Origin of the sequence: Kitasatospora sp. NPDC058478, from assembly GCF_042720345.1 — a bacterium.
Classification (GTDB): domain Bacteria; phylum Actinomycetota; class Actinomycetes; order Streptomycetales; family Streptomycetaceae; genus Kitasatospora.
Genome location: NZ_JBHXML010000009.1, coordinates 1 through 57,671, shown reverse-complemented (window position 1 = coordinate 57,671; position 57,671 = coordinate 1). Strand labels below are relative to the sequence as shown.

The following is a 57,671-nucleotide window of genomic DNA, read 5'->3' as shown; positions in this document are numbered from 1 at the left end:
ACACGCTGGCCCGCCGGGGCGCCGAGCGCCTGTGGCGGCAGTTGCACGAGCAGGACTACGTGCACGCCCTCGGCGCGCTGACGGGCGGCCAGGCCGTGCAGATGGTGAGGGCCGGGCTGCAGGCGATCTACCTGTCCGGGTGGCAGGTCGCGGCCGACGCCAACCAGGCCGGGCAGACCTACCCGGACCAGAGCCTCTACCCGGCCAACTCCGTTCCCCAGGTGGTGCGTCGGATCAACAACGCGCTGCTGCGCGCCGACGAGATCGACGCGGCGGAGGGGACGGACGGCGGGCCGGACTGGCTGGTGCCGATCGTCGCCGACGCGGAGGCCGGGTTCGGCGGTCCGCTGAACGCCTTCGAGCTCACCAAGGGCATGATCGCGGCCGGCGCGGCGGGCATCCACTACGAGGACCAGCTCGCCTCCGAGAAGAAGTGCGGGCACCTGGGCGGCAAGGTGCTCGTCCCCACCGCCCAGCACGTCCGCACCCTCAACTCCGCCCGCCTGGCCGCCGACCTCGCGGATGTGCCGACCCTGATCGTGGCCCGCACGGACGCGCTCGCCGCCAACCTGCTGACCAGCGACGTCGACGAGCGCGACGCCCGGTTCTGCACCGGCGAGCGCACCGCCGAGGGCTTCTACCGGGTCGAGCCGGGCATGGCCCCGGTGATCTCGCGCGGCCTCGCGTTCGCCCCGTACGCGGACCTGATCTGGGTGGAGACCGGCACCCCGGACCTCGCCCAGGCCCGCGAGTTCGCCGAGGCGCTCAAGGCCGAGTACCCGGACAAGATGCTCGCCTACAACTGCTCGCCGTCCTTCAACTGGAAGGCCGCCCTGGACGACGACCAGATCGCCAAGTTCCAGCGGGAGTTGGGCGCGATGGGCTACCGCTTCCAGTTCATCACGCTGGCCGGCTTCCACGCGCTGAACCACTCGATGTTCCAGCTCGCCCGCGGCTACGCCGAGCACGGGATGACGGCCTACGTCGACCTCCAGGAAGCCGAGTTCGCGGCCGTGCCGCAGGGCTACACCGCGGTGAAGCACCAGCGCGAGGTCGGCACCGGGTACTTCGACCTGGTCTCCACCGCGCTCAACCCGAACGCCGAGACGCTCGCCCTGACCGGCTCCACCGAGGCCGAGCAGTTCCACTGAGCCGCCCTGGCGGCCTCCTTGGGGAGAGACCGCCTTTCACCCCGCCGCCCGGGGCCTCGTTGAGGGACGAGGCCCCGGGCGCCCTCCCGCCCGCCACCTGGAGAACCGGATGAGCCAGCCCAGCCGCATCGACGTCCTCGGCGAACACGAGGACCGCTTCGACGAGATCCTCACCCCTGACGCCCTGGACTTCCTGGCACGCCTGCACGGGGCCTTCGCCTGCCGCCGCGCCGAACTCCTCGCCGAGCGCCGCCGCCGCGCGACAGCGCTCGCCGCCGGAGGCACCCTGGACTTCCTTCCCGAGACCCGCGCCGTCCGCGAGGACACCACCTGGCGGGTGGCCGGCGCCGGACCCGGCCTGGCGGACCGCCGGGTGGAGATCACCGGCCCGCCCGAGCGCCGGATGGCCGTCAACGCGCTCAACTCCGGCGCGAAGGTGTGGCTGGCGGACTTCGAGGACGCCACCTCCCCCACCTGGCACAACCTGCTCACCGGCCAGCTGAACCTGCTCGACGCCATCGAACGCCGGATCGACGACACCACCCCGGAGGGCAAGCGGTACCGGATCGGCGACACGCCCGCCACCATCGTCGTGCGCCCGCGCGGCTGGCACCTCGACGAGCAGCACCTGCTGATCGACGGCCGCCCCGCGATCGGCGCCCTCGTCGACTTCGGCCTCCACCTCTTCCACTGCGGCCGGCGGCAGATCGAGCGCGGCAGCGGCCCGTACTTCTACCTGCCCAAGCTGGAGAACCACCTCGAAGCCCGGCTGTGGAACGACGTCTTCACCTTCGCCCAGCACGAATTGGGCATCCCGCACGGAACGATCCGCGCCACCGTGCTGATCGAGACCATCACCGCGGCGTTCGAGATGGACGAGATCCTGTACGAGCTGCGCGAGCACGCGGCCGGCCTCAACGCCGGGCGCTGGGACTACCTGTTCAGCCTGATCAAGAACTTCGCCACGCACGGCCCCCGCTACGTCCTGCCGGACCGCGCCACCCTCACCATGACCCAGCCCTTCCTGCGCGCCTACACCGACCTGCTGGTGCGCACCTGCCACCGCCGCGGCGCCCACGCCATCGGCGGCATGGCCGCCGCCGTCCCGCAGCGCGACCCCGCCGCCAACGAGGCCGCCCTGACCAAGGTCCGCGCCGACAAGGAGCGCGAGGCCGGCGACGGCTTCGACGGCTCCTGGGTCGCCCACCCCGGCCTCGTCTCCACCTGCCGGGCGGCCTTCGACACCGTCCTCGACGGCCGCCCGCACCAGCTCGACCGCACCCGCGAGGACGTCGAGGTCACCGCCGCCGACCTGCTCGGCGTGCACAGGCTGTCCGTCGGCCTGCCGACCGAACAGGGCCTGCGCTCCAACGTCGCCGTCGCCCTGCGCTACCTGACGGCCTGGCTCGGCGGCTCCGGGGCCGTCGCCGTCTTCGGCCTGATGGAGGACGTCGCCACCGCCGAGATCGCCCGCTGCCAGATCTGGCAGTGGCAGCACCACTGCTCCCGGCTGACCGGCGGCTCGCTCGCCACCCCCGACCTCGTACGGCGGCTGATCGACCGCGAGCGCGCCACCCTGCTCGCCGAGGGCGCCGACCCGGCGCTGGTGGACGACGCCGTACGGATCCTGGAGGAGACCGCCCTCGGCGCCGACCTGCCCGCCTTCCTCACCACCGAGGCCTACGCCCGCCACCTCGTGCGGATCCGCACCGCGGCCTGAGCCGCCCGACCACGGAGGCAACACCATGAACGACATCCGCCGCGTCGCGGTCGTCGGCGCCGGGCAGATGGGCTCCGGCATCGCCGAGGTCTTCGCCCGCGCCGGCCTGGACACCGTCGTCTGCGAGGCCGGCCGAGGCGCCCTGCGCGCCGCCCGGGCCCGGATCGACCGCTCGCTGCACCGCGCCGTCGACCGTGGCCGGATCAACGAGCAGCAGCGCACGGACGCCTGGGCCCACCTGCTGTTCGCCGACGACCTGGAAGCGCTCGCCGACCGCCAGCTCGTCGTCGAGGCAGTCGTCGAGGACGAACGGGTCAAGACCGAGGTGCTCGGCACCCTGGACAAGGTGCTCGTCGCCGACGACGCCGTCCTGGCCACCAACACCTCCGCCATCCCGGTCACCCGCCTCGGCATCACCACCGACCGCGCCTCCCACGTCCTCGGCCTGCACTTCTTCAACCCCGCCCCCGTCATGCCGCTCGTCGAACTGGTCGCCTCGCTGCACACCGCCCCGACCGTCCTCGACCGGGTGGAGGCCTTCACCCGGGACACCCTCGGCAAGCACGTCATCCGCTCCCGCGACCGGGCCGGCTTCGTCGTCAACGCCCTGCTGGTGCCCTACCTGCTCTCCGCCGTCCGGATGGCCGAGGCCGGCCACGCCAGCCCCGAGGACATCGACGCCGGCATGGTCCACGGCTGCGCCCACCCCATGGGCCCGCTCCAACTCGCCGACCTCATCGGCCTGGACACCGTGCAGGCCATCGCCGAGTCCATGTACGACGAGTACAAGGAGCCGCTCTACGCGCCGCCGCCCCTGCTCTCCCGCATGGTCGAGGCGGGCCTGCTCGGCCGCAAGAGCGGACGCGGGTTCCACGCACACCCCTCGACCTGACGGCCCCTCGGCGCCCGCTACGCCCAGCGCCCCGGAGAACGCGCCACCCGCGCGCTCTCCGGGGCGCTGCGCTGTTCCGGGCCGCTGCGGGGAACCGGTTCCCCGGCGAGGTTCGCAGGTTTCGCAGCTTCACAGGAATCCGCCGTACGGATTCCACCGATTGGCATGCTGGATCATCGGCCGTCCGACGCGCAGGCTCGATCATGCAAGCCCGAGAGCCGTCGAACGCCCCCGAGGAGTCCCGTGATCGAGCACCACGTCCACGTCCACCCCAGTGCCGACCGGCTGCCGCGTGAGGAGCAGCTCGCCTGGAAGCTCGCCGCCGTCGCCACCGGCACCGAGGAGCTGGACCCGGCCGGCGTGAGCATGGCCGTCAACCGGGTGATCGACAACGCGGCGGTGGCCGTCGCGTCGCTTCTGCGCCGGCCCGTGGCGGTGGCCCGCGCCCAAGCGCTCGCCCACCGCGGCGCGCCGGGCGCCCGGGTGTTCGGCAGCCCGACCCGGGTCTCGCCGGAGTGGGCGGCCTGGGCCAACGGCACGGCGGTGCGCGAACTGGACTTCCACGACACCTACCTCGCCGCCGACTACTCCCACCCCGGCGACAACATCCCGCCGCTGCTGGCCGTCGCCCAGCACACCGGCCGCAGCGGGGCCGACCTGCTGCGCGGCATCGTCGCCGCCTACGAGGTCCACGTCGCGCTGGTGCGGGGCATCTGCCTGCACGCCCACCGGATCGACCACGTCGCGCACCTGAGCGCGGCCACCGCCTGCGGGCTCGGCGCGCTGCTGAGGCTGCCGACCGAGACGGTGTACCAGGCGGTGCAGCAGGCCGTGCACACCACCACGGCCACCCGGCAGTCCCGCAAGGGCGAGATCTCCAGCTGGAAGGCCTTCGCCCCCGCCTTCGCCGGCAAGGCCGCGATCGAGGCGGTGGACCGGGCGATGCGCGGCGAGACCTCCCCGTCCCCCGTCTACGAGGGCGAGGACGGCTTCCTCGCCTGGATGCTCGACGGCCCGCAGTCCGACTACACCGTGCTGCTGCCCGCGCCCGGCGAGCCGAGGCGGGCGATCCTGGACACCTACACCAAGGAGCACTCCGCCGAGTACCAGGCCCAGGCGATCATCGACCTGGCACGGCGGCTGCGCGAGAAGGCCGGACCGCTGGGCGGCGTCCGCTCGGTCGTCCTGCACACCAGCCACCACACCCACCACGTCATCGGCTCCGGCTCGGGCGACCCGCAGAAGTACGACCCGACCGCGAGCCGGGAGACCCTCGACCACTCCATCCCGTACATCCTCGCCGTCGCCCTGGAGGACGGCGCCTGGCACCACGAGCGCTCCTACGCCCCCGAGCGGGCCCGACGCCCCGAGACCGTGACGCTCTGGCGGAAGATCACCACGGTCGAGGACCCGCAGTGGACCGCCCGCTACCACGACCCCGACCCTCAGCGCCGGGCCTTCGGCGGCCGCGTGGTGATCACCCTGGACGACGGCACGGTGATCGAGGACGAGCTCGGCGTCGCCGACGCCCACCCCGCCGGCGCCCGCCCCTTCGACCGCCCCGCGTACCAGCGGAAGTTCCGCACCCTGGCCGAGGGCGTCGTCTCCCCCGCCGACCAGGACCGCTTCCTGGCAGCCGCCGCCGATCTCGCCGAGCTGAAGGCCGCAGACCTGGACGAGCTGTTCCCCGCCGTCGACACCGAGGCCGTGCGCGCGTTCGACGCGCTCCTCCCGAAGGGCCTGTTCTGATGCTGCACACCCGCACCACCCCCGCCCAGCGCCGCCGCGCCCTACGCGAACGCCTCGCCACCGGGCGGCTGTTGACGATGCCCGGCGCGCTCAACCCGCTCTCCGCCCGGCTCATCCAGGACCTCGGCTTCGAGGCCGCCTACCTCTCCGGCGCCGTCCTCGCCGCCGACCTGGGCCTGCCCGACATCGGCCTGACCACCGCCACCGAGGTCGCCGCCCGCGCCCAGCAGACCGCCCGGGCCACCGACCTGCCCGTCCTGATCGATGCCGACACCGGCTTCGGCGAGCCCATGAACGCCGCCCGCACCGTCCAGCTGATGGAGGACGCCGGCCTCGCCGGCCTGCACCTGGAGGACCAGGTCAACCCCAAGCGCTGCGGCCACCTCGACGGCAAGGCGGTCGTCCCCCGCGAGGACATGACCCGCCGCCTGCGCGCCGCCGTCGACGCCCGGCGCGACCCCGACTTCCTGCTGATGGCCCGCACCGACGCCCGCTCCGTCGAAGGCCTGCGCGCCGCGATCGACCGGGCCAAGGCCTACGTCGACGCCGGAGCCGACGCGATCTTCCCCGAAGCCCTCGCCGACGAGGCCGAGTTCGAGGCCTTCCGCAAGGCCGTCGACGTCCCGCTGCTCGCCAACATGACCGAGTTCGGCAAGTCCCCGCTGCTCGACGCCCGCACCCTCCAGGACCTCGGGTACGAGATCGCGCTCTACCCCGTCACCCTGCTGCGCCTGGCCATGGGCGCGGTCGAGGACGGCCTGCGCACCCTCGCCGCCGAGGGCACCCAGGAGTCGCTGCTGCCGCGCATGCAGACCCGCTCCCGGCTGTACGAACTCCTCGGATACGAGCAGTACGCGGCCTTCGACACCGCCGTCTACGACTTCACCCTCCCACCCGGCGCCTGACCCCGCATCGGAGACCAGCCATGCCCACCACCGCACCCGGGATCCACCGCGGACTCGCCGGAGTCGTCGTCGACACTACCGGGATCTCCACCGTCATCCAGGAGACCAACTCCCTCACCTACCGCGGCTACCCCGTCCAGGACCTCGCCGCCCAGCGCTCCTTCGAGGAGGTCGCGTACCTGCTGTGGCACGGCGAACTGCCCGACCCCGGACAGCTGCGGGAGTTCCGGGCCCGCGAGGCCGCCCTGCGCCCGCTCGACGGCACCACCGCCGAACTGCTCGCCAAACTGCCCGAGACCTGCCACCCGATGGACGTGCTGCGCACCGCCGTCAGCTTCTTCGGCGCCGAGGACCCCACCGAGGACGACGGCCGCCCCGCGCCCAACCTCGCCAAGTCCCTCACCCTGCTGGCGAAACTGCCCACCGTCGTCGCCGCCGACCAGCGCCGACGCCGGGGCCTGGCGCCCATCCCGCCGGACCCCGGGCTCGGCTGTGCGGAGAACTTCTTCCACATGTGCTTCGGCGCGGTGCCCGCCCCCGAGGTGGTCCGCTGCTTCGAAATCTCCCTCGTGCTGTACGCCGAGCACAGCTTCAACGCCTCCACCTTCACCGCCCGCATCGTCACCTCCACCCTCTCCGACCTCTACAGCGCCGTCACCGCCGCGATCGGCGCACTCAAGGGCCCCCTGCACGGCGGCGCCAACGAGGCCGTGATGCACATGCTGGAGGAGATCGGCGACCCCGACCGGGCCGCGCAGTGGCTCGACGAGGCACTCGCCGCCAAGCGGAAGATCATGGGCTTCGGCCACCGCGTCTACCGGCACGGCGACTCCCGCGTCCCGATCATGCAGGCCGCCCTGGACGACCTGGTGGCCCGCAGCGCCGACCCCGGGACGGCCCGGCTGGCCGCCCTGCACGCCGCACTGCGCGAGGCGATGCTGGAACACAAGAGCATCCACCCCAACCTCGACTACCCCGCCGGCCTCGCCTACCACCTGATGGGCTTCGACACCCCCGTCTTCACACCCCTCTTCGTGCTGAGCCGCATCACCGGCTGGACCGCCCACATCACCGAACAGCTCGCCCACAACTCGCTGATCCGCCCGCTCGCCCGCTACGACGGCCCCGGCCAGCGCCCGGTGCCGGGGCTGTCACCGAGCACGGCGTAGGGAACGCGGCTGCGGCGGTCCGGCTCGACCGCCAGGCGCCCGCCCGCCGGCGGGCGGGCGCGCTGGGCGCAGTCGCGGCGCTCACAGATCCGGCAGCCCAGCCCGATCGGGGCGGCCGCTCCCGCAGCGTCGAGCGCGACGCCCTCGGCGTAGACGAGGCGGTGCGCGTGGCGCAGCTCGCAACCGAGCGCGACGGCGAACTCGCTGCGCGGCGCGCGGTGGCCGAAACCCCCGTGGGAGACGGTGCGGGCGATCCAGAATTGACATCCTCAACCGGCCTGAAGGCCGGTGATTCCCTCCACGCTGCGCGTGGAACACGCGGCGTCCGGGTAGGTTCCTGCTTCACCGCGCGGTGCCGGGACGAGTCCTGGTCCTATCTGCGCTCCACAGGCTGAGACCGCAAGTCCTGCGGCCTTGGCTATGTTCCGGGCGGCGTTCACGTCCCTGTCGTGGACGGTCCCGCAGTCCCCGCATGTCCACTCGCGGACGTGCAGGAGCTTGGGGCCGTCCTTGATCCCGCAGTGCGAGCAGACCTGAGAGGTCGGCTCGAACCGTCCGATGCGGATGAACTCGCGCCCCGCTCGGCCGGCCTTGTATCCCAGCATGTTCAGGAACGCGGACCATCCGGCGTCGTGCACCGACTTGGCGAGGCGCGTGCGCGCGAGTCCCTTGACCGACAGTGTCTCGACCGCGAGCGCTTGGTTCTCGCGCACGAGGGAAGTCGAGAGCTGGTGGTGGAACTCGCGCCGGGCGTCGGCCACGCGGGCATGTGCCCGTGCGACCTTGACCCGCTGCTTGTCGCGGTTGTTGCTGCCCTCGGCCTTGCGGGACAGGGCCTGCTGCGCGCGCTTGAGTTTCTTCTCGGCACGGCGCAGGAACTTCGGTGATTCGATCTTCCGGCCGTCGGACAGGACCGCGAAGTGCGTCAGCCCGAGGTCGACACCCACCGCCTGGCCTGTCTCCGGCAGCAGGTCGGGGCCGGTCTCCACGACGAAGCTCGCGAAGTACCTTCCGGCGGCGTCCTTGATCACGGTCACGGTGGACGGGGTGGACGGCAGCACACGGGACCAGCGGACCGGCACGGGGCCGATCTTCGGCAGGTTCAGCTTGCCGCCCGGTGTGATCGACCATCGGGCGTTCGCGGTGAACCGCACCGCCTGCCGGTTGTCCTTGCGGGACTTGAACCGGGGCGGTTTGATCTTCGGACCCTTGCGGGTGCCCTTGAGGGAGGCGAAGAAGTTTCCGTACGCGGTCTCCAGATCCCGCAGGGACTGCTGCAGCACCACGGCGGACACCTCGCCCAACCAGGCGCGTTCCGGGGTCTTCTTCGCCTCCGTCAGCCGCTTGGACAGCTCGGCGGCCTTCGGAAACGGCAGCCCGGCAGCTCGCGCGTCCTCACGTTCCCGAAGGGCATCGTTGAAGACGACGCGGGCGCACCCGAACGCCTGGGCCAGAGAGGAACGCCGACCAACCGTCGGGTACAGGCGGAAACTGTACCGAAGCTGCACAATCGACACAGCACTACAGTTGGTTTATGACTGAGCATCAGGAGATCCGTACAGGCAGGCACTGCACATTCGCGCTTCACGCGCACTTGGTTTTCGTGACGAAATTCCGGCACAAGGTGTTCAACGACGCCCATCTTCGACGGGTGGAGGAGATCATGCGGACGGTCGCCGAAGACTTCGAGTGCGAGATCGTGGAGTTCAACGGTGAGAACAACCACGTCCACCTGCTGGTGAACTTCCCCCCGAAGGTCGCCCTGTCCAAGCTGGTCAACAGCCTCAAGGGCGTCAGCTCACGCCGGATGCGCCAGGAGTATCCCGAACTGGTCCGCCACTACTGGCGCGCACAGAAGCTGTGGTCCGGCTCGTACTTCGCGGGGTCGGTCGGCGGAGCACCGATCAGCGTGCTCCGCCAGTACATCGAGCAGCAGAACCGCCCGGCCTAGAACCTGCACGGAGCGCACTGCGGCGCTCCGCGCCTACGGGCCAAGGATTCGCCTCACCACCGGGCTAAAGCCCGATGCACTGCGAATAGTCTCGGTAGCTGGTCGAGATGCCGAGCTCGCGCGCCAGCTCGACCTGGTTCATGCCGTGCTCGCGGCGCAGCCGGCGCAGCTTGGCGTGGGCGTAGACCTTCCGCCCGGTCGGACGTGGCATGGCGCGTACTTCCTCTCTCAGACCCGGTTGGTTCGGATCGCGGCCTCGACCCGGACGGCGTCGGCCGTGTCCCGGACCTCGTGCACCCGCACCGCCCACGCGCCCTGCGCGGCGGCCAGGACGCTGGCCGCCGCGGTGGCCGCGTCGCGTTCACGGGCCGGACGGGCCTCGCCCGTCCGCGGGTCGGCCAGCAGCTCGCCCAGGAAGCGCTTGCGCGAGGCCGCCACCAGGAGCGGGCGCCCCAGCACGCGCCAGGCGTCGAGCGATGCCAGCAGCGCCCAGTCGTCCTGCCGGCGTTTGGCGAAGCCGAGGCCCGGGTCCACGATGACCTGGGAGGGGTCGACCCCGGCCGACACCACCGTGTCCATCTGCCGTGCGACCTCACGGATCACCTCGGCCGCGACGTCCTCGTACGCGGCCAGTTCGTCCATGCGGGCGGACTGCCCGCGCCAGTGCATGACGACGAAGGGCACTCCGGCCCTGGCCGCGGCGCCGATCATGCCCGCGTCGGCCCGGCCCCCGCTGACGTCGTTGATGATCCGGGCGCCGGCTTCCACCGCCGCTTCGACGACCCGGGCCCGCATCGTGTCGATGCTGACCAGGACGCCCTTGTCGGTGAGCGAGCGCACCACCGGCAGGACCCGGCGCAGTTCCTCCTCCTCGGACACCCTGGTCGCTCCCGGCCGGGTCGACTCGCCGCCGACGTCCACGATGTCGGCGCCCTGTTCGGCCAGCAGCAGTCCTCGGTCCACCGCGCGCCCCGGGTCCAGCCAGCGGCCGCCGTCCGAGAACGAGTCGGGGGTCACGTTCACGACTCCCATCACCGCGCACCGGTCCCATTCGGGCAGCCCCGACAATACCTGCGAAGGTCTTTTCATGCCCCCATTGTGCCGCCCGCCCCACCTGTCCCCCAACTCGCACCACCGAGAAAATTCGTATCACAGAGTGGACACCTGAGGACGACCGATAGCCCGGCTGGTTAACCTCCTGCCATGACACTCGGAATTCCCTCCACGCGCACGGATCGGGCGACCTCCATCCGCGAACTCCTCGCGACCGGCAGGCTTTCCTCTTCATTCGAATTCATGCCGCCCCGGAGTGCCGAAGCGGAGGTCGGCCTGTGGAATGCGATCCGGCGCCTGGAAGCGCTGTCCCCCACCTTCGTCTCGGTGACCTACGGCGCCGGCGGGTCGACACGGGAGCGGACGGTGAACGTCACCGGCCGCATCGCGCAGGAGACCACCCTCACACCGACCGCCCACCTGACCGCGGTCGGCCACAGCGTCGCCGAACTGCGGAACATCCTCGGCCACTACGCCGACCAGGGCGTTCGCAACATCCTGGCGCTGCGCGGCGACCCGCCGGGCGATCCGCTGGGCACCTGGCACCGCCACCCCGACGGGGTGGAGTACGCCGCCGACCTGGTACGGCTGATCAAGGAGTCCGGCGACTTCTGCGTCGGCGTGGCCGCGTTCCCCGACCTGCACCCGAGGTCCCCCGACTGGGATTCCGAGATCAGGCACTTCATCGAGAAGTGCCGGGCCGGAGCCGACTACGCCATCACCCAGATGTTCTTCGACGTGGACAGCTACCTCCGTTTCCGGGATCGACTGGAATCGGCCGGCTGCACCGTTCCGGTCATTCCTGAGATCATGCCGGTGACCAGCATCCGGTCACTTCGGAGGATTCCGACGCTGACCACCGCCGCCATTCCCGATGAGCTTTCCGAAAGCATGCTGAAGCAGCAGGACAACCCGAAGGCCGTCCGGGCGATCGGTATCGATCACGCCACCGGAATGTGCCGGCGCCTGCTGTCCGAGGAAGTTCCCGGGCTGCATTTCATGACCATGAACTTCTCGACGGTGACGACGGAGATCTACCAGAACCTCGGGCTTCCCGGGTCCGGGTGAAACCGGCCGGGCCGCCGTACGGCAGCCCGCCCGGAAGCGACCCGACCCGGCCGGGCGCCGCACGGCGTGCGGGGCCCGGCCGGGTCGCGTCACCGGCAGGTCAGCCGGCCAGCTCCGCGCGCAGGCGGCGGGCGGCGCCGACGAGGCTGTCGAGCGAGGCGCGGGTCTCCGTCCAGCCGCGGGTCTTCAGGCCGCAGTCGGGGTTGACCCAGAGCCGCTCTGCGGGGATGGCGGCCAGGCCCGCACGCAGCAGTTCCACGGCCTCCTCGGTGCTCGGGACGCGCGGGGAGTGGATGTCCCAGACGCCCGGGCCGACCTCGCGCGGGTAGCCGGCCCCGGCGAGCTCTCCGGCGACCTCCATGTGCGAGCGGGTGGCCTCCAGCGAGATGACGTCCGCGTCGAGCTCGTCGATCGCCGTCATGATCGCGCCGAACTCGGCGTAGCACATGTGGGTGTGGACCTGGGTGTCGGCGCGGACGCCCGAGGTGGCCAGGCGGAAGGACTCGGTCGCCCACGCCAGGTACGCCGGGCGGTCGGCGGCGCGCAACGGCAGGGTCTCGCGCAGGGCCGGCTCGTCGACCTGGACGACGGCCGCGCCCACGGCCTCCAGGTCGGTGACCTCGTCGCGCAGGGCGAGGGCGACCTGGCGGGCGGTGTCGCCGAGCGGCTGGTCGTCGCGGACGAAGGACCAAGCGAGCATCGTGACGGGGCCGGTGAGCATGCCCTTGACCGGACGGTCGGTGAGGCCCTGCGCGTAGCGGAACCAGTCGACGGTCATCGGGTGCGGGCGGGAGATGTCCCCGGCCAGGACCGGCGGGCGCACGTACCGGGTGCCGTAGGACTGCACCCAGCCGTGCCGGGTGGCGAGGTAGCCGGTGAGCTGTTCGGCGAAGTACTGGACCATGTCGTTGCGCTCGGGCTCGCCGTGCACCAGGACGTCCAGTCCGGCCTTCTCCTGGAAGGCGATGACCTCCCGGACCTCGGTCTCCATCCGCTCCCGGTAGGCCGCCGCGTCGATCCGGCCCGCCGTGAGGTCGGCCCGGGCGACCCGCAGTTCGGAGGTCTGCGGGAACGAGCCGATGGTGGTGGTCGGCAGCAGCGGCAGGCCGAGCCGGGCACGCTGGGCCTCGGCCCGCTGCGGGTAGGCCTGGGCGCGGCGCGCATCCGCGTCGGTGACGGCGGCGGTGCGGGCGCGCACCGCCGGGTCGTGGGTGATCGGCGAGTTGGCGCGCGAGGCGAGGTCGGCGCGGTTGGCGGCCAGGTCGGCGGCGATCGCCCCCGTACCCTCGCGCAGGCCCCGGGCCAGCAGCGCCACCTCCCTGGCCTTCTGCTGGGCGAAGGCGAGCCAGCGCAGGATCTGCGGGTCGACGTCGCGTTCGGCGGCGGCGTCCAGCGGCACGTGCAGGAGGGAGCAGGACGGGGCGACGTCGACCCGCTCGGCGAGGCCCAACAGGGTCGCCAGGGTGGCCAGCGACTTCTCCAGGTCGTTGATCCAGATGTTGCGCCCGTCGACCACCCCGGCGACCAGCCGCTTGCCGGGCAGCCCGCCGACGGCGGCCAGGTCGTCAAGGTTCGCCGCGGCGGGCCCCGTGAAGTCCAGCGCCAGGCCCTCGACCGGGGCCTTGGCCAGCACCGGCAGGGCCTCGCCCAGGCGGTCGAAGTAGCTCGCGACCAGCAGCTTCGGACGGTCCGCCAGACCGCCCAGCTCACGGTAGGCGCGGGCGGCGGCGTTCAGCTCGGCCGGGGTGCGGTCCTGCACCAGGGCGGGCTCGTCCAGTTGCACCCACTCGGCGCCGGCCGCCTTCAGGTCCGCCAGCAGCTGCGCGTAGACGGGCAGCAGCCGGTCCAGCAGGGTGATCGGCTGGAAGTCCTCGGCGACACCGGGGGCGGGCTTGGCGAGCAGCAGGTAGGTGAGGGGGCCGACGAGCACGGGGCGTGCGGTGTGGCCGAGCGCCAGCGCCTCCCGGAACTCCCCGACGGCCTTGGCCGGGTTCGCGGTGAAGACGGTGTCCGGGCCGAGTTCGGGCACCAGGTAGTGGTAGTTGGTGTCGAACCACTTGGTCATCTCCAGTGGCGCGACCTCCTGGGTGCCGCGTGCCATGGCGAAGTAGCCGTCCAGCGCGTCGATTTCGACCGCATCCCGGTGCCGGGGCGGGATCGCGCCGACGGCGACCGTGGTGTCCAGCACGTGGTCGTAGAGCGAGAAGTCGCCGGTGGGCACTTCCAGGACACCGGCCCCGGCGAGCTGCGCCCAGTTCTTCCGGCGCAGGCCGACCGCCGTCTCCCGCAGGGCGTCGGCGGTGACCGTGCCCTTCCAGTAGCCCTCGACGGCCTTCTTCAGCTCCCGGCCCTGGCCCTGTCGGGGGTAGCCGTACACGGTGGCCCTGGTTGCCGCGGCTGCGGACTTCGTGGTCAAGGGACTCTCCTTCGCGAGTCTGGCTCCTCAAGTGCCCGGGGACGGGACGAGAGCGCGAAGGGATGACGAACCGGGCGGCGGCTCACGTCGATGCGCGTGCCGGACCCGCCTGGTATGGTCGCCGACCCGCCCACGAGGTCACCGGGATATCCGCACGCGGAACGGTCCGCGGGCGGGCAACGGGCAGGTCTTCGGACTCGTGGGCGCACCGGGCCTGTTGGCGTCCGGTACCTACTGGCCATCGCTTCCCAGACCCGTCCCGGGTCCAGTGCGTATGACGGCGGTCGTTCCCACTCACCGCTGCGGGGCAGTCCCGGATTCCCACCGGGTTCCCTCTTGCGACGTCCTGCCTGGCGGGCAGGACGAACCAGCTGCGTCGCCAGCTTAGGGGCAAACCGCCGGGGCCGACGCGGAATTCACGGAAGCCGTCCGCATGGTGAGACTCCCTCGCCGCTCGCGGAGCCGGTGGCGGTGCCGTTCGCGGCGGCGTTCGCGGTGTCGTTCGCGGTGTCGTTCGCGGTGACTCGTCGACTGTCCGGGGCGTCCGGGGCTTCGAAGCCCACCATGGGCTCGAAGTTGGCGCGGCGGGCCGCGCGGCGGAAGACGGTGAGGACGGCCGGGCCGACGACGAGCACGGCGGTGAAGGTGGTGACGGCCCGGCCGGTGTCCCAGCCGAGCGAGGTGGCGAGGTCGAAGAGCAGGTAGCGGTGCCACTGCTCGGTGAAGGGCAGCCCCGGCAGGTAGGCGATGGAACTGTTCGGGTCGGTGGAGAACGGCCAGAAGGAGAGGTTGAGGAGGAAGCCGAAGAGGTACCCGGAGAACGCCCCGTACGCGGCCAGCATCGCCACCTCCCAGCGCCGCCGTCGGGTTCTCGGCAGCAGCCCGGCGAGCATGCCGACGAACGCGCAGCCGAACATCTGGTACGGCATCCAGGGGCCGACGCCGCCGGTGAGCAGCGCGGAGGCGAACAGCGAGGTGCAGCCGAGGGTGAAGCCGAAGCCCGGGCCGAAGACCCGGCCGGCCAGGACGAGGAGGAAGAAAACCGTCTCCACCCCGGCGGTGCCGGCGCCGAGCGGGCGCAGCCCGGCGTTGACGGCGGACAGGACGCCGAGCATGGCGAGGGCCTTGGCGTCGATGCCGCCGGCCGCGATCTCGGCGATGACGACGGCGAGCACCAGGATCAGCAGGGTGCCGAAGATCAGCGGCGGGGCGTAGGAGGAACCGAACTTCCCGGGGGCGACGACGAACGGCCAGGTGAAGGCGACCAGGCCGATGAAGGCGGCCAGGGCCGCGACGACGCGGGCCCGGCCGGGGATCCGGACGGCGCTCACCGGGCGGCCTGCGCGGGCGCGAGGGCGGCGGCGACCTGCCGGGTGGTCAGGTAGGGCAGCGGGGCGAGGACCTTGGCGGTCTGGGGGGCGAAGGTGGGCGAGGCGACGATGACCTCGGCGGTGGGGCCGTCGGCGACGATCTCGCCCTCGGCCATCACCACCACCCGGTCGGCGGCGGCGGCGACGAACTCGACGTCGTGGGTGGAGACGACGACCGTACGGCCTTCGGCGGCGAGGGCGTCGACGATGCCGGTGAGCGCTTCCTTCGCGTGGTAGTCGAGCCCTCGGGTGGGTTCGTCCAGCAGCACCACCCTTGGCGCGGCGGCCAGTTGGATCGCCAGGACCAGGGCCAGCTTCTGGCCCTCGGAGAGGTCCCGGGGGTGGGTGCCGTCGGGGATCCCGGGGGCGAGCCGGTCGAGGATCTGCCGCGCGGTCGGGCTTGCTGCGGTCGGGCCGGCTGTGGTCGGGCCTGCGGCGGTCGGCCCGGCTGTGGTCGGGCCTGCTGCGCTGCGGGCCTCCAGGTCGCTCTGGGCGAGTTCCTGGGCGACCGTCTCCAGGTACAGCAGGTCGGTCGGGGTCTGCGGGACGAGCCCGACGAGCTGCCGGGCCCTGGTCGCGGAGAGCCGCTTGGGGTCCGCGGCCGGCCCGCCGTCGGCGCCGAGGACCTGCACGCTGCCGCCCTGCCGGGGGCCGGAGCCCTGGAGGGCCCACAGGAGCGAGGACTTGCCCGAGCCGTTGCGCCCCATCAGCGCGGTGACCTCGCCGGCCCTCAGGTCCAACCCGACCTCCCGGACGGCGGCGACCGGCCCGTACCGGACGACCACCCCCCGGGCGTCCAGCACCCGCTCCCCCGCCACCGCTGCCCGGCGCGGCGGAGGAACGGGCACGTCGGTGAGCCGCTCCCGCAGCGGGGCGGCGGCGCGGCGGGCGTCCCGGACGGAGAGCGGCAGCGGCCGCCACCCGGCCAGCCGGCCGAGGTCGACGACGGGCGGCGCGATCGCGGCGTGCCGGAAGACCTCGGCGGGCGGCCCGTGCACGACCGTCCCGTCGCCGGGCAGGTAGGCGACGCGGTCGGCGTACTGGACGACCCGCTCCAGGCGGTGTTCGGCGAGCAGGACGGTGACGCCGAGGTCGTGGACCAGGCGGGTGATGGCCGCGAGCACCTCCTCGGCGGCGGTCGGGTCGAGCGCCGAGGTCGGTTCGTCCAGGACCAGGACGCGCGGGTGCGCGGTGAGCACCGAGCCGATGGCGACGCGCTGCTGCTGGCCGCCGGAGAGCTCGTGCAGGGCGCGGTGGCGCAGGTCGGCGAGGCCGAGCAGGTCGAGGGTCTCCTCGACGCGCTTGCGCATCACCTCCGGCGGGACGGCCAACTGCTCCATGACGTAGGCGAGTTCCTCCTCCACCGTGTCGGTGGTGAAGCCGGCCAGCGGGTCCTGCCCCACCACGCCCACCACGTCGGCGAGTTCGCGCGGCGGGTGGTGCGCGGTGTCCCGGCCGTCCACGGTGACCCTGCCTCGCAGGGTGCCGCCGGTGAAGTGCGGCACGAGGCCGTTGACGGCGCCGAGCAGGGTCGACTTGCCGACGCCGGTGCGGCCGACCACCAGGCAGAGCTCGCCCTCCGGGATGTGCAGGTCGACGTCGCGCAGGACGGGGGTGGTCTCGCCGTCGTACACCACGCCGACCTGGTCGAATCGGATCACGTGCTCACCTCGGGGGTCGTGCGGTCGGTGCCGGTGCGGCGGGCCCCGGTGGCGGGCTCCGGGGTACGGCCCGGCGGCGGCGCGACGACCCCGGCGGCACCGGCCAGCAGCAGGGCGAGCACCGGGACGAGCGGCAGGCTCGGCCAACTGAGCGGGTAGAGCGAGGGGTTGAGGTCGGTGGCGGCGTAGCCGACGGTGGCGAACAGCAGGACGGCGGCAATCACCCCGCAGCCCGCGACGCCCCACTCGGCGGCCCGCCAGCGGTCCGGCCGGTAGGTGGTGCGCCGCACGCGCCGGCCGCCGAGGATCAGCCCCGCCACGCAGAGCAGGGCGCCCGCGAGGAAGGCCGGAAGCCCCAGGGCAGCGGGGGCGGTTCCGTCCAGGAGCCCGTACACCCCGGCGCACAGGCCGCACATGCCGAGCAGCATCAGGGCGCCGGTGACGCGGCGGGAGCGGCGGGTCGCGGTGCCGGAGCGGCCGTAACCGCGCGAGTCCATCGCGGCGGCCAGGTGCAGCGAACGCTCCAGCGCGTCCTCCAGCACCGGGACGACGATGCTGCGCAGCGCGCGGACGCCCTTCCGCTGCCCGGCCCGCAACCGCCTTGCCCGGGCGACGCGTTGGACACTCTGCACCAGCTGCGGGGCGACGCTCAGCGACACCGTCACGGCGACGCCCAGCTCGTACAGGGCGCCGGGCAGGACCCGCAGGGCGCGCTTGGGGTTGGCGAGCGTGTTGGCGGCGCCGATGCAGCAGATCAGGCAGGCCAGACGCAGCCCGTCGAAGGCGGCGGAGAGGGTCGCCTCCAGGGAGACCGGCCCGCCGATCCGGATGCCCGCGTACCAGGCGGGGGTGGGGAGGTGCGGGAGCGAGAAGAGCAGGTGGTCGTGCGGGGTGATGCCGGTGGCGAAGACGCACCGGAACACCACCCGGATCGCCACCACGGTCAGGGCCAGCCACAGGTAGTAGGTGAACCCGCGGGCCCACGGGGCCTCGGTCCGGCGGGCGGTGACCACGTAGCCGAGCACGGCGAGGACCAGCAGGAGCAGCAGCGGGTTGGTGGTGCGGCTGGCCGCCGTCGCCAGGGCGAGCGCCCAGGTCCACCAGGCCAGCGGGTGCAGGTTCCGGGGGCTGCGCCGGCTCCCGGCGTCCCGTCGGGGGGTGGGCTTCGGGTTGGGCTTCGGCTTCGGGTCGGGCTTCGGGGGGACGGCGCCGGGTTCGTCGGGCTTGGTCACCGGATCACTCGGCCCGTCGGCGGCGGCGGCGCGCGACGACCACGGTGGCCGCGCCCAGCGCCCCCACGAGGGCGGTCGCGATGACGGCAGGGGCCATCGACCCGGAGTCGTGCGGGGCGTCCGCCACCGGATTGGCGTCCACCACGCCGCCGGGCACGGCGGGGGTGGACGTCGGCGCGGCCGCGGCCTCGACCGTCTGCGGGGTCGGCTGATCGCTCGGGGTGTCCGTCGGCGGCGCGGTGGGCGGCTCGACCGGCACCGGCGTGGCGGGCACGGGCGTCGGCTCGGGCGCTCCGGGCGGAGTGATGCCGTCCTCGGGGGTGGCGGCGGCGCCGGGCCCCGGGGTCGTGGCGGGCGCGGGCGGGCGGGCTCCGCCCGTCGGGGGCTTGGCGGGGGCCGGGGCCCGGCCCGATCCGGTGCCACCGGTCGTGCCTGCGCCGCTGGTGCCGCCGGTTCCGCCGCTGCTGCCGGTGCTGCTGGTGCTGCCGGTTCCGCCTGCGTTTCCGGTGGTTCCGGTCCCGCCGGTGCCACCGCTCGAACCGGTGCCGGTGGCGCTGCCGCCGGTCGTACCCGTGCCACCCGTCGACCCGCCGCCGGAGCCGCCCGTGGTGCCCTGGCCGGGGTCGGCGGGCTGCCCGCCGGGGCTGAAGTTGTTCGCGCGCACGCTGTCCGGCGAGAAGCCCGGCCGCCCCTCGGTGCCCTCGATGTTGGTGCCACCGAAGATCCAGAGGTCGACGCTGCCGGGCTTCGGCTGGTAACTCATCGCGCCGAGCTGGCTGTAGGACCACTCGTTCTGGCCCGGATCGGCGTGCCAGTACGACCAGTAGGCCGTGGCCGGGGGCGTCAGGACGCACTTCTCCTGGTCCGGGGCCGGGAACTGCTTGCCGCCCTGGAAGCCGCTGTAGCCGATCCGGCAGATGAACGCCGGACCGTCGTGGCCGGTCCCGGTGGTCTTCCAGCCGCCCTGGTTGAGCAGGGTGAAGCCGGTGGTCGGGGTGGTCCCGCAGGAGCGCAGCAGCGGGCCGCCCCACTTGCTGAAGTCCACGGCGAGCACCACGCCGGAGGTGGTGGTGCACTGGTCGATCGGCAGCGGCGCCGCGGACGCCGGGGCGGTGCCCACGGCGACGCCGCCGAACGCGAGGGCGAAGGTCAGGGCCGCCGCCCCGGACAGCCGGCCGAGCCGACCGCCGAGTCCCCGGCTCACCGGTGACGCCCCGGGGCGGCTGCGGCGCGGCGCCGGGCGACGAGGACGGCCGCCGCGCCGAGCGCGGTCAGCACACCCGCGCCCGCCGTCAGCGTCAGGGCCTGGGTTCCGGTCCCGGCCAGGCTGCCGGAACCGGTCTGCGCCGGCACGCCACCGGCGGGGGCGACGGGTGCGCCACCGCCACCGGCCGGAGCGTCGATGCCACCGGCCGACCAGGTGGCCGAACCGTCGCCGGTCGAGGGAGCGGCGGTGTCCGAGGGCCCAGCCGTTGCGGGCGAGCCCGTCGGGCTCGGCGTGTTCGTGGGCGTGTTCGTGGGCGTGTTCGTGGATGTGTTCGTGGGCGTGCCGGTCGGGGTATCGATCGGCGTGCCCGTGGGAGTGCCCGTCGGCGTACCCGTCGGGGTCGCCGTCCCGGTGGAAGTCGGAGTCGGCGTCGGCGTCGACGTTCCCCCGAGGTCCCGGAACAGCGTGCCGAACGAGATCCCGGTGGCACCGCCGAGCACCTGCGTGGACGCGCGGACGTCCGATCCCGGTTGCCCGGCAGAGGCGACGTTGAACCCGCCGTCCCCGTTCTGCTGGCCCGCCAGGAAGTCGCGCGCCTTGGCGATCCGGGCGCCGTACGAGGCCTGGCGCAGCGTCATGCCCTGGATGGCGAGCGCGGCCGAGTTGGTCGAGTCGCCGGCCGCTCCCGGGAAGCCGCCGTCGGGCAGCTGCCGCGCGGCGAGCCAGCCGAGGCCCTGGTCGACGGCCCGCGCGGCCTCGTCCCCCGGCACGAGGGCGAGGGCCATGACGGCCATCGCCGTGCTGTCCACGTCGGAGTCCCCGGTGGCGGGGATCAGGCTCGGCCACGAGCCGTCCTGGTGCTGGAGGCCCTTCAGGTAGGCGATCGCGGGAGCGGCGTTCGTCGAGTCCCCGGCCCGGAGCTGGGCCATGATGCCGAGCGCCTGGGAGAACACCGAGGTGGCGTAGGTGTAGTTGCCGGGCGCCGCGCAGCCGGTGCTCTGGTCGGCCTTGGTGCACACGAGGGCGGCCAGGGCGGCGATCAGGTCGTGGCCGCCGAAGGCGCGCGGGTTGCGGCCGACCGCCTCGGCGAGCAGCGCCTCCTTTCCGATCGAGCCGCCGCCTGCGTACTCGGTGCCGATGCCGGTCCAGTCGTTGACGGTGCGCTCACCGGCGTCCTTGCCCGGCTGGTCCAGGAAGTCGACGATCCTGCGCAGCGCGGCGTCGTCGGTGCCGGTGGCCGCGAGGGCGTAGGCGCCGTCGATGGTGAGGCCGAAGTCGGCGAAGGCCGGGAAGCCCTCGTAGTAGCGGCCGTTGATCAGGCGGGAGGGGTCGGTGAGGTAGGCGCTGCCCTTGGCGGCGTCGGGGGTTCTTCCGGCAGGCTTCGTGGTGGCGGGCGTCGTCGGCGGGGTGGTGGGGTCCGGGTTGTGCCGGACGCTGGTGAGGTCGGTGCCGGTCAGGGCCAGGATCGCCTGCTCGGTGGCCGCCGGGTCCGGGTCGGTGGTCGACGCGTCGGGGCCGAAGCCGCCGTCCGTGCCCTGCCGGGCGGCGAGCCAGGCCGTGGCGGCGGCCCGGCGGGTGTCCTGTCCGGTGGCCTTGAACGCCTGGGCCGCGCTCGCGGTGCTGATGGTGTCGCCGGGGGCGCCGAGGTACGGGAGCAGGGATCCGTCGGCCTGCTGTCCGGCCGCGAGCTGGTCCGAAGCCTTCTTCGCCGCCGTCTCGTACCCGGGGGCCGTGCGAAGGGCGAGCACCGCGAGGCCGGTGGTGAGCGGGTCGGACTCGCAGTGCTCGCCGGCGACGATCATCGATCCGGCCACCCCGCCGTCGGCGCACTGGAGCGCCGTGAAGCGGGCGAGCGCCGGGGCGGGTGGCGTGACACCGGCGCGCTGGAGGGCGATGACGCCGAGGGACTGGACCCAGGGCGAGGCCGCGCCGAGGAAGTCCCCGGCGGCGGTGCACCTGCCGTTCTCCCCCGCCGCCGTGCAGACGTGGCCGGTGAGCGCGGCGATCAGGTCCCGGCCGCCGAAGGCCCGGGGATCGCTGCCGGTGCTCTCGGCGACGAGGGCCAGCAGTGCGGCGGCCCTCGCATCGGGCTGGCCGGCCGGTCCGTCGGGGTACAGGAAGGCGTCGGTGTGGGCGGCGAGGAAGGCGGTCGTCCTGCGCACCGCCGGGTCCTGCGTGCCGGCGGCGGCGAGGGCGATGGCGGTGAGGGCGGTCCGGGGGTAGTCCGGCCCCTCGACGGCCCAGTTCTCCATGTGGTCGCCGCCGACGAGTTGGCGGGCCAGCCAGGCCGCGGCGGCCGCCGGGTCACCGGTGGCGGACGGCCCGGTCGAGGTCGGCCCGGTCGGGGTCGGTGTCGGAGTCGGGCTCGCCGAGGGTGACAGCGAGGCGGATGGCGAGGCGGACGGCGAAGCCGACGAACCACCGCTCTTCGCTCTCACGGAGTCCGGGGTGAAGCCCGGTGCCCCGCTGGTGCCGCCGATGTCGGTGCCGCCGTACACCCAGGCCTCGACCTCGCCGGGCTTGGGCTTCTGCGTCCCGGCGCCGAACCGGCTGTAGGACCAGGCCTGTTGGCCGGGTTCGGCGATCCAGTACGACCAGTACGCGGTGGCCTGCGGGGTGTTGACGCAGGGTTCCTCGGCCGGCGTCGGGTACTGGGTGCCGCTGTTGAAGGTCCCGGTTCCGAGGCGGCAGATGAAGGCGGGTCCGTCGTGCTCGGTTCCGGCGGTGGTGAAGCCGGCGGCGTGCAGCAGGTTCATCCCGGTCGTGGGGTGGGCGTCGCAGCCCCGGACGACGCCGCCGCCCCAGTGGGTGAAGTCGACGGCGACGATCGCGCCCGTCGTCGCCGTGCACTGCTCGATCGGGTCGGCGGCCGCGGTGCCGGGGCGCCCGAACAGGACGCTTCCGCAGGCGGCGACCGCGACAGCACCGGCGACCACCACGGAGGCGAGGTCCCGGTTCCTGTGACGTGTGCGACTGCTGCTGACCCTCACGACGACTCCCTGGTCGGTCGACGCGGGACGCAACGGCGCAGCCGACGGTCTCCTGGGCAGGGACCGTCCGGACCGCGTCGTAGTCCGCGACGACGCAAGTGCTCTGTGAACAGGCCCCCGGTCCAGGCATTCCGGCTCACCCACCACAGGTGGGTCCACGGTTGCGGGTCAGCGCCGGAGTTGGACCGGCTTCCCCTGAATGCCGAGGGCAAAAAATCGGTTCATCAGACCACGCCGGTAGAACAGGAGTCAACGGGTCGTCATGTCGATCACACCACCTCGTGCGCCGGTGCGCCGTGCGGTAGCGTCCGCGGTGGCCGAGCGGGGGAACCCGGTGCGAATCCGGGGCTGACGCGCAGCGGTGTGGGGTGGCCATCGTGCCGCCCTGAGCCCGAATGCCCGCCCGGCCGCGCACCATGGCGAAAGCCGGCCCACGCGATCCGGGCGGCGACCGCTCCGGCAGTCGCGCGCCCTTGAACGGACGCCGGAACTCCGGGGCAGGGTCGGCGCCCGCCACCCCAAGGAGCCTGTCCCGTGTCCCTCCTCGCCCCCTCGCGAACCACCCCCTCGCAGACCACCTCCTCGCGGACCGCCCCCTCCCGCGCCGCCTCCGTCGCCCTGACGGCCGGCGCACTCCTGCTCTCCGCCGTCCCCGCCCACGCGACGGCCAGCCCCACCCAGATAGCCACCTCGAAGAGCACCGGCGTCACCTACCTGAAGTCGCTCCAGGCCGCCGACGGCAGCTACGTCACCGGCGGCGGGCTCTCCAACGAGTGGGCGTTCAGCGCACTCGCGGCCGCCGGCACGGCCGCCGCCGACGTCACCCCCGGCGGCGACCCCACCAAGAACGCCCGCCTGGTGTACCGCGGCCAACTCGCCGCCCCCGGCTGGCCGAGCGCCTCACCGGTCGTCACGGACTACGAGCGCGGCATCCTCAACGCCTACGCCGCCGGCATCGACCCCGCCCGGGTCGGCCCGGGCCGCAACCTCGTCGCCGACCTCGCCACCTACTGGCAGACCGCCGAACCCGGCTACTACGGCCCGTCCGCCAACTTCAACGGCACCGTCTTCGGCCTCCTCGCCCTCGCGGGCGCCAAGACCCAGGCCGGCAACCCCCGCGTCCCGCAGCCGCTGCTCGACGCCTCCGTCACGGCGGTGCGCGCCAACCAGCACAACGACGGCGGCTGGAACTTCAGCAAGGCCGCAGGCGACCCGAACGCCCTCGCCCAAGGCAGCGACATCGACATGACCGGCGCCGCCATGGCCTCGCTCTGCACCGGGGGCGTCCCCGCCACCGACCCGGCGATCGTCGCCGCCAAGAACTTCCTCAAGGGCAAGCTCACCGCCTCCGGCGCCTTCAACGCCATGTTCGGCGTCAACACCGACTCCAACGGCTGGGCCGTCTCCGGCCTCAACGCCTGCGGCATCAACCCCCAGGGCGCCGACTTCACCAGCGGCACCGGCAAGAGCCCCGTCGACTTCCTGATCGCCCAGCAGTTCAAGCCCGGCGGCGGCTTCAAGTACCTGCCCACCGACACCACCCCCTCCACCTACGCCTCCGTCGACGGCCTGCGCGCCGTCGCCGGCGCCGGCTTCACCGCCACCCCGCCGGCCCCGACCACCGCCGGCGAGCCGGCCTGGGCCGCCGCCACCACCTTCGTCCCCGGCACCGCCGCCAAGCTCGCGCTGGTCATCGACGACGGCACCAACCCCCTCAAGGTCTGCGCCGTCACCCTCACCCCGACCGGCACCACCGCAACCCTCGGCGACGTCCTCGACGCCGCCGCATCCGCGACCCCCGCCGGCTGCGTCACCGCCGTCACCCCGTCCTCCGGCACCGGCGCCGTCACCGCGATCAACGGCACCGCCAACAGCGGCTCCTCCACCTGGAAGATCACCCTGGACGGCACCACCGCCACCACCGCCACCCGGGCCACCACCGTTCACCTCGGCGACACCGTCTCGCTCTGCTACGGCAACTGATCCGGATACCCTGGCCGTCCTGGACGCGGAAGCAGCGAGCTGACCTGCCATCACATCACGCCGGGTGCACGGAGGGACTTCCACCGGGCCCCCGGCGGCCCGAGCCCGCACCGCCCGACGCCGACGCCCCAGACCAGCCTCTTCGCGACCCGACAGGACCCAACCCACCCGCCGCACAAGGGAGTTATCGGGGCGGAGCCTGGCGGGTTTGCGGCCTGGACTGCGCGGTCGGGGTGCGGTTCTATTCCACAACGCGCCCGACCCGCCCCACTGCTGAACCACCCGATGCCCCACAGCGGCCCCGCGCACCGATTCCGGTACGCGGGGCCGCTCACACGTCCCGGCGCCCAGCTTCTGCAGACCAGGGTCCTTCGCCTCAAGTTCCTTACGTATTAGTTGAGTTCAGAAACACGCAACGGCCACACCGCCGTCCTGGAGATGCTCGGACGAGAGCTGAGCTGGCGTGTCGAACAGCGAGGGTGTGGACCTGGCGGGACCAGGCGGTTGCCTTGTCCCACGGCTGCTGACCACCGGCGGGAGCGTGGTGAACACCCTGTTGTTCACCGCTGCGACGGCCACCATGGTGCTGCTCGCCCGGCGGCGCCGAACGTGCCGCACCGCCGGTGCCCCGGCCCCCCCTTCCGGAGGGGCCGGGGCACCGGGGTGTCTCCGGAGGTCAGGGCGCGGTGACGCCCGGCTGGGCGCCGGCGCCGAAGGACCAGCCCTCGACGTCGCCGGGTGCCGGGTTGTAGCCGCCCGCGCCCAGGTTGCTGTACGACCAGGGGCCGCCGTGCTGGGCGTGCCAGTACGACCAGTAGGCGCTGCCGGTGGGGTTGGTGCAGGTCGTCGGCAGGGCGTTGATGGTGCAGACGAAGCCCGGGTAGCGCGGGTGGAAGGTGTACGCGAACCCGGCGCCGGTCAGCGCGGCCAGGCCGCTGGCGGGGTCGCCGGGTGCGCAGCCGGTCTGGATACCGCCGCCGACGGCGGTGAAGTCGACCACGACGGTGACGCCGGTGGTGCCGTCGCAGGCGGCGGCCTGCGCCTTCGGGGCCTGGACGGCGGAGACGCCGAGCAGGCCGGCGGTCAGGGCAGCGGCGGCGGCGATCGAGCCGAGGGTGCGGCGGGCCGGGCGCGCGGGCGCCGGGGTGTCGGTCATCGGAGCTCTCCTCTCGGGGTCAGCGGGTGGTCAGCGGGTGGTCGCCGGGCAGGCCGGCACGGGCGCGTCCGGGCGGGCACCGGCGGCGGAGAGGGTGGCCAGCGGGGTGCCGGCCAGGCCGAGGACGGCCTGCGCGGTGGCCCGGGCGCCGGTGGCCGGGTTGAAGCCGGTCGCGTCGTAGGCGACCGCCCCCCGCACCGCCGGGTCGGTGGCGCAACCCTGCTGGAGCTTGACCAGGCTGCTCCAGCCCTTGAGGCCGGCCACGAAGCGCCCGCCGGAGAGCAGTGTCTGCGTGGCGAGGCCGGTGGTGTTGGCGTTGGACGCGGCGGCCCCGGCGGCCGGGAAGCCGCCGTCGGCGTTCTGGTGGGCGGTCAGCCAGCCGAGCCCGGCGTTGGCCTTGGCGGTGCGGCCGGTGGCGGCGAGGGCCTGGGCGGCGAGCGCGGTGGCGTCCGGGTCGCTGGTGCAGGTGGCCTGGCCGAAGGCGACCGGGTAGCCGCCGTCCGCGCACTGGCTGTTGGCGAGGAAGTCGACGGCCGCGGCCGGGGCGCCACCGGTCGTGCGGTGCAGGGCGATCAGGGCCAGGGACTGGCCGAAGGCGTTGCTGTAGTCGCCCCACTGCGAGCGGTCGGAGAACCGGCCCTCGGCGGTCTGGAGCGAGCGCAGGCGGGCCGGCAGGTCGACGCCGCCGAAGGCCGTCGGGTTCCCGCCGCGCACCTCGACGGCGAGCAGCAGCTTGGCGGTCGCCCCGGCGTAGGCCTCGGTGGTGCCGTCGCCGAGGTAGCCGCTGATGATCTCGGGCTTGGCCAGCCAGGCGGTGGCCTTCGCGGCGGCCTGGTCGGAGCTGCGCGAGGCGGCGAAGGCCAGTACGGCGTCGATGGTCAGGCCCTGGTCGGGGTAGGCGGTCCCGTTGAAGACGGACTCGAAGTGGTCGCCGTCGACGAGCTGGCGGGCGAGCCAGCCGCCGGCGGCGGCATCGGGGCGGATCGTCGGGGACGAGGTCGCGGCAGCAGGCGCGGCCTGGGCGGCAGCGGCCGCCGGGAGGACGGTGGCGAGGGCGAGCGCGGGTATCGCGAGGAGGCGCAGGGGGCGTCGGAACGAGGGCACGGTGGGCCTTTCCGGGCCCGCACGCAGGGGCCCGGAGGACGGCGGCACCAGCCGGGGCAGCCCTCGGAGCTCCGGCCCGCAGACCACGACGGGAGGAGGGGACGACACACCTCCGCCGCCGGGTACTCGGGCTCGCCGCCGACGTGGAGTCGGCGGCCTACCGTTGCGGGTCAGCGCCGGATTCGAACCGGACTTCCCCCAGCGGCGGAGTCACAACTTGACGGCCCATCATGGCGATACGGAAAAGATCCGGTCAAGGGTTCGTGCGTCACATCGCGCCACATCGCGCCGCGAACTGCTCGGACCGTCAGCGGTTGAGGAACTCCGGCGGGCGCTTCTCGGCGAAGGCCGCCATGCCCTCCTTCTGGTCCGTCGTGGCGAACGTGGCGTGGAACAGGCGCCGTTCGAAGCGCACGCCCTCGGCGAGCGTGGTCTCGTACGAGCGGTTGACGCTCTCCTTGAGCATGACCGCCGCCGGGGTGGACATCGCCGCGATCGTCTCGGCCACCGTCAGGGCCTCGGCCAGCAGCTGGTCCGCCGGGACGATCCGGGAGACCAGGCCGGCCCGCTCGGCCTCCTCGGCGCCCATCATCCGGCCGGTCAGGCACAGTTCCATCGCCTTCGCCTTGCCGACCGCCCGGGTCAGCCGCTGCGAACCGCCGATGCCCGGGATCACGCCGAGCTTGATCTCCGGCTGCCCGAACTTCGCGGTGTCCGCCGCCAGCAGGACGTCGCACAGCATCGCCAACTCGCAGCCGCCGCCCAGCGCGTAGCCCGCCACCGCCGCCACCACGGGCTTGCGCAGCGCGGCGAAGCGGTCCCAGGCGGCGAACCAGTCGCCGAGGTAGGCGTCGACGAAGTCGAGCGACTGCATCTCCTTGATGTCGGCGCCGGCCGCGAAGGCCTTCTCCGAGCCGGTGATCACCAGAGCACCGATCTCCGGATCGCGGTCGAACTCCGTTGCGGCCGCCACGACTTCGTTCATCAGCCGGGTGTTGAGCGCGTTGAGCGCCTTGGGCCGGTCGAGCGTGATCAGCCCCACCCGGCCCTTGCGCTCGACCAGGATCGTCTCGTAGCCGGTCACTTGCCGTCCTCCCTCAGGGTGGTGATGATCGCCGAGAAGTCCAGGCCGGCGCCGTCGTCGGCCTGCGCGAAGTCCGCGTACAGCTGTGCCGCCCTGCGTCCGAGTTCGGTGGGCAGGCCGGCGGCCTCGGCGGCCCCGGCGGCGAGGCCGAGGTCCTTGGCCATCAGGGCGGCGGCGAACCCGGCCGCGTAGTCGCGGTTGGCCGGGCTGGTCGGCACCGGTCCGGGGACGGGGCAGTTGGTGGTGAGCGCCCAGCACTGGCCGGAGGCGGTCGAGGCGACGTCGTAGAGGGCCTGGTGGCTGAGCCCGAGGCTCTCCCCGAGCACGAAGGCCTCGCTGACCGCGATCATCGAGATGCCCAGGATCATGTTGTTGCAGATCTTCGCGGCCTGCCCCGCACCGGGGGGTCCGCAGTGCACGACCTTGCGGCCCATCGCCTCCAGCACCGGTCGAGCCGCCTCGAAGTCCGGCTCGGCGGCTCCGACCATGAAGGTGAGGCTGGCGGCCGTGGCACCGACCACCCCGCCGGAGACCGGCGCGTCCACGGCCCGGTGCCCGGCGTGCACGGCGAGGTCGTGCGCCGCCCGGGCGTCCGCGACGTCGATCGTGGAGCAGTCGACGAAGAGTGTTCCCGGGCGGGCGGCGGGCAGCAGGTCCGCGTAGGCGGCCAGCACGTGCCGGCCGGCCGGCAGCATGCTGATGACGACGTCGGCCTCCCATACCGCCTCGGTCGCGGACCGCGCCGGACGGACGCCGTTCTCCGTCCGGGACGCCCGCCGCAGTGCCTCGGGCGCCAGGTCGTAGCCGGTCACGGTGTGTCCGGCCGTGGCGAGGTTGGCGGCCATCGGGCCGCCCATGTTGCCGAGTCCGATGAATCCGATGACTCCGTTGAATCCGTTGCGGTGGGTCACCAGCGCTCCAGGGGTGTGGTGGGGGCCAGGCCGAGTTCCCGGTCGCCGAGCGGGGCGAAGTAGCGGGCCACCGTGGCGGGCTCGACGGCGCTCAGCGTCGACGGGTTCCACCGCGGGGAGCGGTCCTTGTCGATCACTTGGGCGCGGATCCCCTCGGCCAGGTCCGGCGTGGAGAGCGCCGCGCAGGAGGTCCGGTACTCCTGGTCGAGGACGGCCTCCAGCGGGCCGAGGGTGCGGGCCCGACGCAGGGCGGCGAGGGTGGCCTTCACGGCGGCGGGCGAGTTGGCGGCGATCCGGTCCGCGGCCTCCTTGGCCTCCGGTTCGCCGCTGTCCCGCAGGCGGTCGAGGATCTCCTCCACGGTGTCGGCCCTGTAGCAGTGGTCGATCCAGGCCCGCCGACCGTCCAGCAGGCCGGCCGGTGCGGGCCCGACGTTCCGTTCGAGGGCGTCGTGCACGGGGAGTTCGGCCAGGTCGTCCAGCAGCGCGGGCAGCCGCTCGGCCGGGACGAAGTGGTCGGCGAGGCCGCAGAGCAGCGCGTCACCGGCACCGACGGAACCCGCGGTCAGGGCTAGGTGGGTACCCAGCTCGCCCGGTGCGAGGGCGAGCAGGTAGGTGCCGCCGACGTCGGGGACGAAGCCGATGCCGGCCTCGGGCATGGCGATGCGTGTGGTCCCGGTGACGATCCGGACGCTGCCGTGGGCGGAGACCCCGACCCCGCCGCCCATCACGATGCCGCTCATGAGCGCGACGTAGGGCTTGGGGTAGCGGGCGATGCGGGCGTTGAGGCGGTACTCGTCGCGCCAGAACTCCTCGACGGCGCCCGGGTCCGCGCCGGTGGCGGCGCGGTGGATGGCGACGATGTCGCCGCCGGCGCAGAAGGCCCGCTCACCGGCGCCGGTGATGACCACGGTGTCGACCCGCTCGTCCTCCTCCCACGCGTCCAGGGCTTCGGAGATCCTTCGCACCATGCCGTGGGTGAGGGCGTTCAGGGCCGCGGGGCGGTTGAGGACGATCAGGCCGGCCCGGCCCTCGCGGTGGACCAGGACCTCGTCGAGGTCGTTCCCGGCCATCACGCGGCCCCGGTCAGGCCGCGGGCGACGATGACGCGCATGATCTCGTTGGTTCCTTCCAGGATCTGGTGCACCCGCAGGTCGCGGACGATCTTCTCGATGCCGTACTCGGCCAGGTAGCCGTAGCCGCCGTGCAGTTGGAGCGCCTGGTTGGCGACCTCGAAGCCGGTGTCGGTGGCGTGCCGCTTGGCCATCGCGCACAGCTCCGGCGCTCTGGGGTCCCCCCGGTCCAGGGCCGAGGCGGCCCGCCAGAGCAGCGACCTGGCCGCCTCCAGCTCCGTGGCCATGTCGGCGAGCCGGAACTGCAGCGCCTGGGCGTGCAGGAGCCGGGCGCCGAACGCCTCGCGGTCCGCCAGGTAGCGGGTGGCCCGTTCCAGGGCGTCCTGCGCTCCGCCGAGGGAGCAGGCGGCGATGCCGAGCCGGCCGCCGTTCAGCCCGTTCATGGCGATCCGGAAGCCCTCGCCCTCGGCTCCCAGGAGGCGGTCGGCCGGGAGCCGGACGCCGTCCAGCCGCACCTGGCGGGTGGGCTGGGCGTTCCAGCCCATCTTCTTCTCGTCGGGCCCGAACGAGACGCCGGCGTCGTCGCGTTCGACGACGAACGCGGACACCCCGCCGGCCCCCGGTCCGCCGGTGCGGGCCATCACCAGGTAGACCTGGGAAGCCCCTGCGCCCGAGATGAACTGCTTGACGCCGTCGAGGACCCAGTGCGCCCCGTCCCGGCGGGCTCGGGTGGTCAGTGCCGCCGCGTCCGAGCCCGCGCCGGGCTCGGTGAGGCAGTAGCTGGCGGGGGTCGCCATGGCGCTGAGGCCCGGCAGCCAGCGGGCGCGCTGGGCGTCGTCGCCGTAGCGGTCGATCATCCAGGCGACCATGTTGTGGATGGACAGGTAGGCGGCGATGGACGGGCAGCCGGTGGCCAGCGCCTCGAACACCAGCACGCCGTCGGCGCGGGTGAGCCCGGAGCCGCCGGACTCCTCGCGGACGTAGACACCGGCCAGGCCGACGTCCGCCGCCTTGCGCAGCACGTCCACCGGGAAGTGCTTGGCCTGGTCCCACGCGACCGCGTTCGGCGCCAGGTGTTCGCGGGCGAAGGCCCGGGTGGTCGCCGCGATGGCGAGCTGGTCCTCTGTGAGGTCGTGCACGGCGCCCTCAGCCCATCGTCGGGATGGTGAAGCTCGCGCCCTCCTTGACCCCGGAGGGCCAGCGCGAGGTGACGGTCCGGGTGCGGGTGTAGAAGCGGATCGAGTCCGGCCCGTGCTGGTTGAGGTCGCCGAACCCGGAGCGCTTCCAGCCGCCGAAGGTGTGGTACGCGACCGGCACGGGGATCGGCACGTTGACGCCGACCATGCCGGTGTTCACCCGGCGGGCGAAGTCCCGCGCCGTGTCGCCGTCCCGGGTGTAGACGGCCACGCCGTTGCCGAACTCGTGCTCGCCGGGCAGGCGCAGCGCCTCCTCGTAGTCGGCGGCGCGGAGCACGGTCAGGACGGGGCCGAAGATCTCCTCCCGGTAGATCCGCATGTCGGGCGTGACGCGGTCGAACAGCGAGGCGCCGAGGAAGTAGCCGTCCTCGTGCCCCTCCAGCCGGAAGTCCCGCCCGTCGACGACGAGTTCGGCGCCCTCCTCGACCCCGAGGTCCAGGTAGCCGCGGACCCGCTCCAGCGCGTCGGCGCCGACCAGCGGGCCGAAGTCCGCCGCCGGGTCGTCCGAGCGCCCGACCTTCAACGCGGCGATCCGCTCGACCAGTTTGGCCACCAGGGCGTCGGCGGTCTCCTCCCCCACCGGGACGGCCACCGAGATCGCCATGCAGCGCTCGCCGGCCGAGCCGTAGCCGGCGCCGATCAGCGCGTCCGCGGCCTGGTCGAGGTCGGCGTCCGGCATCACGACCAGGTGGTTCTTGGCGCCGCCGAAGCACTGCGCCCGCTTCCCGTGCGCGGCGGCGGTGGCGTACACGTACTGGGCGATCGGTGTGGAGCCGACGAACCCGACCGCCTGCACCCGCGGGTCCTCCAGCAGGGTGTCGACGGCCTCCTTGCCGCCGTTGACCACGTTCAGCACGCCCGGCGGCAGCCCGGCCTCCAGGAACAGCTCGGCGAGGCGCAGCGGCACCGAGGGGTCGCGCTCCGAGGGCTTGAGGACGAAGGCGTTGCCGCAGGCGATGGCGGGTGCGGCCTTCCAGAGCGGGATCATCGCGGGGAAGTTGAACGGCGTGATGCCCGCGACCACGCCGAGCGGCTGGCGCATCGAGTACACGTCGATGCCGGTGCCCGCGTTGTCGCTGAACTCGCCCTTCAGCAGGTGCGGGATGCCGGCGGCGAACTCCACGACCTCCAGGCCGCGTTGGATGTCCCCGTGGGCGTCGGCCACGGTCTTGCCGTGCTCGGCGGACAGCAGCCGGGCCAGTTCCTCCTTCTCCTGCTCGACGAGTTGGAGGAAGCGCAGCAGGACGCGGGCGCGCCGCTGCGGGTTCCACGCGGCCCATGCGGGCTGGGCCTGCGCGGCGTCGGCGATCACCGCCTCGACCTCGGCCCGGCTCGCCAGCGGCACCCGGGCCTGCACCCGGCCGGTGTTGGGGTCGTACACGTCGCCGAAGCGACCGGAGGTGCCGGCGGTGGGCTTGCCGGCGACGAAGTGGGTCAGTTCTCGGACCATCGGGTTCCTTCTCTCGACAGGGGTGGGGAGAGGAGGAGGATCGGAGGCCGCCGCCGGTCGGCGGGCGCACGGTGGTGCGCCCCGCGACACGGGCGTGCGGCGGCGGAACGGAACGTCAGGGCGTCGGGGCCCCGGCGGCCGTGGGCACGGGACGACCAGGAGCGGCAGTGGAGCGGGAGCAGCCCGGAGTCATGCGTGTCGTCTCCATCCTCGTGGAAAACACGGAACACCCGCGGCCGGTATCCTGACTCCCGGATCACCGCACGCCCCCAGGCCTTCCCGGCTGGCTGCCAGTGGCCTTCATTTGCGAGGACGAACTCCCCGGTCACAGTGGCGGGACCGTGCCGGACTCACACCGGCTTCCCTGACACCGCGGACCTGCCGTCGACCATATAGTTGGACGTCCTAGTAAGTCCAGAGGCCCGCACGCGCGTTGCGCCATCGGCTTTCCACCGCGCCGAGCGGCACGTGACCGGACGGTGTCCGCAAATCAGGCGCCCGGCAGCGCGGGGCCACGAGCCCGTAAAGTTAGCTGAGGCACACCTAAGCAACACAGGCCGGGCCCATCTTCGCCATACCGGCGCGGGCAGGCCTCGGCCGCCGACCGCTGTCGGCGCCGGAGGTGCGCCTGCCGGGAGTGTGCCTTCCGGGAGTGTCGGGACAGGGAGAACGATGTGAGGGTCGGTCGGGACGCCAGGCGTCCGCACGGGGAACTGGTCGCGGACGTGCTGGCGGTGTTGTGGGCGGCCGGCGAGCCGCTGACCGCCCAGCAGGTCAAGGAGGCGCTGGACCACGGGCTGGCCCGCACCACCGTGACGACGATCCTCACGCGCCTGCACGAGAAGGGGACCCTGGTCCGCAGCCGCCCCGCGCGGTCCTTCGCCTACGCCCCGGTGGAGGACGCCGCCGGACTGGCGGCCGGGCGCATGCGCCGGGAGTTGGAGAAGGAACCCCAGCGGGACCTCGTGCTGAAGCGGTTCGTCTCCTCCCTGTCCGAGGACGACGAGGACGTGCTGCGCCGCCTGCTCCTCGATGCCCAGACCGAGGCCGAGGCCGAGGCCCAGACCGGGGCCCAGACCGGGGCCCAGACCGGGGCCAGGGCCGCGACCGCGGCGGACTCCGGCAGGCCCGGGCCCGAGGACGACGCATGGGCCTGATCCTGACGGTCGTCGCCCTGGCCCTGCTGCTCCCCTGGGCCGCGGCGCCCGCCGCACGCCGCTTGGCCCTGCTGCTCCCTCCGCGCGAGGCCTCGCTCGTACTCACGGGCGCGGCCGTCCTGCTGGCGGGCGGCACCGTCGCGGCACTCGCCGGGCTGTTCCACGTCCCGTTCCTGGCAGGCCTGGAGCACCTGCCGCTGTCCGGCGTCGTCGCCCGGTGGCCGGCCGTGGTGCCGGTGTCCTGCGCTGCCGGGGCCGCGCTGGCCGTCCAGGCCGTACGGCTGACGCTGCGGTGGCGCGGGCACCGCGTGCTCCTCGCCCGCGCCTGGGGCCTGACCGCTGATGCGACGAGCGACGGCGACCTGCTCGTGGTCGCGGGCAAGGACGCCGAGGCCTTCGCCCTGCCCGGCCACCGGGGGCGCCCCGGCCGCGTCGTCGTCTCGGCCGGCATGCTGAGCGCGCTGGGCCCGGCGGAGCGCGCGGTGCTCCTCGCCCACGAGCGCGCCCACCTGCGCGGGCGCCACCACCTGCTGTCCGCCGCCGTCGACCTCGCCGCCGCCGTACACCCGGCGCTGGCCCGGCTGCGGGCCGACCTCGACTACCACCTGGAACGCTGGGCCGACGAGCAGGCCGCCGCCGCGGTCGCCGACCGGCGCACCGCCGCGACCGCCATCGCCCGGGCGGCCCTGGCCGGATCGCCGTCCGCCCGCCGAACCGCCGGGCCCCTGCTGTCCGTGAACACCGGCCCCGTGCCCCAGCGCGTCCAGGCCCTCCTGGGCCCCGCACCCGCCCGCCCGACCGGCCGCAGGGCGCACGCCGCCGTCGCCCTGGTCGCCGCCGTCACGGTCGCGGCCCTGCTCGGCGTGGCCTTGGCCTACGGGCTGCACGAGTATGTCGAGTACGCGGCCCGGACCCTGAGGGCTCACGGCCCGGTCTGACGACATCGATGTAGACCAACCGTGCGGGTCCGGGTATGGTGAGGCTCGGCTTACCCGTGCGGGTCTTGGCGCAGCCGCCCGCCCGCCGGCGATCAGAGGCCGCGTTCACTCCGGCCTCCGGGCTCGGCATCCCCACGCGGGTGCCGCCACCATGGCCCCGGTCCGAGAACACGGCGGCCACCGGACGATGGGACCTGGCGTGTACGACGGGAGGACGGGCTCGACGAGCCCCTTCGAACAGACCGTCTACCTCCTGTCGACGGCCGGCAGGGCGGTCGACCGGCTGCTGGCCGACCGGCTCGACGCGAGGGGAATGGGCCCGGCCCATCAGGCGCTGCTGTCCGCACTCGCCCAGCTGGGGCCGCACGGGCGCCGCGACCTCACCGAGCACGCCGCCGCAACCGCAACCGCCGCAACCGGGGCCGACTCCGCCCAGGCACTGGACGACCTCCTGTCGGCAGGCCTGGTGCACTCCATGGTCGTCCAGATCGGCGGGCGGCAGGAGGTGCTGACGATCACCCCGGCCGGGCAGGCAGCGCTGGACGTGCTGCACGACGACGCATCCGCCGTACAAGGCGACCTGCTCAGCTCGTTGACGAAGGGCCAGCGCGCCGAACTCAACTCCCTGCTGCGGCGGGTGTGCACGGCGGCCGCCCGCGGCGCGGGACGCCGCACGCCCTCGCCCTCGCCCTCGCCCTCGGGCCCCGGCTGGGTGCTCACCGGCGGACAGCGCCGACGGTGGATCTCCGAGTAGGAGTCAGCGGACGCCGGCGGGCTGCTGCGCGGTGAGCGGTGCGGGGCGGGGGCCCGCGAGAGGCAGGACGTGGTCGGCGTGGCCGGTGACGAGGGGGAGGTCATGGCTGACGAGGACCACCGCCAGGCCCCGGCTGGTGCGCAGGTCGTCGAGGAGGTCCATGAGTGCGGCAGCGGTGTCGGTGTCGAGGGCGGAGGTGACCTCGTCGCAGAGCAGGACGTCGGGTTCGGCGGCCAGGGCGCGGGCGAGGGAGACGCGCTGGCGTTGGCCGCCGGAGAGTTCGTGGGGGTGGCGGGTCGCGTAGTGCGGGGGCAGGCCGACGGCGGTGAGCAGTTCGGCGACGCGCTCCTCGCACCGGGCGGCGGGAAGACCGAAGTGCAGCTTCAGCGGCCGGGTGAGGGTGGCACCGACGGTGTGGGCCGGGTTGAGGGCGCCGAGGGGGTTCTGGGGGACGAGCTGGATGCGGCGGCGCTGGTCGCGGCTGCGGCGCCGGTAGGACGGGGCCAGGTGTTCGCCGTGGAGGATGACGCTGCCGGACTCGGGCCGGTGAAGGCCGGCCAGGGTGCGCAGCAGCGTGCTCTTGCCGCATCCGGACGGGCCGGTGATCCCGGTCAGCGTGCCGGGCATCAGGGCGAGGTCGACGGCGGCGAAGACGCGGTGACGGGTGCGGACCGTGCCGATGCCGGCGCTGAGCGCCTTCACCTCCACGACGGGCGGCATTCCGGAGGCGGCCCTGGTACGAACGCGTGCGGCCTGCACGGCCGTTGCCGGCACAACCCCGGCCACAGTCCCAGCCCCAGCCACAGCCACAGCCCCAACCGCAGCCGGGGCCGCGGCAAGGCGGTCGGGCCACAGGGCCAGAACGTCGTCGGCGCAGCGGGCGACGAAGTCGGGGTCGTGGCTGGTGAGGGCGATGGCGAGGCCGTCGGAGTCGGCGATCTCGCGCAGCAGGTCGGCGATGTCGTCGCGCAGGGCCGGGTCGAGGCCGGCGGTGGGTTCGTCGAGGAGGAGGATCTCGGGCCGTCGGGCGAGGGCGCGGGCAAGGGCGACACGCCGCTGCTGGCCGCCGGACAGGCCTGCGGGGCGGCGGTGTTCGAGGCGCTCACCGACCGGCAGGCGGACGGCGCGCAGCAGGTCGGGTACGGAGGTTCGGCGGCGGTCGGCGGCCGTCTCGGTCAGGAGGCGGTCGACGCGCATGCGCGGGTTGAGGTCTGAGCCCGGGTCCTGGCCGACGAAGGCGAGCTTGTGGCGGCGAAGGCGGCGCAGGTCCTCGGGCGGGAGGGCGAGGATGTCGTGGCCGAGGACGTCGAGGGTGCCGGTGGTGACGCGGGCGCCTGGTGGGAGGGCTCCGACCAGGGCGCGCAGGAGGGTGGTCTTGCCGGCGCCGGAGGGGCCGGTGACGGCGGTGATGCGGCCCGGGGTGAGGGTGAGGGTGGCGTCGGTGAGCAGGGGCGTGTCCGCGAGGGTGATGGACAGGCCCGTGGCGCGGGCGGCGGGGGCGGTGGTGCTCACAGCGGGGTCTCCGGGGTCGGCCGGGCGGGGGCGAGGGCTTCGGCGGCGAGGTTGACGCTGATGGCGAGCAGCCCGATGGCCAGGCACGGCGCGCCGACCGCCCAGGGGTTGAGGGTGATCCCGGCGGCGTTCTCGCGGATCATCAACGCCCAGTCGGCTTCCGGGGGTTGGGGGCCGAGCTGGAGGAAGGCGGCGACCGAGACGATGTAGACGCCTTCGACGAAGCGCAGGCCGAACAGGGCGAGGAGGGTGGAGCGCAGGTTGGGCAGGACCTCGCGGACCGTCAGGTGCCACAGGCGTTCGCCGCCGACGGCCGCGGCCTCGACGTAGCCGGTGGCGGCGATGGGGGCGGCTGCCGCGGCGACGATGCGCACGGCGTAGGGAATGCCCAGGAGGGTGGCGGCGGCTGCGACGGCCAGGCGTCCCCCGGCGGGCCAGGCCAGGGCGATGAGCATGATGGCGAGGACGGAGGGCAGGAGGATCGTCAGGTCGGCGGCGCGTTCGATCCACCGGCCGAGCCGGGGCCGCAGGACGGCGAGGATGCCGAGGACGGTGGCCGCCGCCGTGACGACCAGGGCGATGGCCACGGCCGTGGCGATCAGGGGTGCGCCGCCGGTCAGCAGGCGGCTGAGGACGTCGCGGCCGAGCTGGTCACCGCCGAGCGGCGCGTCGCCGCCGGCTTCGGCGTAGGGGAAGGTGACGGGGGTGTCGATGGGGTGAGGGGCGAGGAGCGGTCCGGCGAGGGCGAGGAGGACGAGCAGGAGCGCGGGGACGGCGCGGACGAGCACGTGCCTGCTTCGCCGGGTGGCGGGCGCGGGGGCCGCTGCGGTCGGGGCATCGGCGGTCATCGGCGCTCCTCTCCGAGGGCGGTGGTGCGGACGAGGTCGGCCAGCAGCAGGAGCAGGCTGATGGCGGCGCCGGCCGCGGCCACGACTCCGGCGACGAGCGGGGTGTCACGGTCGGCGATGGCCCCGGCCAGGACGGCGCCGATGCCGGGGTAGTTGAAGAGGGTCTCGACGACGACGGTGCCGCCCAGCAGCATGCCGGCGGAGGTCGCGATGCCGACGGCGATGGCGGACAGGGCACCGGGGAGCATGTGGTGGCTGAGGATGCGTCGGCGCGCGAGGCCGTCGAGGACGGCGGCCTGGACGTGCGGCAGCGCGGCCTGGTCGGCGAGCGCGCCGCGCACGATGCGGGTGTTCCAGCCGATCTGGGGGACGGCCAGCGAGAGCACCGGCAGGACGAGCATGGTCCAGGACTCGGGGGCTCCGTCGGGGCCGGTGAGGGTGACGGCGGGCAGCCAGCCGGTCCACTGGGACAGCAGGAGCAGGAGGGCGACGGAGACGACGAACTCCGGGAGGGCGAACGCGGCGGTGGAGGCGGCGTCGATGGCGCGGTCGGCGCGTCCGCCGGGGCGCAGGGCGGCCCGGCTCCCGAGCGCGAGGGCGCCGATGGTGCTCAGGGCGAGGGCGAGGGTGCCCAGGAGCAGGGTGTTGGGGAAGGGGCCGGCGAGGATGTCGGTGACGTGCTGGCCGCGCGCGGTGACGCCGAGGTCGCCGGTGGGCAGGCCGGTCATCCAGTCCCAGAAGCGTTCGGCCACCGGGCGGTCGAGCCCGAGGGCGCTGCGGCGGGCGGCGAGGTCGGCGGCGGTGACCCCGCGCTCGGCGGTCGCGCCGGCGGCGTCGCCCGGGAGCAGCTCGACGGCGGCGAAGACGCCGGCGAGCAGGACGACGAGCAGGGCCAGGCGCCGGGCCGCCTGCCGGGCACCCCGGCCCGCACCGGGGAGGATGCGGGCCGGGGTGCCCTGCGGCGCGCGGGCGCCGGCCGGCTGGAGCGTGGTCAACGCGCCAGCCAGGTCTTGTCGAGCTGGACGCGGCCGTAGCCGGGAAGCCTGGGCAGGTCGCGCACGGCGGCTCCGGCGAGGTCGATGCCGTCGGCCATGCCCCACAGCAGGTAGCCGGACTCGGCGAACTCGATCTCCTGGAGCCGGTGCAGCAGTTTGTCGCGCGCGGCGGCGTCGGCGGTGCCCATGGCCGTGCGGTAGGCCTCGTCGAACGCGGGGTCCTTGAAGGCGGACTCGTTCTGGCCGGCGTCGGAGAGCATCGTCTTGGAGGCGAAGAAGACGACCGAGTCGTTGGTGCCCCAGTACGTCGTGTAGAGCGGCGCCTTGAGCCAGGTGGCGTCCCAGAAGACCTTGGAGTCCTGCTTCACGACGTTGATCTTCACGCCGGCCTCGCGGACCTGGGTGGCGAACAGGGTCGCGGACTCGGCGAGGCCGGAGACGTCCTCGGTGGTGATCAGGTCGTAGGTCCGGGAGGTGTCGAACCCGGCGTCGGAGAGCAGCTGCTTGGCCTTGGCGAGGTCGCGCCCCCGCTGCGGTATGTCCTTGGCGAAGGCCGGGTCGCCGGTGCCGAGGATGTCGTTGGCGACGCTGCCGTAGCCGGAGAGGACCTGCTTGACCATGGCGTCGCGGTCGACCGCCAGCTTCAGGGCCTCGCGCACCCGTGCGTCGGCGAACGGGCCGTCGGCGGTGCGCATGACGACGGGCATCGCCATGTCGTTGGGGCGGCGCAGGATCTGGACGTCCTTGCGGGCCTCGGCGGTGCGGGCGGCGACGGCGCCGACGTTGGAGGCGAGGTCGATCTGCCCGGCGAGCAGGGCGTTGGCCATGGCCTGCGGGCTCTCGAACAGGCGCACCTCGACGGCGTCGAGCAGCACCTTGCCGCCGTACCAGTTGTCGTTGCGCACCAGCCGGGCGTTGCCGTCGCGGTACCAGTCGAGCTTGAACGGGCCGGTGCCGGGGGCGCCGGCGATCGCGTCGTCCTTGGTGTCCTTCTTCAGGACGAAGGTGGTCAGACGGGTCAGCAGCGGCAGATCCGCGTTGGGGTAGTCGGAGACTAGGACGACGGTCTTCGCGTCCTCGGCCCTGATGCCCTCGGGCTGGATGCCGGGCAGCCGGCTCTTGCCCGCCGGGGTGTTGCGCAGGCGCTGCAGCGACCAGACCACGTCGGCGGCGGTGACCGGGGTGCCGTCGTGGAACGTCGCGCCGTCGGCGATCGTGAAGCGCCAGGTCTTCAGGTCCTCCGACGGCTTCCAGGAGGCCAGGCGCGGGACGGTGTTGGCGGTGGATCCGGGAACGGCCAGCGTGTCGTAGAGCAGACTGATGATCAGGTAGTCGCTCTCGTTGGCCTGCGTGCCGTGCGGGTCACGGGTGATCGCGGAGGCCTTGCCGAGAGCACCGACCTTCAGCGTCCCCCCGGCGCGGGGCTGCGAGGACACCGCGCCCGCGGACGCGGCGTCCTTGGATCCGCCCGCGCCACTGCCGCAGGCGGCGAGCGCACCGGCCGCCCCGATACCGGCACCGGCCCACAGCAGCTCTCGTCTGGTGACGCCCACGTTCGTTCCTCGATTCGGGTTGAGCTCGATTTGCTTAGGCTTACCTACCCTAAGTTTGAGACGGGTCGCAAGCCGCCCGACGGAGCGCACCGGCCCACCGGACGTGCGCCCCCCTGCCGCAAACAGCAATCCGAGCAGCGGAGTTGCCCCCGCGCGGCGCATGCGCCGCCACCCCGAACTGAGACTACGTAAATGTAGACATCCGATCGGGTAAGGCTTGCCTTACCTCGAAGTCGTTGTTACGTTTCCTGTCGTCCGGCCGTCCGAGCCGACCCGGACCCCACGCCTCACGCGCTGCTCCCGCCCGCCGTCCCGCACCGGCGCGGTGATGCCGCGTGCCCGCAACACCTCTCCCCACCCCTGCCCACGGAAGGCCCCGCCGTGCCCACCTGCCCTGCCCCGGTACGCCGTCTCGACACCGCCGCCACCGCGGAACTGACCGCCACCGCCGCCAAGCTGCTGGACTTCCACGGCTCCGCCACCAGCCCCCGCCTGCTGGCCGACCTGCCCGTGATGTGCGCCCAGCTCAGCCGCGAACTCCGGCACGCGCTGCGGCCCGTGGACACCGCCGACGGCCTGTTCGTGCTGCGCGGACTGCACCCGGACGACACGGAGCTCGGCCCGACACCCGGCCACTGGTCGACCGTCGGGGACGCGGGCGCGCTGTGGGACGTCGTGCTGCTGCTCGTCTCCACGCTGATGGGGACCCCGATCGCCTGGGACGGCCAGCAGGAAGGCCGGTTCGTACACAACATCGTCCCCTCCCCCGGCCACGAGAGCGAGCAGACCGGCGCCTCCAGCTCCGTCCTGCTCACCCCGCACACCGAGGACGCCTTCCACCCCGGCCGCGCCCACCTGCTCCTGCTGTGCTGCATGCGCAACCACGACAACATCGCCACCACCGCGGCCAGCATCCGCCTCACCGACCTCGCCGACGAGGACGTCGCCCAGCTCAAGCGTCCGATCGTGCCGATCCTGCCCGACGACGCCTACGAGCAGGCCCAGCAGTTCGCCGGCCGACCCGCACCGGTGCCCACCCTCTTCTCGGCACCCGAAGGCCTGACCATGCGCTTCGACCCCGCCTACACGCCGGTCGAGGACGCCGACGAGACCTGGCGCGCGGCCTACCGGCGCCTGGAGGACGAACTCGCCCGCGTCTCGGTGGCGGTGAGCCTGGAGCCGGGCGACGTGCTGGTCGTCGACAACGACATCGTCGTCCACGGCCGCGTCCCCTTCCGGGCGCGCTACGACGGCACCGACCGCTGGCTCAAGCGCGCCTCCGTGCGCGTCGAGGGCCGCCCCACCCGCCCGGTCGCCGAACACGACGAACACGGCTACGGCCAGGCCGCGCTCACCGCCTGACCTGCCTTCCTGCTCTCCTGCTCTCCTGCTCTCCTGCCATACCGACTTACCGCCTTCCAGATGCCGCCTCACCCATCCGAAAGGGCACCCCCGTGGACCGGGACGACACCACCCTGCGCGTACTCTCCACCAGCGACCTCGCCGGCCTGGACATCACCCTGACCGACGTCGTCGACACCGTCGAACAGGCCTACCGCACCCTGGCCGCGGGCCAGTCCGACAACCCGCGCAAACTCACCGTCAAGCCCGCCGACGGACACTCCGTCTCCTACGCCATGCTCGGCCGCGACGGAGCGCGCAACGTCGTCGCCATCAAGACCTCGTACAAGCACGGCCTCGACAAGGGCCGCGAGGAGCAGCACTACTACACGACGCTGACCGTCTACGACGACGTCACCGGCCTACCGGTCGCCATGATGGACTGCTCGCGCATCGGCTCGCTCCGCACACCGGCCGTCTCCGCCCTGCTGGCCCGCGAGTGCGCCTCCCCCGACGCCTCCACGGCGCTGGTGATCGGCACGGGCACGCAGGGCCGCCTCGCGCTGCCGTTCCTGCTCACCACACTGCCGAAGCTGGAGCGGCTGCTGCTGGCCGGCACCCACCCCGACGGCATAGCCGCCGTCCGCCAGGAGCTGGAACGCCACTTCCCCGGTCGCGAGCTGGAGTTGGTCACCGACCTCGAGCGCGCCGCGCACGACGCGGACGTCATCGTCGCCACCGCCGGCGCTCACACCTCCGCCGCCGTCGAGGCCGACTGGCTGAAGCCCGGCGCGACCGCGATCCTCGTCGGCCACGGCCTCGCCCCGTCCACGCTGCACCGAGCCGACCGCGTGATCGCCACCAGCGAGGCCCAGATGCGCGTCACCGGCACCGACATGGCCGACGCCGACGGCAACCTGCCCGCCGTCGACCTGGAGCTGCCCGCCGCCATCTCCGGCGCCTCCCAGGCCCGTACCGCACCCGGCCAGCGGATCTTCGCCTACAACAGCGGCCTGGTCGTCACCGACATCGCGCTGGGCCACCGCTTCGCCCAGCTCGCCGCCGACCAGAACCTCGGCACCGAGGTCGCGCTGTGGCGCTGACCCTTCCCGCCCACCCCGATCCCCTCCACGACAGGATCGCGGCCGGAGACCTCCTGCACGACCTCTCCCACGCCTTCGGCGGACCGTTCCACTTCGTGCTGCCCGAACGCTTCGACGCCAACCTCGCAGCCTTCCGGGCCGCGCTCGACGAGGCGGAGGTGGAGGGCACGGTGTACTTCGCGAAGAAGGCCAACAAGGCCGCCGCGTTCGTCGAACGCTGCGCCCACGCGGGAGCCGGCGTGGACGTCGCCAGCCACGGCGAGCTGCGCGAAGCCCTCGGCCACGGTGTGCGCGGCGAGGACCTCGTCGTCACCGGTCCCGCCAAAGCCGAGCCGCTGCTGCGCGTCGCGGCCCTCCAAGGCGCACTGATAGCCGTCGACTCCCTCGACGAACTGAGCCGCGTCCTGCACCTGGACGTCCCCCGACCCGTCCGCATCCTGCTACGCCGCTTCCCACCCACCCGAACCGGGAGCCGCTTCGGCCTCACCGACGACCAGCTCGACACCGCGCTGCTACGCTGCGCCGCGGCGAAGGAGCGGGTCCGGATGGAGGGCTTCAGCTTCCACCTGTCCGGCTACGACGTGCAGCCCCGCACCGACCTCGCCGGAGAACTCGTCGAACTCTGCCTCAAGGCACGGCTCCTGGGGCTGCAGGCCGACCGGATCAGCATCGGCGGCGGCTTCGCCGTCGACTACGTGCCCGCCGAGGCCTGGCACACCTTCCTCGCCGAACAGGGCCCCGACGACTACCACGCCCGCAAGTCCTTCAGCACGGACGACTTCTACCCCTACCACTCGCCCGTCGCCGGAGCCGACGCCCTGCGGGCCATCCTCGCCGCCCGCCCCCACGGCACGGGTGACCCGCTGGCCGGGCGGCTGCGGGAGGCGGGCGTGATGCTGCTGCTGGAACCCGGACGCGCCCTGCTGGCCGGGGCCGGATCCTCGGTGTTCGCCGTCCAGGGCGTCAAGGACCGCCCCGGGTACGGGATCGTCACCGTCGACGGCAGCAGTCTGAGCCTGTCCGAGCAGTGGTTCAACAGCGAGTACCTGCCCGACCCCCTGCTCCTCACCCCGCACCCCGACCAGGACGCCGCGGAGTACCGGGCGTGCGTGGGCGGGGCCAGCTGCCTCGACTCCGACCTGCTCACCTGGCGCAAGATCGCCTTCCCCCGCCGCCCCCGGGTCGGCGACCTGCTCGTCTATCCCAACACCGCCGGCTACCAGATGGACTCGAACGAGTCCCCCTTCCACGACCTCCCCCTGCCGGCCAAGGTCGTCATCCACCACGAGAACGGCCGGCTGCGCTGGCGTCTCGACCGCCGCCCGGCCCTGTGACCCGACACCGCACCGCTCCCGAGAAAGCGCTCCTCGCCATGACCGACGCCCTCCACCGCCCCCCGGTGGTCACCCGGATGACCGACCTCATCGGCTACACCCCGCTGTTCGAGCTCGCCCGCGCCGACAACGGCGCCCGCCTCCTGCTGAAGCTGGAGATGTTCAACCCCACCGGCAGCGCCAAGATCCGCATGGCCCGGCAGATGGTCCTCGACGCCGAGGAGCGCGGCCTGCTGCGCGAGGGCGGCCACATCATCGAGTCCACCTCCGGCAACACCGGCCTCGGGCTGGCCGTCGTCGCCGCCGAGCGCGGCCACCGCTTCACCGCCGTCGTCGACAACCACGCCGCCGCCGACAAGCTGCGCGGCATGAAGGCGATGGGCACCGAGCTCGTGTACGTCGACGCCGACACCGACGGTGAGGAGCTCCACACCGCCGCCCGTGAGGAACTTGCCGAGGAGATGGCCCGCGGCAAGGACAACACGTTCTTCACCGAGCAGCACAACAACCCCAGCAACGCGGTGGGTTACTTCGCGGTCGGCCGGGAGATCGCCCAGGCCCTCGACAACCGGGTCGACGTGCTGATCGGCGCGGTCGGCACCGGCGGCGGCCTGTGCGGCACCGCCCGCGAGCTCAGGAAGCACGTGCCCGGTGTCTCGGTCGTCGGTGTCGAGCCGAAGGGCTCCATCGCCTTCGGCCCGCCCGCCCACGACTACTACCAGTCCGGCACCGGCACCCCCGAAGGCGCCACCATCGGCCTGCTCGTCGACTACGACCTCATCGACGAGGGCGTCAAGGTCGGCGACGTCGAGGCCTTCGCCACCGCCCGCGTCGTCGCCCGCCGCACCGGCCTGCTCATCGGCGGCTCCGCCGGCGGCGTCGTCCACGACGCCCTGGCCCGCCTGACGGCTCTTCCGCCGGACGCCGTCATGGTCGCGTTCATCAACGACGGCGGCGAGAAGTACATGGATACCGTCTTCAACGACGACTGGATGACCGCCCGCAACCTCATCGACGAGGCCGTCGAGGCCGAGATCGACGAGTCCCTCGCCAAACTCCGCAGGCCCTGACATCCAGAGACGTGACATCCAGAGACGTGACATTGAGAGACTGACACCCACCATGCAGCAGCTGACCACCCTGGCGCGCGACAGCCGCGCCCTCACCGCCCTCGCCGTCCCGCTCGCCCTCACCCAGCTCGCCCAGGTCGCCCTCACCACCACCGACACGATCATGATGGGCGTCCTGGGCACCGAGGCGCTGGCCGCCGGCGGCCTCGCCCTGGTGATCTTCAACCAGCTCCGCACCATGGGCGTCGGGCTGGTCACCTCCGTCGGCAACCAGGTGGCAGCGGCAGCGGCCCGCGCCGAGCGCGGCGCCGAGGAGACCGGCGCCGCCAGCGAACCGGCCACCGGCGCCGAACCGGCCACCGGCGCCGACCACGAGGTCCGGGGCCTGGTGCGGGCCGCGATGGCCGTCGCCACCCTCGCCGGCCTGGCCGGCGCCGTCCTGATGGTCCTCATCGGCCAGGCCGCCACCTGGCTCGGCCAGGACGCCACCGTCGCCCACCGCGCCCAGGGCATGCTCGCCGCCCTCGCCCCCGGCCTCGTGCCCTGCCTCTGGTTCCAGGCCGTCCGCCAGTTCACCGTCGGCATGCGCCGCCCCCAGGCCCTGCTGCAGATCACCCTCGCCTCCGTCGCCGTCAACGCCGCCCTCAACTGGGCCTTCATCCACGGCACCTGGGGCCTGCCCCGGCTCGGCCTCACCGGCATCGGCGTCGCCACCAGCAGCGTCCACCTGCTGTCCTTCCTCGCCCTCTACGCCTCCGCCCGCCGCGACCCGCACCTCGCCCCCCTGCTCAGCCTCGACTTCTGGCGCGCCGATCCGGCAACCGTCCGCCGCCTGCTCGGCCTGGGCACCCCCATCGCGGCCACCTACGGCTCCGAGGCCGGGTTCTTCTCCGTCACCGCCCTGCTCGCCGGCAGCTTCGGCCCGGCGGCGCTCGCCGCCCACACCGCGGTCAACCAGCTCGTCTACATCGTCTTCCAGGTCGCCGTCGGCCTCTCCCACGCGGCCTCCATCAACGTCAGCCGCGAACTCGCCCTCGGCGAGCACGCGGCCGCCCGCCGGATCAAGAACACCGCACTCGCCTGCGGCGCCGTCGTCACCACCCTCGTCGGCATCGTCTACCTCACCGTCCCGGACCTCGTCCTGCGCCCCTACTTCGACCCGGACTCGCCCGCCGACCAGCAGGGCCTGACCATCGCGACCAGCCTCCTCGTCCTGGTGGCCGTCCTGCAGCTCTTCGACTGCGCCCAGAACATCGGCGTCGGACTGCTCCGCGGCCTCGACGACACCAAGAGCGGCTTCCGCATCACCCTCATCGGCTACTGGGCCGTCGGCCTGCCCTGTGCCTGGCTCCTCGCCTACCCCCTCGGCGGCGACATCCGCGGCCTCTGGTTCGGGCTGCTCATCGGCCTCGCCACCACCGCCGCCCTCCTCCTGCGCCGCTACAGCCGCACCCTCACCGCGAAGGCCGCTGTGGCGCCCGAAGCCGTCTCCGCCGGAGCCTGACCGCCCGCCCGCCGGAGGTGCCGGGGCAGGACCCACCCCGCCCTCCGGCGGCACGTGCTGTTCCTTCGCTGGCCCTCACCCCTTGCCGGAACGTTCCGGCATGGCTACATTCTTCATCACGCCAGCAAAGCTGACTGAACTTTCAGTTATGCCGCAGGGTCGCGCCAGCACCAGAGAACAGAAGGAACTTCCCAATCGTGTTGTCAAGCCGCTCCCGTGACGGGAGGTGAAGTATGAAAGCACTCTCCGTCACGGATCATTGCCCACAGGACGTTGAGGCGTCGGCGGGCGAGGGCCAGCAGGGCCTGCTTGTGGCCCTTGCCCTCGCTCCGCTTCCGGTCGTAGAACGCCTTCGAGACAGGGCAACACTGGAGGCTCACCATGGCCGACAGGTACATGGTTCTCAGCAGACCGCGATGGTAGCGCCGGGGGCGCCGCAGGTTGCCGCTGACACGGCCGGAGTCACGTGGTCTGGGGGCCAGGCCGGCGAACCCGGCCAGGCGGTCGGGGCTGCCGAAGGCGTCCATGTCGCCACCGGTCGCGGCAAGGAACTCGGCGCCGAGCTTGGCACCCATGCCGGGCAGGCTGCGGATCACCTCGGCGTGAGGATGCTCGCGAAACTTGGCCTCGATCAGGGCGTCGAGCTCGGCGATCTCCTCATCAAGGGCCATCACCCCCTTCGCGAGGCGGACCACCATGGCAGCGGCCAGCTTCTCTCCGGGCAGCGCGCTCTGCTGGGCCTGAGCGGCCTCCACCGCCGTCTTCGCCAGTGCGGAGGCGCCACGGACCTTGCGGTTCTTCAGCCACGTCTCGATTCGGCTCGTGCCTGCCCGACGGATCGCGGCCGGGGTCTGGTAGCCGGTCAGCAGTATCACCGGCCCCCGGTTCGTCAGCTCAAGGGATCGCTCCAACGCGGGGAAGATCTCCAGCAGTTGGGCGCGGAGCCGGTTGATCTGCCGTGTGCGGTCGAAGACCGTGTCCAGACGGCGGTTGGTCAGGGTGCGCAGGTCGACGGCGATCTCGTCGCCCGGTCGCAGCAGGCCCAGATCGCGGCGGACGCGGGCCTGGTCGGCGATGACGAAGGCGTCCTTCGCGTCGGTCTTTCCCTCGCCGCCCTTGTAGGTGGCCGAGGCCCGGTGGACCGCCAGGCCGGTGAGGTAGGCGACCGGCTGGCCATGGCTGACCAGCAGCCCGATCAGCAGCGCGGCACCGCCGTGGTTGAGGTCCACAGCCCACAGCGCGTCGGCGGATATCTCCAGGACATCGCTGATCAGGGCGACCAGTTCACTCTCGTCGTTCGCGACCCGGCGGGACAGCAGACGCTTGCCGTCCGTATTGATCACCACGCAGTGGTGGTGTGTCTTGCCGATGTCCACTCCGGCCCAGATCTCGGGCACGTTCCCCTCCGCCAGCTCGTCGTTCATCGATCCCGCAGACGACCTCGCCGACGTTGTCCTACGCAGCGATCGGAGTCGCATCTCCCAATTGGCGGTCGAGTCGTCGCGGGGCTCCGGGCGGCCAAGTTCCTTGAGCCATCCCTACGGCGCCCCGATGACAGCCATACCCGGAGCCCCCGGGCGCTCCGATCTTACGAATGACCAGAGCAACCACCCCTGAAAGGTAGGACACCCATGACCACGTCCACCACCACCGGCCGCACGGCCGCCGGAGGCCCCGCCTCCCGCACCTGCCGGACGCCCCGCCGGCAGTCGAGGGCGGTCCGCCCGTGACCTCGTACGCCGTCCTCACCTCCTTCGGCTCCCCGCTCGGCTCCCCCGGCCGCACCAGGCCGGCCGAACGCGCACCGCTGCGCGTCGGACTCGTGCAGATGCGCTGGTACGCCGACCCGACCGAGCACGACGACCGGCTGCGCGAGGGCGTGGCACTCGCCGCCGAGCAGGGCGCGACGATGGTGTGCCTGCCCGAGCTGACCCGCAGCCCCTACTTCTGCAACACCGACGACCCGATGGCGGAGGGCGCCGCCCGCTACCTGGAGGACGTCGAAACCGGGCCCACCACCCGCCTCGCCGCCGAACTCGCCGCGGAACTGGGCATCAGCGTCCACGCCTCCCTCTACGAGCGCGCCGAGGACGGCGGCCTCGGCTACAACACGGCCATCTGCGTGGACCGCGACGGCACCCTCGTCGCCCGGACGCGGAAGAACCACATCCCGGCCTTCCCCGGCTACCGCGAGGACCTGTGCTTCCGCCCCGGCGACAGCGGGTTCCCCGTCCTGACCCACCAGGGCGCCGCCTTCGGCTTCCCCACCTGCTGGGACGAGTGGTTCCCCGAGCTCGCCCGCGCCTACGCGCTCGGCGGCGCCGAGGTCCTCGTCCACCCCACCGCCATCGGCTCCGAGGTGGACCTCCCGGACTTCGACACCCGGCCCATGTGGGAGCACGCCATCAGCGCCAACGGCCTCGCCAACGCGCTGTTCATGATCGTGCCCAACCGGATCGGGACGGAGGGCCGGTCCACCTTCTACGGCTCGTCGTTCATCTCCGACCCGTACGGCCGGATCCTGCTCCGCGCCCCGCGCGACCGGCCCGCCGTCCTGGTCGCCGACCTCGACCTCGACCAGTGCCGGGACTGGCGGGAGTTCGGCCTCCTGCGCACCCGCCGCCCCGAGCTGTACGCCCCGCTGACCGCGGCGAGCCGCACCGACGCCTGACCGGATGCCCCGGCGCACCCACGCCGGGGCATCCCAGCGCCCCGTCGCCCCGTCGGGCGCCGAATACACGCCGGGGCCGGCGTCAACTACCGTATCCAGTAACGCAGTTGACGCACCCGCCGCGCCGGCCTCAGCCGGTGGCCGTCGGAGTGGGCGAAGCCGCGCCGGTGGGCGGGGCCTGGCAGGGCAGGACGACCATCACACTCACACCCTGGCCGGGCTTCGACGCACCCGCCGAAACGGTGTAGCCGTCGGGCTCGTGGACGGCATCGAACTCCCAGGTGGGCGCGGTGGACTGAGCGTCCGAACCGGACGCCAACGAGGTGATCTTGAAGCCCTCGCCGGCGAGCTTCTCCCGCAGCGCCCGCAGCACCTCTGGGCGCTTGTCGTCCTCGGCCTTCAACAGGACCCCGGAGCTGAGCTGATAGGCCTCGCCCTCATCGGCCACACCCAACCCCCGCCCCTGGCACCTGTAGTAGCCGACGAGCTTGCTCCACGGATCGCGCTCAAGGCCCGTCAGCTCGCGCACGTGGTCCTGGACCCGATCCGTCCGGGCCAGCGCCTCCTCCCGGGACTCGACACGTGTGGGCACGCTCGGTGTTCCCGATCCTCCGCCCGGCGACCCCACGGACGAGCACGAGCCGAGCACCAGGGCGCCCGACACCATCAACACGGCCGCGCAGGCCGCCCGTCCGGCCGCCCCGGACGGCACGGCCGTCGATCTCTTGAACAAGTGCAGTACTCTCCCCCGCTGACAGGTGTGCGTTGTGCCATCCGGATGCTACGGCACCACCGGGGAGGCTCCGCAGGTGGCGCCGAAGCGTGACAGCTGACACCAAGGCGCGCGCGTACCGATGGACCCGAGGGACCCGGGGAGCCACCTGACGAGCACGATGAACCGGGCCACCACAGGTGGAACCCGGCCGGGCATGTGGGAACTACGGGAGACGTGTCGCCGTCCGGACGAGGTCGGCGACGGCCCTGGACCGGCTGTGCGGTGGCCAGGCGATCACCGTGGTGACTTTCGGCGCGTCCAGCACGGGCACGGCGGCGAGGCCACCGTGCAGTTGGACTCGGCACGACTCCGGCGAGACCGCGCAAGCCCGGCCGAGCGCGACGAGCTGCAACAACTGTGCGTGGTCGCGGACTTGGGGGCCGGGTCCGGGTGCGTAGGTGCCGTCGGGGTTGGGCCAGCGCGGCAGCGGCAGGCCCGGCAGCCCGGCGATGTCGGCCATGTGTACGTGGTCCCGGACGGTGAGCGGATGCCCGGCCGGCAGGACCGCCACCTGGCCCTCCGTGCTGAGCGCCTCGGTGTGCAGCCCGACCGTCGAGTCGAACGGCCGGTGCAGCAGCGCCACGTCGGCCCGGCCCTCAAGCAGAAATCGTGCCTGCTCGGCCGGGCCGCACAGGATGACGTCGACGGGGACCGAGCCGGGTTCGGCGGCGTACGCGTCGAGCAGTTCCGCCAGCAGTTCGCTGGACGCGCTGGCCTTCGTGACCAGGACCAGGCCGGGGCCGCCGGCGGGGGAAGCGGCGGCGCGGCGGGTCCGACGCTCGGCGGCGTCGACCGCGTCGAGGGCCGCCCGGCCCTCGACCAGCAGCACCGAGCCGGCCTCGGTCAGCGTGACGGTGCGGCTGGTCCGATCCAGCAGCGCTGCCCCGAGCCTACGTTCGAGCTGCTGGATCGCCCGTGACAGCGGCGGTTGCGCGATCCCGAGCCGCTGCGCGGCGCGCCCGAAGTGCAGCTCTTCGGCGACGGCGACGAAGTAGCGCAGTTCCCGGGTCTCCATCCGGCCACGGTACTCCGGATCAATACCCGGACGGTATCGGTGCCCACCCGATCGGTCTTGGACCCCCACCGGGGGCCGCGGGCAGCATGGCCCCATGAGCGAACGAACGACTGCGCTGGTCACCGGCGCGAACAAGGGAATCGGCTACGAGATCGCCGCGGGCCTGGGCGCCCTCGGCTGGAGCGTCGGCGTCGGCGCCCGCGACGACCAGCGCCGTGAGGCCGCGGTGGAGAGGCTGCGCGCGGCCGGCGTCGACGCGTTCGACGTCCCGCTGGACGTGACCGACGACGCGAGCGCGACCGCCGCCGCCCGGCTGATCGAGGAACGGGCCGGGCGCCTCGACGTGCTCGTCAACAACGCCGGCATCGCCGGCGGCATGCCGCAGGAGCCCACCCGGGTCGACCCCGCCACCATCCGGACGGTCGTGGAGACCAACGTGATCGGCGTCATCCGCGTCACCAACGCGATGATGCCGCTGCTGCGCCGCTCCGCCTCACCGCGGATCGTGAACATGTCCAGCAGCGTCGGCTCCCTCACCCGGCAGTCAGGAGCCGCTGCCGAGCAGACGGCGGGTCCGGTGGCCGTGGCGTACGCGCCGTCGAAGACGTTCCTGAACGCCGTCACCCTCCAGTACGCCCGGGAGCTGAGCGGCACGAACATCCTGATCAACGCCGGCTGCCCCGGCTACGTCGCGACCGACCTCAACGGCTTCCACGGCGTGCGCACCCCCGAACAGGGCGCGGCGATCGCGATCAAACTCGCGACCCTGCCCGACGACGGCCCGACCGGCCAGTTCTTCGAGGACGCCGGCGTAGTGCCCTGGTGATGCGCACAACGACCGCCGCCCCGGCCGCCACTCCGGCGCCCGGGGATCCGCATCGCAAGGTCACCACACCCGCATGGTCTTGTCCTGTCCCGAGCGCCTGGTCACTGCGAAGGCGAACCGGTTGACAGAAGGCTGCGATGCCGGGCGTCGCGACCGGCGAAGAGCGGCTCAGCCGGGGCTTCCCGGGGCGAGGTGGCGACATCCTAGATCATCAAGTTGAGGTTCTGTCAGGTTCCGCGACTTCGACTCCGGATCCACCACCGGTTGTGCTTCCCTTCGTTCCGGACCGCCGAGTTCGGCGGCCCGGTTCTGCCCCGCGACACACACGATGGAGACGGAATGCCTGAGAACGAGACCGTAACTCGCGCCACCCTGCGCACGCTGACCCTGGACATAGAGGGCCGACCCTCCACCACGTGGCGCCTTGACGACCCGCAGGTGCTCGCCGATCTGAAGAAGACTCCGTTCGTCCTCGCCGAAGGTGCCCACTACAGGCTCAGTTACAGCTTCACGGTGAGCGGTGACATCGTGTCCGGCCTCAAGTACGTCTCCGCAGTCTTCCGCAAGGGTCTCAAGGTCTCCAAGGACCAGCAGATGCTCGGCTCATTCGGCCCGCAGGACAAGGAGCACACGGTGCGCCTTCCCCGGCACGGCTGGGAGGAGGCTCCGAGCGGGCGGCTGTCCCGCGGCAGCTACACCGCCAAGTCAACCTTCGTGGACGACAACGGCACGACGCTCGGGGAGCTTGAGTACGCCTTCGACATCACCGAGAACTGGCCGGCCACCGAGTCGACCAGCTGACACACCTCCTCACTTCCTCTCCACGCCAAGGGCAGGCACTCGCCCTTGCCCTTGCCCTTGGCGTGGCCCCGCACCGCCTCGGTTTCCGGGCCCGTCCGACGCCGTGACGCGCTCCACCGAGCAGGAATTCTCGGCTGTCCGCGCTGAACACTCCGCCCACCTGCCGGTCGAGCGCCGGGCCCCGCAACCTGCCGGACACCGCCGGCCGCGTGGCCGGCCGCAGGTACGGCGAGGGCCAGGACCAGCCCCGCGAGCGCGGCAGCCGCCACGTTTCGAAAGCGCATGATTCCTCCAGGTATTGAGGGGTCGTCCGCACACCCCACCGCACCACGGCCCCGCAGGACGGCCGACACCCTGACGGCACGGCCGCACTTCCCCGACCGGGCCCTCCGCGCCGAAGCGCGACAGCCGACACCGAGATCGGCCGAACGGGTGGGCACCAGCGGCGCCGGAAGCCTTGTGCGTGCACGAAGGCAAATCGCCGTGCGTAACTGTGCGCGGGTCCAGCGGGCACACGGTCCGCCGTACGAGCCGATGGCCGCAGCCCTCCCCGTCCCGCCCCGCCCCGCCCCCCGAACGGAGTCGCCCACCCATGCGCACCCCCGCTCTCGCCGCCCTCTCGCTGGCGCTCGCCCTACCCCTGGCGGGGTTGGCCGCCACCGGCACCGCCGCCGCCCAGTCCTCCGCCTCCCGAGGGGTGCCGATCACGGAGTGCGCGGGCGTCCCCAAGGTCCGCGACGCCGGCGCCGAGGACTACCTCTGCACCCGGAAGGAGCTCGGCCCGGTCACCCTGCCGACGGACTCCGTGGTGACCAAGCTGCTGGCGGGCTACGACCGGCTGGGCGGAGTGACGCCGGTGCGCTTCCTGGACTGGTACCGGGACTGGAGGGGGTGGAAGTACCCGGACAACAACGGCTTCACCGACAACAACGGCACCCTCGACATGGCCGTACAGAGCATGACGGAGCACCAGAAGCTGGACCGCTTCGGGAACAGCGCCTACGGCTCGTTCCTCGCCCCCGGCGGCACGCCGTTCCCCCAGCGCGCCCTTCCGCCGGACTCCCTCAACGGAGGCGAGGACAACTACCACTGCTTCGAGGTGCAGAAGCCGTTCCAGGTCCAGCAGGGGCACATCGCGGGCGCGTTCTCCCAGCCGGGCAACGGACTCCAGCAGTGGCTCGACCCGGCCCTGAAGCCGGGCGACATCCCGGGCACGTACGACGTCGCCGCCCTCATCACCGCCGGGTACCTGACCGAACACGTCGCCGACAAGAACTTCTGTCTGGCGGACAACGACGCCGTCTGACCCCCACCCGGGCAGACCGCGCTGCGCACAGTCGGCAACCGACACCCGCCCCGCCCGGCAACGCGCCCGGCGGGGCCGGCGCAGCAGTCGGCACAGGTCTGTGACCTGCGGCGACACCGGGACGGTCCGGCCTTCGGCACTCCCGCTCGACGTGCGGGTTGAGCACCCTCCGCAGCACCTCCGCACCATGGCGCGGGAAAGTCCGGTGCATCGATGACTGCCGGCCCCTAGCATGCGTGGGTGAACCTTTCGCATCTCGGCGTGCCGATCGGGCCGATGATCCGTGTCCACGGCGGGTTCGCCAACCGGATGTACCGGCTCGACACCGACCAAGGGTCGTTCGCGGTGAAGGAGTTGAACCTCGTCGACCGCCGCTGGACCTATCGCGTCGAGGACGTGTTCAGGTTTGAGCGGGCGGCCTTCGCCGCCGGCATCCCGATGCCGGAGCCGATCTCGGCCGGCCAGCACACGCTCGTGCACCGATGGGTCGAGGGAGAGAAGGTGCCGGAAGCACCGGTATCGGCGGCGTACGCGTTCGAGATCGGTGAGATCCTCGCGCGCGTCCACGCGCTCGACGTCGCGTGGACCCATGTGCCGATCGAGGAACCGACGTCACGGGACTGGCCCGAGCTCGCCGCGCGGGCGGCGGCGACCGGACAGCCGTGGGCCGACGAACTCGCCTCTCGCGTCGAGGCGTTCCTCGCGATCGCCCACTTCGTCGACACCTGCGAACGGCCGGGCCCCGTCGTGCTGACCCACAAGGACATCCACCCGTGGAACCTGCTCGCTCGGGAGGGTCGGCCGGTGGTGCTCGACTGGGAGCTCTCGGGAATGCTCGACCTGTCCGGTGAGCTCGGCTCGACCGCGCTGAGCCTCGCGAAGGGGCCTGGCTTCGACCACATCGAGCCCGCCGTCTTCCGCTCGGTCCTCGACGGCTATGTCGCGGGGGGCGGAGCGCTGCCGTCGTCAGGTCCGAGCTGGTTCGTGTTCATGATCGGCGGCTGGCTGGGGCACACGAGGTGGAACATCCTCCGGTGCCTCGCCGGTGTCGAGGCGAGCACCGGCCCTGACCTCGCGCTGTCGCACGAGTCCGTGCGCAACGGCTTGCGCGGCCTCCCCGACCTGTTCGGCCGACTTCCGGAGTTCGAGGCGCTGCTCGTGTGACAGTGACCCGCACCTGTGCCCGGTGTGCGGCGCAAGGCGCGCCGGACGGCGACACGGGCGGCGACACGGACGACCGAGCCCCCCGCTCACCTGTGAGCCAGATCACCGTTGAGGTTGACCCTGGGTCAGGGCTCAAGCTCCTCGCAACGGCACGACGCCGACCGGGCGTCACCGATGCGAAGGAGCACACCACCATGTCACTCCCCCTTTCCGGCCCTTCCGACCAGGACGAGAGCACCCTGCGGACCGTCGCTCTCGGCGCCCCCGGGCAGGACCGCCCGGAGCTGCAGAAGGCGATCGAGGAGATCGTCGACTCCGGTTTCACCGGGGTGTCGCTGCGCGTGCACGACGAGCGGGGCGCGTGGGTCGGCAGCGCCGGGGCGGCCGAACTGGGCGGGGCCGCGAAGCCGCCGACGGACGGGCACGTCCGGATCGGCAGCAATACCAAGACCTTCACCGCGACCCTGGTGCTGCAACTGGTGGCCGAGGGCGAGGTCGGGCTGGACACCCCGGCGGCGCACTACCTGCCCGAGTTCGGGCTGGACGGGCGGATCACGGTGCGGATGCTGCTGCAGCACACCAGCGGGGTGTTCAACCACACCGGCGAGGTCTACGCCGACGGGACGGTCGCGCCGGGCATCCCCATCCCCTATGGCACCACGGGCAGGGAGTGGATGGACAACCGGTTCAAGACCTACCGGCCGCAGGAGCTGGTACGGCCGGCGCTGTCCAGGCCGGCCCGGTTCGAGCCGGGGGCGGGCTGGAGCTACTCCAACACCAACTACGTGCTGGCCCGGCTGCTGATCGAGAAGGTCACCGGCCGCCCGGTCGCCGAGGAGATGCAGCGGCTGATCCTGGGGCCGCTCGGGCTGTCGGGCACCGTGCTGCCGGGCGCCTCGCCGGAGATCCCCGAGCCGCACGCCCACGCCTACTACCGGTACGAGGACGCCGGCGAGCAGAGGACGATCGACATCACCCGCCAGAACCCCTCCTGGATCTCCAGCGGCGGCGACATGATCTCCACCACCCGGGACCTCCACACGTTCATCTCCGCACTGCTGGGCGGCAGGCTCCTGCCGGCCCCGCTGCTGGCGCAGATGTGCACCCCGCACCCGACGGGCATCCCGAACATGGACTACGGCCTGGGCGTGTTCGTGGTGACGACGGACGGCGGCGCCACCGTCGTCTCCCACAACGGCGCCGCCGTGGGCCACGCGGCGCTGATGTACAGCACGCCCGACGGCAGCAGGACCCTGACCGCCGCGCTGAACTGCGTGGACGACGCAGACCTGTCCGTCGGCGGGGCGTTCCAGCAGGCGATGCACAGGCTCGTCGACGAGGTGTTCTGCGGCGGGCCGGCCGATCCGTGCCGGCCGACGGACTGATGTGGCGTGCGTAGCCACCGAGTTCGAATACGGGGCAGGATTGGCGGATGAACGGAGTCACGATCGGGCAGGCGGCGGCATTCGTCGGCATCACGGTGAAGACGGTGCGGCACTACCACAAGCTCGGCCTGGCCGAGGAGCCGGAACGCGACAGCTCCGGATACCGGCGGTACGGATCGGCCGACCTGTTGCGGCTGGTGCAGATCCGGACGCTGGCCGCCGCCGGGGTGCCGCTGGCCGAGACCGGGCCCCTGCTCGACGCCGACGCCGCGCTGTTCACCGCCAAGCTCGCCGACGTCGAACGTCAACTCACCGAGCGGATCGAGGAGTTGACCGCGCGGCGCGACACGCTGCACCGGCTCGCCGACGGCGACCGGGCGCTGCTGCCCGACCGCGCCGTGGCACTGCTGGAGCGGATGGCCGGCCTCGGCTTCACCCCGGACGAGGCGGCGGCCACCAGGGAGGGCTGGGTGCTGGCCAGGGCCCTGGTCCCGGAAGGCTTCGACGACTACCTCACCCATGTCGAACACGCCCTGCTGGACAGCCGGTTCGTCGCCCTGCTCAAGCGCGGCGCCGAAGCCGCGACCTGGGAGCCGGACGACCCGCGCATCGCCGAACTCGCGACCGCCGCGGCCGACCACTTCCTCGCCAACCCCGCCCAGCTGAAGATCGTGACCGGCCTCCAAGCCCGCACCGAAGCCGCGACCCGGTACCAGCTGATCGCCCACCACGGCGAAGAACAGGGATCGGCCGAGGCCCGGCTGGTCGCACTGGTCGAGACCAGGCTCCGCTCCGCCAACGTCCGCATCCCCAGGCCGGACTCCCCCTGACCGAGACGGGACCGATCATTCGAGGAAGCCGCCCCGGCCTAGGTCCTATCCGGTCGATCTTGGCGGATCAGCCCGCGGCGTTGGGCGCCCGGCTGGGCGTGCGCCCGAATCGTCCTCGTACTGGACGTACTTGGGCGATTCGGGCGTGCGTCCAGCCGGGATGCCCGGCGTCGCGGGCCCGGCAAGATCGGCCGGACAGGGCCTAATACTGCAACCGCATCTGGGCGTGACTGTGGGTGTAGGTGTTCGTTGTCTTGACTGTGTGCCTATGGGTTGACGGTTGAGCAGGTTGAGTCGTGGT

The 57,671-nt window shown here is 72.9% G+C and carries 46 protein-coding genes, 2 pseudogenes and 5 riboswitches (1 of these 53 running past the window's edge); of the genes and pseudogenes, 24 read left to right on the top strand and 24 right to left on the bottom strand.

From position 1 onward, the window contains the following. The 6 genes from aceA to ACFWPT_RS07210 form a co-directional block, all read left to right on the top strand. Positions 1 to 1,151: the 3' portion of an isocitrate lyase gene (gene aceA / locus ACFWPT_RS07235; protein WP_063352213.1), read on the top strand. It extends 145 nt beyond the left edge of the window; the window shows 1,151 of its 1,296 coding nt (coding positions 146–1,296); the start codon falls outside the window, past its left edge; it ends in the stop codon at positions 1,149 to 1,151. Between the two features lie 109 nt (positions 1,152 to 1,260). Continuing rightward, entirely contained in the window at positions 1,261 to 2,871 is a 1,611-nt protein-coding gene (gene aceB, locus ACFWPT_RS07230; protein WP_380480211.1) for a malate synthase A, read from the top strand. A gap of 25 nt (positions 2,872 to 2,896) precedes the next feature. Further along, positions 2,897 to 3,763 (top strand): 3-hydroxybutyryl-CoA dehydrogenase, encoded by an 867-nt coding sequence (locus ACFWPT_RS07225; RefSeq protein ID WP_063352214.1) that lies wholly within the window; start codon positions 2,897 to 2,899, stop codon positions 3,761 to 3,763. Between the two features lie 243 nt (positions 3,764 to 4,006). Further along, positions 4,007 to 5,512: an MmgE/PrpD family protein gene (locus tag ACFWPT_RS07220; RefSeq protein ID WP_380480209.1), complete on the top strand. Its 1,506-nt coding sequence runs from the start codon at positions 4,007 to 4,009 to the stop codon at positions 5,510 to 5,512. Next, the gene (prpB, locus tag ACFWPT_RS07215) at positions 5,512 to 6,417 is read left to right on the top strand and encodes a methylisocitrate lyase (protein ID WP_380480207.1); all 906 of its coding nucleotides are present in this window, start codon (positions 5,512 to 5,514) and stop codon (positions 6,415 to 6,417) included. Before ACFWPT_RS07220 ends, prpB begins: the two co-directional genes overlap by 1 nt. 20 nt (positions 6,418 to 6,437) lie before the next feature. Then, on the top strand, positions 6,438 to 7,586 hold the full coding sequence (locus tag ACFWPT_RS07210) for a bifunctional 2-methylcitrate synthase/citrate synthase (protein WP_380480205.1): 1,149 nt from the start codon (positions 6,438 to 6,440) through the stop codon (positions 7,584 to 7,586). Here the strand turns inward: ACFWPT_RS07210 and ACFWPT_RS07205 are convergent. Together ACFWPT_RS07205 and ACFWPT_RS07200 are read right to left on the bottom strand one after the other, a co-directional pair. Further along, positions 7,532 to 7,846, bottom strand: a pseudogene (locus tag ACFWPT_RS07205) (short-chain fatty acyl-CoA regulator family protein); the annotation flags it as partial. The gene ACFWPT_RS07210 and the pseudogene ACFWPT_RS07205 sit on opposite strands and share 55 nt — an antisense overlap. Before the next feature lie 9 nt (positions 7,847 to 7,855). After that, on the bottom strand, positions 7,856 to 9,094 hold the full coding sequence (locus ACFWPT_RS07200) for an RNA-guided endonuclease InsQ/TnpB family protein (protein WP_380480322.1): 1,239 nt from the start codon (positions 9,092 to 9,094) through the stop codon (positions 7,856 to 7,858). Between the two features lie 26 nt (positions 9,095 to 9,120). On the opposite strand from ACFWPT_RS07200, the gene tnpA reads away from it, so the two are divergent. Further along, positions 9,121 to 9,537 (top strand): IS200/IS605 family transposase, encoded by a 417-nt coding sequence (gene tnpA / locus ACFWPT_RS07195; protein ID WP_380368355.1) that lies wholly within the window; start codon positions 9,121 to 9,123, stop codon positions 9,535 to 9,537. Between the two features lie 94 nt (positions 9,538 to 9,631). Here tnpA and ACFWPT_RS07190 read toward each other — a convergent pair. Next, positions 9,632 to 9,748: pseudogene (locus ACFWPT_RS07190) on the bottom strand (helix-turn-helix domain-containing protein); the annotation flags it as partial. A 17-nt stretch (positions 9,749 to 9,765) separates the two neighbouring features. After that, positions 9,766 to 10,626 (bottom strand): dihydropteroate synthase, encoded by an 861-nt coding sequence (gene folP / locus ACFWPT_RS07185; protein ID WP_380480203.1) that lies wholly within the window; start codon positions 10,624 to 10,626, stop codon positions 9,766 to 9,768. 114 nt (positions 10,627 to 10,740) lie between these two features. Here folP and metF point away from each other — a divergent pair, with 114 nt between their 5' ends. Then, entirely contained in the window at positions 10,741 to 11,658 is a 918-nt protein-coding gene (metF, locus tag ACFWPT_RS07180; protein WP_380480201.1) for a methylenetetrahydrofolate reductase [NAD(P)H], read from the top strand. Between the two features lie 100 nt (positions 11,659 to 11,758). Here the strand turns inward: metF and metE are convergent, their stop codons facing one another. The 6 genes from metE to ACFWPT_RS07150 form a co-directional block, all read right to left on the bottom strand. Next, positions 11,759 to 14,074: a 5-methyltetrahydropteroyltriglutamate--homocysteine S-methyltransferase gene (metE, locus tag ACFWPT_RS07175; protein ID WP_380480199.1), complete on the bottom strand. Its 2,316-nt coding sequence runs from the start codon at positions 14,072 to 14,074 to the stop codon at positions 11,759 to 11,761. Between the two features lie 164 nt (positions 14,075 to 14,238). Further along, positions 14,239 to 14,461: riboswitch (cobalamin riboswitch) on the bottom strand. A gap of 29 nt (positions 14,462 to 14,490) precedes the next feature. After that, positions 14,491 to 15,405: an ECF transporter S component gene (locus ACFWPT_RS07170; RefSeq protein WP_380480197.1), complete on the bottom strand. Its 915-nt coding sequence runs from the start codon at positions 15,403 to 15,405 to the stop codon at positions 14,491 to 14,493. Continuing rightward, positions 15,402 to 17,105, bottom strand: a complete 1,704-nt coding sequence (locus ACFWPT_RS07165; protein ID WP_380480195.1) for an ABC transporter ATP-binding protein — start codon at positions 17,103 to 17,105, stop codon at positions 15,402 to 15,404. Before ACFWPT_RS07165 ends, ACFWPT_RS07170 begins: the two co-directional genes overlap by 4 nt. After that, positions 17,102 to 18,223: a CbiQ family ECF transporter T component gene (locus tag ACFWPT_RS07160; protein WP_380480320.1), complete on the bottom strand. Its 1,122-nt coding sequence runs from the start codon at positions 18,221 to 18,223 to the stop codon at positions 17,102 to 17,104. The genes ACFWPT_RS07165 and ACFWPT_RS07160 overlap by 4 nt, the downstream gene beginning before the upstream one ends. A 118-nt stretch (positions 18,224 to 18,341) precedes the next feature. Continuing rightward, positions 18,342 to 19,541: a hypothetical protein gene (locus tag ACFWPT_RS07155; protein ID WP_380480192.1), complete on the bottom strand. Its 1,200-nt coding sequence runs from the start codon at positions 19,539 to 19,541 to the stop codon at positions 18,342 to 18,344. Further along, positions 19,538 to 22,534 carry a prenyltransferase/squalene oxidase repeat-containing protein gene (locus tag ACFWPT_RS07150; protein WP_380480190.1) on the bottom strand — a complete coding sequence of 999 codons (2,997 nt, stop codon included), beginning with the start codon at positions 22,532 to 22,534 and terminating at the stop codon, positions 19,538 to 19,540. The genes ACFWPT_RS07155 and ACFWPT_RS07150 overlap by 4 nt, the downstream gene beginning before the upstream one ends. Before the next feature lie 103 nt (positions 22,535 to 22,637). Beyond that, positions 22,638 to 22,781: riboswitch (cobalamin riboswitch) on the bottom strand. 77 nt (positions 22,782 to 22,858) lie between these two features. Further along, positions 22,859 to 22,935, top strand: a riboswitch (cobalamin riboswitch). Positions 22,936 to 23,152: 217 nt separating this feature from the next. Between ACFWPT_RS07150 and ACFWPT_RS07145 the strand changes: the two genes are divergently transcribed. Beyond that, on the top strand, positions 23,153 to 24,517 hold the full coding sequence (locus ACFWPT_RS07145; protein ID WP_380480318.1) for a hypothetical protein: 1,365 nt from the start codon (positions 23,153 to 23,155) through the stop codon (positions 24,515 to 24,517). Positions 24,518 to 25,193: 676 nt separating this feature from the next. Here the strand turns inward: ACFWPT_RS07145 and ACFWPT_RS07140 are convergent. From ACFWPT_RS07140 to ACFWPT_RS07110, 7 genes are all read right to left on the bottom strand, one after another. Next, the gene (locus ACFWPT_RS07140) at positions 25,194 to 25,673 is read right to left on the bottom strand and encodes a flagellar hook-length control protein FliK (RefSeq protein WP_380480188.1); all 480 of its coding nucleotides are present in this window, start codon (positions 25,671 to 25,673) and stop codon (positions 25,194 to 25,196) included. Positions 25,674 to 25,703: 30 nt separating this feature from the next. Further along, positions 25,704 to 26,777 (bottom strand): peptidase, encoded by a 1,074-nt coding sequence (locus ACFWPT_RS07135; protein ID WP_380480186.1) that lies wholly within the window; start codon positions 26,775 to 26,777, stop codon positions 25,704 to 25,706. A gap of 99 nt (positions 26,778 to 26,876) precedes the next feature. Beyond that, positions 26,877 to 27,017, bottom strand: a riboswitch (cobalamin riboswitch). Between the two features lie 67 nt (positions 27,018 to 27,084). Next, positions 27,085 to 27,861 (bottom strand): enoyl-CoA hydratase, encoded by a 777-nt coding sequence (locus ACFWPT_RS07130; RefSeq protein WP_380480184.1) that lies wholly within the window; start codon positions 27,859 to 27,861, stop codon positions 27,085 to 27,087. Next, positions 27,858 to 28,772, bottom strand: coding sequence for a 3-hydroxyisobutyrate dehydrogenase (gene mmsB / locus ACFWPT_RS07125; protein ID WP_380480182.1), 915 nt, complete (start codon positions 28,770 to 28,772; stop codon positions 27,858 to 27,860). The genes ACFWPT_RS07130 and mmsB overlap by 4 nt, the downstream gene beginning before the upstream one ends. After that, the gene (locus ACFWPT_RS07120; RefSeq protein WP_380480180.1) at positions 28,769 to 29,842 is read right to left on the bottom strand and encodes an enoyl-CoA hydratase/isomerase family protein; all 1,074 of its coding nucleotides are present in this window, start codon (positions 29,840 to 29,842) and stop codon (positions 28,769 to 28,771) included. The genes mmsB and ACFWPT_RS07120 overlap by 4 nt, the downstream gene beginning before the upstream one ends. Next, positions 29,842 to 30,981 carry an acyl-CoA dehydrogenase family protein gene (locus ACFWPT_RS07115; protein ID WP_380368400.1) on the bottom strand — a complete coding sequence of 380 codons (1,140 nt, stop codon included), beginning with the start codon at positions 30,979 to 30,981 and terminating at the stop codon, positions 29,842 to 29,844. The genes ACFWPT_RS07120 and ACFWPT_RS07115 overlap by 1 nt, the downstream gene beginning before the upstream one ends. Positions 30,982 to 30,988: 7 nt before the next feature. Beyond that, positions 30,989 to 32,488, bottom strand: coding sequence for a CoA-acylating methylmalonate-semialdehyde dehydrogenase (locus tag ACFWPT_RS07110; protein ID WP_380480178.1), 1,500 nt, complete (start codon positions 32,486 to 32,488; stop codon positions 30,989 to 30,991). A 216-nt stretch (positions 32,489 to 32,704) separates the two neighbouring features. Beyond that, positions 32,705 to 32,896: riboswitch (cobalamin riboswitch) on the bottom strand. Between the two features lie 266 nt (positions 32,897 to 33,162). On the opposite strand from ACFWPT_RS07110, the gene ACFWPT_RS07105 reads away from it, so the two are divergent. The 3 genes from ACFWPT_RS07105 to ACFWPT_RS07095 all read left to right on the top strand — a co-directional run bounded on the left by ACFWPT_RS07105 (position 33,163) and on the right by ACFWPT_RS07095 (position 35,337). Then, on the top strand, positions 33,163 to 33,645 hold the full coding sequence (locus tag ACFWPT_RS07105) for a BlaI/MecI/CopY family transcriptional regulator (RefSeq protein ID WP_380480176.1): 483 nt from the start codon (positions 33,163 to 33,165) through the stop codon (positions 33,643 to 33,645). Continuing rightward, on the top strand, positions 33,636 to 34,583 hold the full coding sequence (locus tag ACFWPT_RS07100; RefSeq protein ID WP_380368405.1) for a M48 family metalloprotease: 948 nt from the start codon (positions 33,636 to 33,638) through the stop codon (positions 34,581 to 34,583). The genes ACFWPT_RS07105 and ACFWPT_RS07100 overlap by 10 nt, the downstream gene beginning before the upstream one ends. Before the next feature lie 199 nt (positions 34,584 to 34,782). Beyond that, positions 34,783 to 35,337: a MarR family winged helix-turn-helix transcriptional regulator gene (locus tag ACFWPT_RS07095; protein ID WP_380480174.1), complete on the top strand. Its 555-nt coding sequence runs from the start codon at positions 34,783 to 34,785 to the stop codon at positions 35,335 to 35,337. Between the two features lie 3 nt (positions 35,338 to 35,340). Here the strand turns inward: ACFWPT_RS07095 and ACFWPT_RS07090 are convergent, their stop codons facing one another. Genes ACFWPT_RS07090 through ACFWPT_RS07075 form a run of 4 tightly spaced genes read right to left on the bottom strand, consistent with a single transcriptional unit; the run spans position 35,341 to position 40,245 of the window. Next, positions 35,341 to 36,849: an ABC transporter ATP-binding protein gene (locus ACFWPT_RS07090; RefSeq protein WP_380480172.1), complete on the bottom strand. Its 1,509-nt coding sequence runs from the start codon at positions 36,847 to 36,849 to the stop codon at positions 35,341 to 35,343. Next, the gene (locus ACFWPT_RS07085; protein ID WP_380480170.1) at positions 36,846 to 37,697 is read right to left on the bottom strand and encodes an ABC transporter permease; all 852 of its coding nucleotides are present in this window, start codon (positions 37,695 to 37,697) and stop codon (positions 36,846 to 36,848) included. Before ACFWPT_RS07085 ends, ACFWPT_RS07090 begins: the two co-directional genes overlap by 4 nt. Then, complete coding sequence (locus ACFWPT_RS07080; RefSeq protein ID WP_380480168.1) at positions 37,694 to 38,692, bottom strand: ABC transporter permease; 999 nt, start codon at positions 38,690 to 38,692, stop codon at positions 37,694 to 37,696. The genes ACFWPT_RS07085 and ACFWPT_RS07080 overlap by 4 nt, the downstream gene beginning before the upstream one ends. Next, complete coding sequence (locus tag ACFWPT_RS07075; protein ID WP_063352238.1) at positions 38,689 to 40,245, bottom strand: ABC transporter substrate-binding protein; 1,557 nt, start codon at positions 40,243 to 40,245, stop codon at positions 38,689 to 38,691. Before ACFWPT_RS07075 ends, ACFWPT_RS07080 begins: the two co-directional genes overlap by 4 nt. Positions 40,246 to 40,626: 381 nt before the next feature. Here ACFWPT_RS07075 and ACFWPT_RS07070 point away from each other — a divergent pair, with 381 nt between their 5' ends. From ACFWPT_RS07070 to ACFWPT_RS07050, 5 genes are all read left to right on the top strand, one after another. Continuing rightward, positions 40,627 to 41,607, top strand: coding sequence for a TauD/TfdA family dioxygenase (locus ACFWPT_RS07070; RefSeq protein WP_380480166.1), 981 nt, complete (start codon positions 40,627 to 40,629; stop codon positions 41,605 to 41,607). A gap of 92 nt (positions 41,608 to 41,699) precedes the next feature. Continuing rightward, positions 41,700 to 42,689 carry an ornithine cyclodeaminase family protein gene (locus ACFWPT_RS07065; protein WP_380368424.1) on the top strand — a complete coding sequence of 330 codons (990 nt, stop codon included), beginning with the start codon at positions 41,700 to 41,702 and terminating at the stop codon, positions 42,687 to 42,689. Then, a complete protein-coding gene (locus tag ACFWPT_RS07060; RefSeq protein WP_380480164.1) occupies positions 42,680 to 44,023 on the top strand; it encodes a Y4yA family PLP-dependent enzyme in 1,344 nt (447 codons plus the stop codon). The genes ACFWPT_RS07065 and ACFWPT_RS07060 overlap by 10 nt, the downstream gene beginning before the upstream one ends. A gap of 38 nt (positions 44,024 to 44,061) precedes the next feature. After that, positions 44,062 to 45,093, top strand: a complete 1,032-nt coding sequence (locus ACFWPT_RS07055) for a cysteine synthase family protein (RefSeq protein WP_380480162.1) — start codon at positions 44,062 to 44,064, stop codon at positions 45,091 to 45,093. A gap of 52 nt (positions 45,094 to 45,145) precedes the next feature. Continuing rightward, positions 45,146 to 46,597, top strand: a complete 1,452-nt coding sequence (locus ACFWPT_RS07050; RefSeq protein ID WP_380480160.1) for an MATE family efflux transporter — start codon at positions 45,146 to 45,148, stop codon at positions 46,595 to 46,597. A 203-nt stretch (positions 46,598 to 46,800) separates the two neighbouring features. On the opposite strand, the gene ACFWPT_RS07045 is transcribed toward ACFWPT_RS07050, so the two are convergent. After that, the gene (locus tag ACFWPT_RS07045) at positions 46,801 to 48,021 is read right to left on the bottom strand and encodes an IS110 family transposase (protein WP_380480158.1); all 1,221 of its coding nucleotides are present in this window, start codon (positions 48,019 to 48,021) and stop codon (positions 46,801 to 46,803) included. Positions 48,022 to 48,323: 302 nt separating this feature from the next. Between ACFWPT_RS07045 and ACFWPT_RS07040 the strand changes: the two genes are divergently transcribed. After that, on the top strand, positions 48,324 to 49,268 hold the full coding sequence (locus tag ACFWPT_RS07040) for a nitrilase-related carbon-nitrogen hydrolase (RefSeq protein WP_380480156.1): 945 nt from the start codon (positions 48,324 to 48,326) through the stop codon (positions 49,266 to 49,268). 130 nt (positions 49,269 to 49,398) lie between these two features. Here the strand turns inward: ACFWPT_RS07040 and ACFWPT_RS07035 are convergent, their stop codons facing one another. Continuing rightward, complete coding sequence (locus ACFWPT_RS07035) at positions 49,399 to 49,860, bottom strand: hypothetical protein (RefSeq protein ID WP_380368439.1); 462 nt, start codon at positions 49,858 to 49,860, stop codon at positions 49,399 to 49,401. Between the two features lie 346 nt (positions 49,861 to 50,206). Further along, the gene (locus ACFWPT_RS07030; protein ID WP_380480154.1) at positions 50,207 to 51,058 is read right to left on the bottom strand and encodes a LysR family transcriptional regulator; all 852 of its coding nucleotides are present in this window, start codon (positions 51,056 to 51,058) and stop codon (positions 50,207 to 50,209) included. Between the two features lie 94 nt (positions 51,059 to 51,152). Here ACFWPT_RS07030 and ACFWPT_RS07025 point away from each other — a divergent pair, with 94 nt between their 5' ends. From ACFWPT_RS07025 to ACFWPT_RS07000, 6 genes are all read left to right on the top strand, one after another. Next, positions 51,153 to 51,884, top strand: a complete 732-nt coding sequence (locus ACFWPT_RS07025; RefSeq protein ID WP_380480152.1) for an SDR family oxidoreductase — start codon at positions 51,153 to 51,155, stop codon at positions 51,882 to 51,884. A 339-nt stretch (positions 51,885 to 52,223) separates the two neighbouring features. Next, complete coding sequence (locus tag ACFWPT_RS07020; protein ID WP_380480150.1) at positions 52,224 to 52,685, top strand: hypothetical protein; 462 nt, start codon at positions 52,224 to 52,226, stop codon at positions 52,683 to 52,685. 592 nt (positions 52,686 to 53,277) lie between these two features. After that, entirely contained in the window at positions 53,278 to 53,991 is a 714-nt protein-coding gene (locus ACFWPT_RS07015) for a TNT domain-containing protein (protein ID WP_380480148.1), read from the top strand. A 240-nt stretch (positions 53,992 to 54,231) separates the two neighbouring features. Continuing rightward, a complete protein-coding gene (locus ACFWPT_RS07010; protein ID WP_380480146.1) occupies positions 54,232 to 55,155 on the top strand; it encodes a phosphotransferase family protein in 924 nt (307 codons plus the stop codon). 194 nt (positions 55,156 to 55,349) lie between these two features. After that, a complete protein-coding gene (locus ACFWPT_RS07005) occupies positions 55,350 to 56,540 on the top strand; it encodes a serine hydrolase domain-containing protein (protein WP_380480144.1) in 1,191 nt (396 codons plus the stop codon). A gap of 47 nt (positions 56,541 to 56,587) precedes the next feature. Continuing rightward, complete coding sequence (locus ACFWPT_RS07000; RefSeq protein ID WP_380368461.1) at positions 56,588 to 57,370, top strand: MerR family transcriptional regulator; 783 nt, start codon at positions 56,588 to 56,590, stop codon at positions 57,368 to 57,370. The last annotated feature ends 301 nt before the right edge of the window (positions 57,371 to 57,671 follow it).

Bases quoted from the DNA above. Each gene is read 5' to 3' on its own strand.
- aceB (WP_380480211.1), top strand. From the start codon at position 1,261: ATGAGCCAGCCCAGCCGCATCGACGTCCTCGGCGAACACGAGGACCGC.
- ACFWPT_RS07225 (WP_063352214.1), top strand. From the start codon at position 2,897: ATGAACGACATCCGCCGCGTCGCGGTCGTCGGCGCCGGGCAGATGGGC.
- prpB (WP_380480207.1), top strand. From the start codon at position 5,512: ATGCTGCACACCCGCACCACCCCCGCCCAGCGCCGCCGCGCCCTACGC.
- ACFWPT_RS07210 (WP_380480205.1), top strand. From the start codon at position 6,438: ATGCCCACCACCGCACCCGGGATCCACCGCGGACTCGCCGGAGTCGTC.
- tnpA (WP_380368355.1), top strand. From the start codon at position 9,121: ATGACTGAGCATCAGGAGATCCGTACAGGCAGGCACTGCACATTCGCG.
- folP (WP_380480203.1), bottom strand. From the start codon at position 10,626: ATGAAAAGACCTTCGCAGGTATTGTCGGGGCTGCCCGAATGGGACCGG.
- metF (WP_380480201.1), top strand. From the start codon at position 10,741: ATGACACTCGGAATTCCCTCCACGCGCACGGATCGGGCGACCTCCATC.
- ACFWPT_RS07140 (WP_380480188.1), bottom strand. From the start codon at position 25,673: ATGACCGACACCCCGGCGCCCGCGCGCCCGGCCCGCCGCACCCTCGGC.
- ACFWPT_RS07120 (WP_380480180.1), bottom strand. From the start codon at position 29,842: ATGGCCGGGAACGACCTCGACGAGGTCCTGGTCCACCGCGAGGGCCGG.
- ACFWPT_RS07110 (WP_380480178.1), bottom strand. From the start codon at position 32,488: ATGGTCCGAGAACTGACCCACTTCGTCGCCGGCAAGCCCACCGCCGGC.
- ACFWPT_RS07100 (WP_380368405.1), top strand. From the start codon at position 33,636: ATGGGCCTGATCCTGACGGTCGTCGCCCTGGCCCTGCTGCTCCCCTGG.
- ACFWPT_RS07085 (WP_380480170.1), bottom strand. From the start codon at position 37,697: ATGACCGCCGATGCCCCGACCGCAGCGGCCCCCGCGCCCGCCACCCGG.
- ACFWPT_RS07055 (WP_380480162.1), top strand. From the start codon at position 44,062: ATGACCGACGCCCTCCACCGCCCCCCGGTGGTCACCCGGATGACCGAC.
- ACFWPT_RS07050 (WP_380480160.1), top strand. From the start codon at position 45,146: ATGCAGCAGCTGACCACCCTGGCGCGCGACAGCCGCGCCCTCACCGCC.
- ACFWPT_RS07045 (WP_380480158.1), bottom strand. From the start codon at position 48,021: ATGAACGACGAGCTGGCGGAGGGGAACGTGCCCGAGATCTGGGCCGGA.
- ACFWPT_RS07030 (WP_380480154.1), bottom strand. From the start codon at position 51,058: ATGGAGACCCGGGAACTGCGCTACTTCGTCGCCGTCGCCGAAGAGCTG.
- ACFWPT_RS07025 (WP_380480152.1), top strand. From the start codon at position 51,153: ATGAGCGAACGAACGACTGCGCTGGTCACCGGCGCGAACAAGGGAATC.
- ACFWPT_RS07020 (WP_380480150.1), top strand. From the start codon at position 52,224: ATGCCTGAGAACGAGACCGTAACTCGCGCCACCCTGCGCACGCTGACC.
- ACFWPT_RS07015 (WP_380480148.1), top strand. From the start codon at position 53,278: ATGCGCACCCCCGCTCTCGCCGCCCTCTCGCTGGCGCTCGCCCTACCC.
- ACFWPT_RS07005 (WP_380480144.1), top strand. From the start codon at position 55,350: ATGTCACTCCCCCTTTCCGGCCCTTCCGACCAGGACGAGAGCACCCTG.
- ACFWPT_RS07000 (WP_380368461.1), top strand. From the start codon at position 56,588: ATGAACGGAGTCACGATCGGGCAGGCGGCGGCATTCGTCGGCATCACG.